The sequence below is a fragment of the Nonomuraea sp. NPDC049400 genome (genome assembly GCF_044466425.1).
In the GTDB taxonomy this organism is placed as follows: domain Bacteria; phylum Actinomycetota; class Actinomycetes; order Streptosporangiales; family Streptosporangiaceae; genus Nonomuraea.
Genome location: NZ_JBITMP010000039.1, coordinates 55,935 through 109,007, shown reverse-complemented (window position 1 = coordinate 109,007; position 53,073 = coordinate 55,935). Strand labels below are relative to the sequence as shown.

At 70.4% G+C, this 53,073-nt stretch carries 51 protein-coding genes, 1 tRNA gene and 1 riboswitch (1 of these 53 cut by a window edge); of the genes, 29 read left to right on the top strand and 23 right to left on the bottom strand.

The window, feature by feature from the left end:
- Window positions 1-147 precede the first annotated feature (147 nt).
- Genes ACIBVN_RS42760 through ACIBVN_RS42735 form a run of 6 tightly spaced genes read left to right on the top strand, consistent with a single transcriptional unit; the run spans window position 148 to window position 7,315 of the window.
- On the top strand, window positions 148-333 hold the full coding sequence (locus ACIBVN_RS42760) for a hypothetical protein (RefSeq protein WP_397146022.1): 186 nt from the start codon (window positions 148-150) through the stop codon (window positions 331-333).
- A gap of 16 nt (window positions 334-349) precedes the next feature.
- On the top strand, window positions 350-1,975 hold the full coding sequence (gene mpaP / locus ACIBVN_RS42755) for a daptide biosynthesis intramembrane metalloprotease (RefSeq protein WP_397146021.1): 1,626 nt from the start codon (window positions 350-352) through the stop codon (window positions 1,973-1,975).
- 57 nt (window positions 1,976-2,032) lie between these two features.
- On the top strand, window positions 2,033-4,528 hold the full coding sequence (gene lanKC, locus ACIBVN_RS42750) for a class III lanthionine synthetase LanKC (RefSeq protein ID WP_397146020.1): 2,496 nt from the start codon (window positions 2,033-2,035) through the stop codon (window positions 4,526-4,528).
- A gap of 13 nt (window positions 4,529-4,541) precedes the next feature.
- A complete protein-coding gene (locus tag ACIBVN_RS42745) occupies window positions 4,542-5,459 on the top strand; it encodes an ABC transporter ATP-binding protein (protein ID WP_397146019.1) in 918 nt (305 codons plus the stop codon).
- Window positions 5,460-5,462: 3 nt separating this feature from the next.
- Entirely contained in the window at window positions 5,463-6,197 is a 735-nt protein-coding gene (locus tag ACIBVN_RS42740; protein ID WP_397146018.1) for a hypothetical protein, read from the top strand.
- A gap of 23 nt (window positions 6,198-6,220) precedes the next feature.
- Window positions 6,221-7,315 carry a DegT/DnrJ/EryC1/StrS family aminotransferase gene (locus tag ACIBVN_RS42735; RefSeq protein ID WP_397146017.1) on the top strand — a complete coding sequence of 365 codons (1,095 nt, stop codon included), beginning with the start codon at window positions 6,221-6,223 and terminating at the stop codon, window positions 7,313-7,315.
- Here the strand turns inward: ACIBVN_RS42735 and ACIBVN_RS42730 are convergent.
- Window positions 7,310-7,909 (bottom strand): dTDP-4-dehydrorhamnose 3,5-epimerase family protein, encoded by a 600-nt coding sequence (locus ACIBVN_RS42730; protein ID WP_397146016.1) that lies wholly within the window; start codon window positions 7,907-7,909, stop codon window positions 7,310-7,312. The genes ACIBVN_RS42735 and ACIBVN_RS42730 overlap by 6 nt on opposite strands.
- The gene (locus tag ACIBVN_RS42725; RefSeq protein WP_397146015.1) at window positions 7,902-9,119 is read right to left on the bottom strand and encodes a methyltransferase domain-containing protein; all 1,218 of its coding nucleotides are present in this window, start codon (window positions 9,117-9,119) and stop codon (window positions 7,902-7,904) included. Before ACIBVN_RS42725 ends, ACIBVN_RS42730 begins: the two co-directional genes overlap by 8 nt.
- A 48-nt stretch (window positions 9,120-9,167) precedes the next feature.
- Here ACIBVN_RS42725 and ACIBVN_RS42720 point away from each other — a divergent pair, with 48 nt between their 5' ends.
- Complete coding sequence (locus tag ACIBVN_RS42720; protein ID WP_397146014.1) at window positions 9,168-10,442, top strand: NDP-hexose 2,3-dehydratase family protein; 1,275 nt, start codon at window positions 9,168-9,170, stop codon at window positions 10,440-10,442.
- Here the strand turns inward: ACIBVN_RS42720 and ACIBVN_RS42715 are convergent.
- From ACIBVN_RS42715 to ACIBVN_RS42680, 8 genes are all read right to left on the bottom strand, one after another.
- Entirely contained in the window at window positions 10,393-11,379 is a 987-nt protein-coding gene (locus tag ACIBVN_RS42715) for an NAD-dependent epimerase/dehydratase family protein (protein WP_397146013.1), read from the bottom strand. The genes ACIBVN_RS42720 and ACIBVN_RS42715 overlap by 50 nt on opposite strands.
- Entirely contained in the window at window positions 11,376-12,206 is an 831-nt protein-coding gene (locus tag ACIBVN_RS42710; protein ID WP_397146012.1) for a DivIVA domain-containing protein, read from the bottom strand. The genes ACIBVN_RS42715 and ACIBVN_RS42710 overlap by 4 nt, the downstream gene beginning before the upstream one ends.
- Window positions 12,203-13,321 (bottom strand): globin domain-containing protein, encoded by a 1,119-nt coding sequence (locus tag ACIBVN_RS42705; RefSeq protein WP_397146011.1) that lies wholly within the window; start codon window positions 13,319-13,321, stop codon window positions 12,203-12,205. Before ACIBVN_RS42705 ends, ACIBVN_RS42710 begins: the two co-directional genes overlap by 4 nt.
- A 311-nt stretch (window positions 13,322-13,632) precedes the next feature.
- Window positions 13,633-14,574 carry an RNA polymerase sigma factor RpoD/SigA gene (locus ACIBVN_RS42700; protein WP_397146010.1) on the bottom strand — a complete coding sequence of 314 codons (942 nt, stop codon included), beginning with the start codon at window positions 14,572-14,574 and terminating at the stop codon, window positions 13,633-13,635.
- 103 nt (window positions 14,575-14,677) lie between these two features.
- A complete protein-coding gene (gene hutI, locus ACIBVN_RS42695; protein WP_397146009.1) occupies window positions 14,678-15,826 on the bottom strand; it encodes an imidazolonepropionase in 1,149 nt (382 codons plus the stop codon).
- Complete coding sequence (locus ACIBVN_RS42690) at window positions 15,823-17,145, bottom strand: formimidoylglutamate deiminase (protein ID WP_397146008.1); 1,323 nt, start codon at window positions 17,143-17,145, stop codon at window positions 15,823-15,825. Before ACIBVN_RS42690 ends, hutI begins: the two co-directional genes overlap by 4 nt.
- Window positions 17,136-18,410, bottom strand: a complete 1,275-nt coding sequence (locus ACIBVN_RS42685; protein WP_397146007.1) for an allantoate amidohydrolase — start codon at window positions 18,408-18,410, stop codon at window positions 17,136-17,138. Before ACIBVN_RS42685 ends, ACIBVN_RS42690 begins: the two co-directional genes overlap by 10 nt.
- Window positions 18,411-18,440: 30 nt before the next feature.
- The gene (locus ACIBVN_RS42680; RefSeq protein ID WP_397146006.1) at window positions 18,441-19,127 is read right to left on the bottom strand and encodes an SDR family oxidoreductase; all 687 of its coding nucleotides are present in this window, start codon (window positions 19,125-19,127) and stop codon (window positions 18,441-18,443) included.
- A 194-nt stretch (window positions 19,128-19,321) separates the two neighbouring features.
- On the opposite strand from ACIBVN_RS42680, the gene ACIBVN_RS42675 reads away from it, so the two are divergent.
- On the top strand, window positions 19,322-20,275 hold the full coding sequence (locus ACIBVN_RS42675) for an ATP-binding cassette domain-containing protein (protein ID WP_397146005.1): 954 nt from the start codon (window positions 19,322-19,324) through the stop codon (window positions 20,273-20,275).
- Window positions 20,272-21,021, top strand: coding sequence for an ABC transporter permease (locus ACIBVN_RS42670; protein WP_397146004.1), 750 nt, complete (start codon window positions 20,272-20,274; stop codon window positions 21,019-21,021). The genes ACIBVN_RS42675 and ACIBVN_RS42670 overlap by 4 nt, the downstream gene beginning before the upstream one ends.
- Here ACIBVN_RS42670 and ACIBVN_RS42665 read toward each other — a convergent pair.
- The 3 genes from ACIBVN_RS42665 to ACIBVN_RS42655 form a co-directional block, all read right to left on the bottom strand.
- Entirely contained in the window at window positions 21,001-21,837 is an 837-nt protein-coding gene (locus ACIBVN_RS42665; RefSeq protein WP_397146003.1) for a MurR/RpiR family transcriptional regulator, read from the bottom strand. The two genes, ACIBVN_RS42670 and ACIBVN_RS42665, sit on opposite strands and share 21 nt — an antisense overlap.
- 273 nt (window positions 21,838-22,110) lie before the next feature.
- On the bottom strand, window positions 22,111-23,760 hold the full coding sequence (hutU, locus tag ACIBVN_RS42660) for a urocanate hydratase (RefSeq protein WP_397146002.1): 1,650 nt from the start codon (window positions 23,758-23,760) through the stop codon (window positions 22,111-22,113).
- A gap of 152 nt (window positions 23,761-23,912) precedes the next feature.
- Complete coding sequence (locus tag ACIBVN_RS42655; RefSeq protein WP_397146001.1) at window positions 23,913-25,634, bottom strand: ABC transporter ATP-binding protein; 1,722 nt, start codon at window positions 25,632-25,634, stop codon at window positions 23,913-23,915.
- A 214-nt stretch (window positions 25,635-25,848) separates the two neighbouring features.
- Here ACIBVN_RS42655 and ACIBVN_RS42650 point away from each other — a divergent pair, with 214 nt between their 5' ends.
- The 5 genes from ACIBVN_RS42650 to ACIBVN_RS42630 all read left to right on the top strand — a co-directional run bounded on the left by ACIBVN_RS42650 (window position 25,849) and on the right by ACIBVN_RS42630 (window position 31,465).
- Window positions 25,849-27,225 (top strand): DUF4331 domain-containing protein, encoded by a 1,377-nt coding sequence (locus ACIBVN_RS42650; RefSeq protein ID WP_397146000.1) that lies wholly within the window; start codon window positions 25,849-25,851, stop codon window positions 27,223-27,225.
- Between the two features lie 162 nt (window positions 27,226-27,387).
- Complete coding sequence (locus ACIBVN_RS42645) at window positions 27,388-28,590, top strand: tetratricopeptide repeat protein (RefSeq protein ID WP_397145999.1); 1,203 nt, start codon at window positions 27,388-27,390, stop codon at window positions 28,588-28,590.
- Window positions 28,587-30,029 carry a nickel/cobalt transporter gene (locus ACIBVN_RS42640; protein ID WP_397145998.1) on the top strand — a complete coding sequence of 481 codons (1,443 nt, stop codon included), beginning with the start codon at window positions 28,587-28,589 and terminating at the stop codon, window positions 30,027-30,029. Before ACIBVN_RS42645 ends, ACIBVN_RS42640 begins: the two co-directional genes overlap by 4 nt.
- A gap of 60 nt (window positions 30,030-30,089) precedes the next feature.
- Complete coding sequence (locus ACIBVN_RS42635; RefSeq protein WP_397145997.1) at window positions 30,090-30,665, top strand: PadR family transcriptional regulator; 576 nt, start codon at window positions 30,090-30,092, stop codon at window positions 30,663-30,665.
- Entirely contained in the window at window positions 30,662-31,465 is an 804-nt protein-coding gene (locus ACIBVN_RS42630; protein WP_397145996.1) for an SGNH/GDSL hydrolase family protein, read from the top strand. Before ACIBVN_RS42635 ends, ACIBVN_RS42630 begins: the two co-directional genes overlap by 4 nt.
- Here the strand turns inward: ACIBVN_RS42630 and ACIBVN_RS42625 are convergent.
- From ACIBVN_RS42625 to ACIBVN_RS42610, 4 genes are read right to left on the bottom strand one after another with little or no spacing between them, the layout of a single operon-like run.
- Window positions 31,432-32,124 (bottom strand): nucleotidyl transferase AbiEii/AbiGii toxin family protein, encoded by a 693-nt coding sequence (locus tag ACIBVN_RS42625; RefSeq protein WP_397145995.1) that lies wholly within the window; start codon window positions 32,122-32,124, stop codon window positions 31,432-31,434. The two genes, ACIBVN_RS42630 and ACIBVN_RS42625, sit on opposite strands and share 34 nt — an antisense overlap.
- Window positions 32,124-32,447 carry a hypothetical protein gene (locus tag ACIBVN_RS42620; RefSeq protein WP_397145994.1) on the bottom strand — a complete coding sequence of 108 codons (324 nt, stop codon included), beginning with the start codon at window positions 32,445-32,447 and terminating at the stop codon, window positions 32,124-32,126. The genes ACIBVN_RS42625 and ACIBVN_RS42620 overlap by 1 nt, the downstream gene beginning before the upstream one ends.
- Before the next feature lie 3 nt (window positions 32,448-32,450).
- Window positions 32,451-33,206, bottom strand: a complete 756-nt coding sequence (locus ACIBVN_RS42615; RefSeq protein ID WP_397145993.1) for a hypothetical protein — start codon at window positions 33,204-33,206, stop codon at window positions 32,451-32,453.
- A 43-nt stretch (window positions 33,207-33,249) separates the two neighbouring features.
- Window positions 33,250-33,954 carry a FadR/GntR family transcriptional regulator gene (locus ACIBVN_RS42610; RefSeq protein WP_397146026.1) on the bottom strand — a complete coding sequence of 235 codons (705 nt, stop codon included), beginning with the start codon at window positions 33,952-33,954 and terminating at the stop codon, window positions 33,250-33,252.
- Window positions 33,955-34,077: 123 nt separating this feature from the next.
- Between ACIBVN_RS42610 and ACIBVN_RS42605 the strand changes: the two genes are divergently transcribed.
- The 8 genes from ACIBVN_RS42605 to ACIBVN_RS42570 all read left to right on the top strand — a co-directional run bounded on the left by ACIBVN_RS42605 (window position 34,078) and on the right by ACIBVN_RS42570 (window position 42,704).
- Window positions 34,078-35,448, top strand: a complete 1,371-nt coding sequence (locus ACIBVN_RS42605) for a glutamine synthetase family protein (protein WP_397145992.1) — start codon at window positions 34,078-34,080, stop codon at window positions 35,446-35,448.
- Between the two features lie 9 nt (window positions 35,449-35,457).
- Window positions 35,458-36,801 (top strand): aldehyde dehydrogenase family protein, encoded by a 1,344-nt coding sequence (locus ACIBVN_RS42600; RefSeq protein WP_397145991.1) that lies wholly within the window; start codon window positions 35,458-35,460, stop codon window positions 36,799-36,801.
- 96 nt (window positions 36,802-36,897) lie between these two features.
- Window positions 36,898-37,662 carry a 3-oxoacyl-ACP reductase gene (locus tag ACIBVN_RS42595; RefSeq protein WP_397145990.1) on the top strand — a complete coding sequence of 255 codons (765 nt, stop codon included), beginning with the start codon at window positions 36,898-36,900 and terminating at the stop codon, window positions 37,660-37,662.
- A 15-nt stretch (window positions 37,663-37,677) separates the two neighbouring features.
- Window positions 37,678-38,370 (top strand): gamma-glutamyl-gamma-aminobutyrate hydrolase family protein, encoded by a 693-nt coding sequence (locus ACIBVN_RS42590; protein ID WP_397145989.1) that lies wholly within the window; start codon window positions 37,678-37,680, stop codon window positions 38,368-38,370.
- A 111-nt stretch (window positions 38,371-38,481) separates the two neighbouring features.
- Window positions 38,482-38,579: riboswitch (glycine riboswitch) on the top strand.
- 131 nt (window positions 38,580-38,710) lie between these two features.
- Window positions 38,711-39,796 carry a glycine cleavage system aminomethyltransferase GcvT gene (gene gcvT, locus ACIBVN_RS42585; RefSeq protein ID WP_397145988.1) on the top strand — a complete coding sequence of 362 codons (1,086 nt, stop codon included), beginning with the start codon at window positions 38,711-38,713 and terminating at the stop codon, window positions 39,794-39,796.
- Window positions 39,793-40,182, top strand: a complete 390-nt coding sequence (gene gcvH, locus ACIBVN_RS42580; RefSeq protein WP_397145987.1) for a glycine cleavage system protein GcvH — start codon at window positions 39,793-39,795, stop codon at window positions 40,180-40,182. Before gcvT ends, gcvH begins: the two co-directional genes overlap by 4 nt.
- A 56-nt stretch (window positions 40,183-40,238) precedes the next feature.
- Window positions 40,239-41,615, top strand: coding sequence for an L-serine ammonia-lyase (locus tag ACIBVN_RS42575; RefSeq protein ID WP_397145986.1), 1,377 nt, complete (start codon window positions 40,239-40,241; stop codon window positions 41,613-41,615).
- A 90-nt stretch (window positions 41,616-41,705) separates the two neighbouring features.
- Complete coding sequence (locus tag ACIBVN_RS42570) at window positions 41,706-42,704, top strand: HNH endonuclease (protein ID WP_397145985.1); 999 nt, start codon at window positions 41,706-41,708, stop codon at window positions 42,702-42,704.
- Between the two features lies 1 nt (window position 42,705).
- Here the strand turns inward: ACIBVN_RS42570 and ACIBVN_RS42565 are convergent.
- Together ACIBVN_RS42565 and bcp are read right to left on the bottom strand one after the other, a co-directional pair.
- Window positions 42,706-42,788 (bottom strand) — tRNA-Leu (locus ACIBVN_RS42565).
- Between the two features lie 118 nt (window positions 42,789-42,906).
- Entirely contained in the window at window positions 42,907-43,380 is a 474-nt protein-coding gene (bcp, locus tag ACIBVN_RS42560; protein ID WP_397145984.1) for a thioredoxin-dependent thiol peroxidase, read from the bottom strand.
- Between the two features lie 153 nt (window positions 43,381-43,533).
- Here bcp and ACIBVN_RS42555 point away from each other — a divergent pair, with 153 nt between their 5' ends.
- Complete coding sequence (locus ACIBVN_RS42555; RefSeq protein WP_397145983.1) at window positions 43,534-43,863, top strand: DUF3618 domain-containing protein; 330 nt, start codon at window positions 43,534-43,536, stop codon at window positions 43,861-43,863.
- Between the two features lie 18 nt (window positions 43,864-43,881).
- Here ACIBVN_RS42555 and ACIBVN_RS42550 read toward each other — a convergent pair whose 3' ends face one another.
- Window positions 43,882-45,075, bottom strand: a complete 1,194-nt coding sequence (locus ACIBVN_RS42550; RefSeq protein WP_397145982.1) for an amino acid deaminase/aldolase — start codon at window positions 45,073-45,075, stop codon at window positions 43,882-43,884.
- A gap of 137 nt (window positions 45,076-45,212) precedes the next feature.
- On the opposite strand from ACIBVN_RS42550, the gene ACIBVN_RS42545 reads away from it, so the two are divergent.
- Window positions 45,213-45,812 (top strand): DUF6286 domain-containing protein, encoded by a 600-nt coding sequence (locus ACIBVN_RS42545; protein ID WP_397146025.1) that lies wholly within the window; start codon window positions 45,213-45,215, stop codon window positions 45,810-45,812.
- Entirely contained in the window at window positions 45,813-46,304 is a 492-nt protein-coding gene (locus ACIBVN_RS42540; protein WP_397145981.1) for a hypothetical protein, read from the top strand. It begins immediately after the preceding gene.
- Window positions 46,305-46,344: 40 nt separating this feature from the next.
- Here the strand turns inward: ACIBVN_RS42540 and ACIBVN_RS42535 are convergent, their stop codons facing one another.
- Window positions 46,345-46,839: a hypothetical protein gene (locus tag ACIBVN_RS42535; RefSeq protein ID WP_397145980.1), complete on the bottom strand. Its 495-nt coding sequence runs from the start codon at window positions 46,837-46,839 to the stop codon at window positions 46,345-46,347.
- A 176-nt stretch (window positions 46,840-47,015) separates the two neighbouring features.
- Between ACIBVN_RS42535 and ACIBVN_RS42530 the strand changes: the two genes are divergently transcribed.
- The 4 genes from ACIBVN_RS42530 to ACIBVN_RS42515 all read left to right on the top strand — a co-directional run bounded on the left by ACIBVN_RS42530 (window position 47,016) and on the right by ACIBVN_RS42515 (window position 52,156).
- Window positions 47,016-48,185 (top strand): sensor histidine kinase, encoded by a 1,170-nt coding sequence (locus ACIBVN_RS42530; RefSeq protein ID WP_397145979.1) that lies wholly within the window; start codon window positions 47,016-47,018, stop codon window positions 48,183-48,185.
- Between the two features lie 14 nt (window positions 48,186-48,199).
- Complete coding sequence (locus ACIBVN_RS42525) at window positions 48,200-48,850, top strand: response regulator transcription factor (RefSeq protein ID WP_397145978.1); 651 nt, start codon at window positions 48,200-48,202, stop codon at window positions 48,848-48,850.
- 80 nt (window positions 48,851-48,930) lie between these two features.
- Window positions 48,931-49,677 carry an ABC transporter ATP-binding protein gene (locus ACIBVN_RS42520; protein ID WP_397145977.1) on the top strand — a complete coding sequence of 249 codons (747 nt, stop codon included), beginning with the start codon at window positions 48,931-48,933 and terminating at the stop codon, window positions 49,675-49,677.
- A gap of 1 nt (window position 49,678) precedes the next feature.
- Window positions 49,679-52,156 carry an ABC transporter permease gene (locus ACIBVN_RS42515; RefSeq protein WP_397145976.1) on the top strand — a complete coding sequence of 826 codons (2,478 nt, stop codon included), beginning with the start codon at window positions 49,679-49,681 and terminating at the stop codon, window positions 52,154-52,156.
- Window positions 52,157-52,265: 109 nt separating this feature from the next.
- Here ACIBVN_RS42515 and ACIBVN_RS42510 read toward each other — a convergent pair whose 3' ends face one another.
- Complete coding sequence (locus ACIBVN_RS42510; protein ID WP_397145975.1) at window positions 52,266-52,535, bottom strand: hypothetical protein; 270 nt, start codon at window positions 52,533-52,535, stop codon at window positions 52,266-52,268.
- Window positions 52,532-53,073: the 3' portion of a toxin glutamine deamidase domain-containing protein gene (locus ACIBVN_RS42505; RefSeq protein WP_397145974.1), read on the bottom strand. The gene runs 304 nt beyond the window's last position; 542 of the gene's 846 nt are visible here — the last part of the coding sequence; the start codon falls outside the window, past its right edge — the gene reads right to left on this strand; the stop codon is at window positions 52,532-52,534. The genes ACIBVN_RS42510 and ACIBVN_RS42505 overlap by 4 nt, the downstream gene beginning before the upstream one ends.

The window sequence follows — 53,073 nt, the reverse complement described above, 5'->3', positions numbered from 1 at the left end:
GTTTTTTTCCTTTTTTGCCCTTTATCTCCACGTGCGGCCACCGTTTTTTTTTTTTTTTTCTGTCGCTCTTTTTTTGTTTACAAACGTTTGGGGGGGGGGGGGGCCCCCCCCCCCACCGCACCTCACCCCCAATCGTGAAGGTGAGGCATGATGAACTCGACTGTGGTGTGGTGCATCGCCGCGAGCGTGGTGTGCGCCCTGGCGCTCCTGGTGATCCTCAACGTCGGCATGCCGGAACCGCTGCGGATCACTCTGATGATCATCGATGTGGTCGCGCTCCTGGCTTTCCTCGGCCTCCTGGTCGCCGCAGCCCTCGGCCAGCGCAATGGTTGACCAGGGCACGAGCACCGTGCTGAGACAAGAGCCGGACCCCGCGGTCCCCGCCAGACCGAGGCTCGCCGAGGGTGTCCAGGTGCACCCGCCGTCGGCGGAGGGCGCGCTGTGGATCATCGAGCGGCCCGGTTCCTACATGAGGGTGGGAGCGGACCTCGCCAAGCTCGCGGGCGCACTCGACGGCGCCCGCGACCACGCGCAGCTCCAGTCCTACCTGGGCGCACAGTGGACCGGCGAGTCGCTGGCCTACGCGCTCGGTCAGCTCAAGCGGGCCGGGCTCCTCGACGACGGGCTGCGCAAGCCGCGCCGCGTCCGGTGGGTGAAATACGTTCCACCGCTGACCCTGCAGGTCACGCTCCTTCGCCCCGATCGCCTGCTCACCGCCTGCGCGCCGCTGTTCGCCGCGCTGGCCAAGCGCGGCTGGGGCCTCGTCGCGGCGGTGCTGGCGCTCGGCGGTCTGGCCGGGCTGGCGCTCATGAGCGGGACGCTGATCGACACGCTGAGCGGCCCGCTCCCGATGCCGGTGTACGCGGGTGTGGCGGTCGCGACCTACGCCGTCATCGTGCTGCACGAGTTCGCCCACGCCGCGGTGCTCACCTATTACGGCGGGCGAGCGAACCGTATGGGGTTCATGCTGCTCTACCTGCTGCCCGCGTTCTTCTGCGACGTCTCGGACGGCTGGCGGCTGGCCGAGCGGCGGCAGCGCGTCAGGGTGGCGCTGGCAGGCGCAGCCACCCAGTTCGTGGCCGCCGGGTCGGCGTCGCTGGCCGCGCTGTTCACGCCGGGTTCCGACCTGCGGACCGGCCTGCTGGTCTTCTCCGCACTCAACTACGGCAGCGGGCTGCTCAACCTGCTGCCCTTCATCAAGCTCGACGGCTACCTGGCGCTGATGAGCCATCTGGACATCCCCGACCTGCGCAAGCGAGCGATGATCGACGCCCGGCGGTACACCGCCAAGCTGCTGTTCGGCGGGCGATACGAGCGGGAGCTGCCGCAGGTGCGGTGGGCGGTGCCGTACGGGCTGGCCTGCCAGCTCTTCCCGATCTACCTCGTCGGCGGGCTGGCGCTCTCGCTCTGGGGCGACCTGCTGCAGAGCTTCGGCGTCGCCGGGACGGTCGCGCTGCTCGTCGTCGTCGGCCTGCTCATCGGCCGCCTCTGCCACGGCTTCGTGGTGCGCATGCGTGAGGCGAGGCAGGCGGGCGCGCCGGCGTGGCGGGCCGCCCTCGTCACGCTGGCCGTCGCCGGCGGGGTGGCCGCGCTGCTCGCACTGGTCCAGGTTCCCTACTCGGTGAGCGGCGGCTACCGCTACCACGCGGGCAGGGCCGATCTGGTGCTCACCACCGACCCGGGTCCCGACGTGCTCAAGACGGGTGCGACCGTCCGGCTGCTGCGTAACGGGGTGGTGTTCAAGGAGCGCGTCGGCACGGCCAGGATCGCCGGGACCCAGGCACGTGAGATCTCCGTGCCGGTGTCGGTCCTGCTGCCGGTCCGCACCGACCGCGAGCTGCCCGGCACCGTCTCCGGCTACCCGCTGGAGGTGACGACGGCGCCGCCGGACAGCCAGGGCGTGGCCCGGATCGAGGCGGGCCACCGGCCACTCGGCGTCTGGCTCTACCGCACCTATGTCTCTGCCGCCTGGTGACGAACGGGAGTAACAGTCATGGAGTTCATGCGATACATGGAGCACTCCCCTCCGGGCGTGCCTTTCTACGATGTCGTCGAGCGGGGCGCCGACCTCGAGTTCGCGCTCACCCGGCAGCCCGCGCCGCCGGACTGGCACCGCACGGAGAACTCGGAATGGGCCATTTATCGGGCGCCCGCCGAGAACCTGTTGAAACAGGGCTGGAAAATACACGCGTCGGCCACGCCGGAAAACGCGGAGAAGATCCTCGAGACGGTATGGAACTATTGCGTGCCGCGGCAGTTCAGTTTCAAGTTCCTGAAGTCCCCGAGAATTCTCGCCGCCAGGAACGGCAAATACGGTGAGCGGGGCAGCGCGGGCAAGTTCATCACCGTCTATCCCGCCGACGACCGGCAGCTCGAACAGATTCTGCGCGAGCTCGGCCAACTGCTGGAGGGCGAGCGCGGGCCGTACATCCTGAGCGACCTTCGCTGGCGCTCCGGACCGCTCTACGTGCGCTACGGCGCGTTCATCGAGCGCACCGTCAAGGGCGAGAACGGCGAGACCGTCTACTGCATCGAGGACCCGGACGGGCGGCTCGTGCCCGACGTCAGGGGGCCGTCGTTCCGCCCGCCGGAGTGGGCGGTCCTGCCCGACTGCCTCCAAGAGGCGGTGGCGAACCGGAACAAGGGGACGCTGCGCGACTTCCCCTTCCGCGCGACCAAGGCCTTCCACTTCTCCAACGGCGGCGGCGTCTACTACGCCACCGACACCACGACGGGCGAGGCCGTCGTGCTGAAGGAGGCCAGGCCGCTGGCGGGGCTCGACCAGCAGGGCCGCGACGCGGTCGCCCGGTTGGAGCAGGAGCACTGGGCGATGCGGAAGCTGGAGGGGCTCCCGTGGATCCCCAAGGTCATCGACTACCGCATCGGTCACGAGCACTACTTCCTGGTCCGCGAATACGTGGAGGGCCAGCCGCTCGCCAAGGAGATCGACCGCCGCAATCCGCTGATGCGCGAGCGGCGCGGCGCCGGGGACTTCGCCGCCTACGCCGCGTGGGCGATGAAGATCATCGCAACGGTCGAGGAGGCCATCGAGGCCATGCACGAGCGTGGCGTGGTCTTCGGTGACCTGCATCCGGCGAACATCCTCCTCCGTGCCGACGACACGATCGCCTTCATCGACCTGGAAGCCGCGACGGAGGCGAGCGAGAACGCCACGCAGCCGATGGCCGCGCCCGGTTTCGTCGCCCCGCCCACTTACCGGGGCACCGCCATCGACCGCTACTGCCTCGCCTGCCTGAAGATCGCGTTCTTTCTGCCGATGACCCCGTTGCTGCCCTGGGGCGCCGACAAGGGCGAACGCCTGCTCAAGGCCATCACCGAGCACTTCCCGCTGCCCGACGGCTTCGCCGGGCAGGTACGCGCCGATCTGGGCCCGGACGGCCACTGGGCGCCCCTGGTGGGCCTGACCGCCGCGCCGCCGGCAGTGAGCTGGCCGGAGGCCGGCCCCGGCGCCTGGCCCGAGCTCAGCGCGGGCATCGCGGGCGGCATCCTCGCCACGGCCACCCCCGAACGCGCCGACCGCCTCTACCCCGGCGACATCGGCCAGTTCCTCGGACCCCACGGCGGGGTGAACTTCGCCCACGGGACGGCGGGCGTCCTGTGGGCGCTGCGGCAGTCCGGCGTGGACTTCCCGGAGGAGCACCTGCGGTGGTTCGCCGACCGCGCGCGCTCTCTCAAGGAGGCGCCGCCCGGCTTCTACGACGGCTGGTCCGGCATCGCCTACGCCATGGACGACCTGGGGCTGGCCGAGGAGGCCCGCGGATGCCTCGACCGGGTCCGCGAGCTGGGGCCGGAGCAGATGCCCGTCGGCGGGCTGTACTCCGGGGTGCCGGGAGTGGGCCTGACACTGCTGCACTTCGCCGCGAAGACCGGCGCCGAGGAGCTCCGCGAGGAGGCGGGGACGCTGGCCGAGTGGCTGATCGAGCACCCGCTCCCGCTGCGTGGCCCGGTCCTGCCCGGCCTGATGCACGGTGGCGCGGGCATCGCGCTGTTCCTGCTCCGCCTGTACGAGACCAGTCCCGATCCCCGGCTGCTCCGGCACGCCGAGGCTGCGTTGCGCCGCGACCTGAAGGTGGCGGGCGTGGGCGGGCCGACGCCGCCGATGGACGCGCCGTGGCGTGCGCCGGTGCTCGCCGCCGGTGGCGCGGGCCTGGCCCTGGTGGCGGACCTGCTGGTCGCACACCACCCGGATCCTGAGCTGATCGAGCTACGCGACGAGCTGCGCCGCAGGGTCGACAACCACGTCGTGACGGGCGCCGGGCTGTTCAACGGCCGGGCGGGCGTCGTGCTGGCCATGGCGAACCTGACCGGGACCGTACGCGCGCGCCACCTGAACGACCTGGCCTGGCACGCCGTGGCACGTGACGGGCACATCTCGTTCATCGGCGAGCAGGCACTGCGGCTGTCCGCCGACCTGGCCACCGGCGCCGCCGGCGTGCTCTTCGCGCTCCGCTGCGCGCTCAACGACGACCGCGCAAGCCTTCCCTTCTTGCATCCCAGAAACCTGTAAGAGAGGACGAATAATGAAACCGATGTTAAAGGCGGAGGGCCTTACCAAGCGGTACGGCCCGGTGGTCGCGCTGAGCAACGCCACGTTCGCCGCCCGATCGGGGGCCATCACCGGCTTCCTCGGCCCCAACGGCGCGGGCAAGTCGACCACGATGCGCCTGTTCCTCGGGCTCGACAGGCCCACCAGCGGGGCGGCGCTCATCGACGGCAAGCGCATCGACGAGTGGCCCATTCCGGCCAGGAAGATCGGCGCGGTGCTCGACACGCAGTGCGCGCACCCCAGCCGCAGCGCCATCGACAGCGTGCGGTGGGCGGCCAAACTGGCGGGGGCGGGCCAGGGACAGGCCGAGAGCCTCCTCGACCGGGTGGGGCTGACCGACGTGGCGGGGCAGCGGGTCGGCCGGTTCTCGCTCGGCATGCGCCAGCGCCTGGCCCTGGCCATCGCCCTGGTGGGCAACCCCGAGATCGTCGTGCTGGACGAGCCGATGAACGGGCTCGACCCCGACGGCATCGCCTGGCTGAAGGCACTCCTGCGGCAGTTCAGGGATCAGGGCAGGACGATCTTCCTCTCCAGCCACCTGCTGGCGGAGATGGAGGACCTGATCGACGACCTGGTGGTGATCGCCCAGAGCAAGATTGTCGGCGCGGGCTCCGCCGAGTCGTTCATCCAGCGGTTCCAGGCCAACACGGTCAGCGTCGAGTGCGACAACCCGGAGGCGCTGAGCGCCGCCATCTCGAAGGCCGGCGGCCGGGTGCTCGGCGTCGTCGGCACGCAACGACTGCAGGTCACCGGGGTCACCGCCGTCATGGTCGGGCAGATCGCCAGGGACAGCCGCATCGCGATCTTCGAGCTGAGAGAAGAGCGCAATCTGCAGAGGGCCTTCGCGCAGGCGACCGCCGACAAGACCGGCATCAGAGGAGAGGTGGGCTAAGCCATGTCATTCGCCAATCTCTGGTCGGCGGAGATCATCAAATTCCGCACGCTCAGGAGCTACCTGATCACCGTGATCGCGTCGATCGCCGTCGCCGGCATCGCCGCCGCCTTCGTCGGCACCGGAGTCGACGCGAAGGGCAACATCCCCGGGATGGGCACGTCGATCCAGGCCGTCGCCTTCCCCATGGAAGTGGTCATCTACGCGATGATGGTGCTCGGCGTGCTCATCGCCACCGGCGATCTGCGCAGCGGCACCTTCCGCATCACCTCGATCATGTCGCCCTGGCGCCGGCAGGTGCTGACGGCCAAGTTCACCGCGGCCGCGGTGATCGCGCTCGGGGTCGGCGTGGTGTCGACGGTCCTGGCGTACGTGGGCGGGCTGCTGACCGGCGGCAGCGGATACTCGCCGCTGAGCGGCGACGGCGGGCTGCTCGTGCTGGCGACCCTGATCGCGGTGCCGCTGGCCACCATCCTCGGCACGGCGGTCGGGCTGCTGCTCAGGAGCACCGCGGGCGCGGTCGCGCTGCTGCTGGTGTGGGCGCTCGGGATCGAGGCGATCTTCGCCTACACCGTCCCGCCGATGGTCGTGGCGTTCCTGCCGTTCAAGACGGTCGGGGCGGCCGTCGCGAACCTGCCGCTCGGCCCGCTGCCCGGACTGGGAATGTTCACCCTGTACGTCGCGATCGCCACCGGTCTGGCGATCTTCGTGTACGAGCGACGCGATCTCGGTACGTGACGACACCTCAGGAGGGCAAGCTCATGCACGTCTGGGATTACCTGGCCGAGTACCACGCCGAGCGAGAGGACATCCTCGACGCGGTCGAGCAGGTCCTCGAATCCGGCAGGCTCATCCTCGGCCAGAGCGTGCTGGGCTTCGAGTCCGAGTTCGCCGCGTACCACGGCCTGCGCCACTGCGCGGGGGTCGACAACGGCACCAACGCGATCAAACTCGCCCTGCAGGCGCTCGGCGTGGGCAAGGGTGACGAGGTCATCACGGTGTCCAACACCGCGGCGCCGACCGTCGTGGCCATCGACGCGGTCGGCGCCGTCCCGGTCTTCGTCGACGTGCACCCCGGCACGTACCTCATGGACGTGGATCAGGTGGCCGCCGCCATCACGCCCAGGACCCGCTGCCTGCTGCCCGTGCACCTGTACGGGCAGTGCGTGGACCTGGCGCCGCTGCGGCGCCTGGCCGACCGGCACGGCCTGGTGATCCTGGAGGACTGCGCGCAGGCGCACGGGGCACGCCGGGACGGCGTGATCGCCGGATCCATGGGCGACGCCGCCGCCTTCTCCTTCTATCCGACCAAGGTCCTGGGCGCCTACGGCGACGGTGGCGCGGTCGTCACCGACGACAACGCGGTGGACCGCGCCCTGCGCCGGCTGCGTTACTACGGGATGGAGGAGCGCTACTACGTCGTGGAGACGCCCGGCCACAACGCCCGGCTGGACGAGCTCCAGGCGGAGATACTCCGCCGCAAGCTACGCAGGCTCGACGGCTACATCGCCGGGCGCCGGGCGGTGGCCGCGCGCTACGCCGACGCGCTCGGCGACACCGACCTGGTGCTGCCCGCCACCGCGCCGGGCAACGACCACGTGTACTACGTCTACGTCGTACGGCACCCGCGCCGCGACCAGCTCATCCAGGCCCTCGAGGACGAGGGCATCCACCTCAACATCAGCTACCCATGGCCGGTGCACACGATGACGGGCTTCGCCCATCTGGGCTACCGGCCGGGCAGCCTGCCGGTGACCGAGCGCCTGGCCGGGGAGATCTTCTCGCTGCCGATGTATCCCTCGCTGTCGCGGGAGAATCAGGAACGGGTGATCTCGGTGTTGCGGAAGGTGCTATGACCAGGCATCCCGCACCGCCTCGCACGCGGCGTGATCGGGCAGCAGACCACGCTCCGCGGCCTGCGCGAACGTGGGCGCGGCACGGTCGCGCTCGGACAGCACGAGCTCCAGGTCCCGCGGCAGCGGCAGGCCGAGCTCCGGGTCCAGCACCGAGAGTGCCAGCTCGTTGCGCGGCTCGTACTCCTCTGACAGCAGGTAGGAGATGACCGTGTCGTCCTCCAGTGCCACGAAGGCGTGCCCGACGCCGGGCGGCAGGTAGAGGGCGCAGTGGCCGCTCCCGCTCAGCTCCACCTGGTCCACCCGGCGAAAGGTCGGCGACCCGAGCCGCAGGTCGACCACCAGGTCGAGCGCCCTGCCGCGGACGCACCGCACGTATTTGGCGGTGCCCGGCGGCGCCAGCGTGTAGTGCAGGCCGCGCACCACGCCGCGTCTGGAGGTGCTCTGGCTGGCCTGCGCGACGGGGAAGAGCGGATGCCCGAGCGCGGCCACGAAGTCGGCGCGCTGGTAGGCGGTGACGAACTCGCCGCGCTCGTCGGCGTAGGCCACCGGCTGGAAGGCGAAGGCGCCGCGCACCTCGAGCTCCCGGCTAAGCAACGTGGACCTCCGGCACGTAGCGGATCCACTGCCCGCCCGCCTCGCGGAACTCCTGCTCCTTGGCCATGATCTCCTCGGCATGGTTCCAGGCGAAGAGCACCGCGTAGTCGGGGTAGGGATCGCGGAAGGCCTCGGGCCCCCTGATCGGGATGTGCGAGCCAGGAGTGAGCCTGCCCTGCTTGGCCGGGGTGGTGTCGACGATGAACGGGATCAGGTCAGGCCCGATCCCGCAGTAGTTGAGCACGGTGGCGCTCTTGGCGGTGGCGCCGTACCCGGCGACGCTCGCGCCGCGCTCGCGCAGCTCGGTGAGCAGCGCGACCAGGCGGTCACGGGTGTCCGCGGCACGGCCCGCGAAGGCACGCAACGCGTCCGCGTCCGCGATGCCCTGCGCGTCCTCGTCGGCGAGCAGGTCACGCACGGCGGCGCTCTGCTCCCTGGCCCCCTTTCTGGCCAGCGTGTATCTCACCTCTCCCCCGTGGACGGCCAGCCGCTCGACATCGACGAGCTCCAGCCCGTACGGCGCGGCCATCCGCTGCACCGAACCAGCGGAAAAGAGAAAGAAATGCTCATCGTAGATCTGATCGAAGGAGGTCAGGCGGACGACGTCGCCCAGATAGGGGTCCTCGAACACGAAGACGCCCTGGGGACCGAGCAGCGTGGCCACGCCCTGCAGGATCGAGCCGACGTAGGGGATGTGGCACAGCGTGTTGGCCGCGTAGATCACATCGGCGGGCCCGTCGGCGGCGCGGATCCGCTCGGCGACGCCCGACTCGAAGAACTCCTTGCAGACCCGCACCCCCTGGGCGGCGGCGCGGTCGGCGACGCCTCCCGACGGCTCCACGCCCAGGTGCCTGACGCCGGCGCGGGCGAGGTTGCCGAGCATGACGCCGTCGTTGCAGCCCAGCTCGACCACGAACGGATCACTCCATCCGCTCATGACGCGCTCGGCGAAGGCGGCGAAGTGCTCGCGCATCACCGACGAGCCCGAGGACAGATAGGGATAGCCGTCGTGGAACATACGTGCACGCGGCACCTCCTCCATGAGTTGCACCATGGAGCACGAACCGCATACGCCGACGGCGAGCCGGAAAAAGAACTCCTCCCGTTGTTCCGCCGGCACCCTAAACGCGTCGGACAAAGGCTGCCGCCCGAAGTCGGCGACCTGTTCAAGTCGCCCCGAACAGATCCGGCAACGCACATCAATTTCCATGACGCCACTATATGTGGCGCTTGTTTACGCGTATAGGGTGGGCCGAATATGAATGTCCTTCGCTGGCTTTCCGCACACGGCTCGATGAAAGCCGAAAGAATTCCACTGGACGAACTCACCGGCTGGCGCCGTGACCGCGGCACCGGCAACCTGGTGCATACGAGCGGGAAATTCTTCAGCGTCGAAGGGGTGGACGTCCACCACCCCGAGGGACCCGTGTCGCGGTGGGCGCAGCCCATCATCAACCAGCCCGAGGTGGGCGTGCTCGGCATCCTCATGAGACGGCTCGACGGCGTCCCCCACCTGCTGCTTCAGGCCAAGCACGAGCCCGGCAACGTCAACGGGGCCCAGCTGTCCCCGACCGTGCAGGCCACCAGGAGCAACTACACGCGCGTGCACGGCGGGCGTCCCGTGCCGTACCTGGACAGGTTCCGCTCGCCGGACGGGCGGGTGCTGAGCGACGTGCGGCAGTCGGAGCAGGGCAGCTGGTTCTACCGCAAACGCAACAGGAACATGGTCATCGAGATCGCCGACGACCTCGCGCCGTCGCCCGGCTTCCGCTGGCTGGCCCTGGACGACGTGCTCGACCTGCTGTCGGTGCCCGACGTGGTGAACATGGACACCAGGACCGTGCTGTCCTGCCTGCCGCCGTCCGTGTGGGGGGACGATCACGCCATGCCCGGCCGTTCCCGGCACGACATGGGCGAGATCCTGAGCTGGATCACCCAGCGGCGCTCGACGATCGAGATCCACGTCGAGCGGATACCGCTCGACCGGGTCGGCGGCTGGCGGAGGGAACACGGCACGATCTCCCACGAGACGGGCAGGTACTTCGCCGTCATGGGGGTGAGCGTGACCGCCAGCGACCGTGAGGTGGGCGCCTGGACGCAGCCGATGATCGAGCCGACCGCGCCCGGGGTCGTGGCGTTCCTGCTCAACTGGTTCGACGGCGTGCCGCACGTGCTGGTCAGGGCCCGGGTCGAGCCTGGCTATGCCGATGTCGCCGAGCTGGGGCCGACCGTGCAGTGCGCCCCCGCCAACCACGACACGCCTCCGCCGTTCCTGGAGGAGGTGCTCGGCACGCCGCCTGGCCGGGTGCTCTTCGACACCATGTTGTCGGAGGAGGGCGGGCGCTTCTATCACGCGCGCAACCGCTACCTCATCGTCGAGACCGACGCCGACCACGCGCACCCGGACTTCCGTTGGGTCTCCCTGCCGCAGCTCACCGAGCTGCTGCGGCACAGTCACTACCTCAACGTGCAGGCCAGGACGCTCATCGCGTGCTTGTACAGCGTGGTGCGAGAGATGGCCGCAGCGCGTTAGCCACGGTTTCCGCGAGTCCTTCGTCCAGCTCGACGCGCGGGCTCCAGCCGGTCACGGCGGTGAAGCGCGACGCGTCGATCTCGACGTCCAGGAGGTCGCCTGAGGTGGCGTGCGCGGGCGGCGGCACGGATCGCAGCGGCACGGGACTGCGGCCCGTGTGCTCGCCGACCGTCCTCGCGACCAGCCCGAACAGGGTGGCGACCGGCACCGGACGTCCCGTGCCCACCACCCAGTGCCGTCCCGCCAGCGTGCCGGCGTGGTCGAGCGCGGCCACCAGGGCGCCTGCCGCGTCGCGCGCGTGCAGCAGGTCGCGTTTCATCCGCCCGTCTCCCCACATCTGCAGCGGCTCGCCGGTCAGGGCACGGCGCACCATGGCGGACACCACGCCGCGTTCTGCGCCGTCGGGGCGGCAGCCGTACACGGTGGGCAGCCGTACGGAGACGCCACGCACGAGTCCGTCCGACGTCGCGCGCATGAGCGCGGTCTCGGCGGCCAGTTTCTGCCGGTCGTAGAGGCTTGCCGGGCGGTCCGGTTCGGTGCCGTCGATGCGGCCCACCGTGCCTGACTGCGACGTCGAGCCGGCGAACACCACGACCGGTCTCGCGCGCCGGATCGCGGCGAGCACGTCGACCAGGATGCCGACGTTGACCCGCTCGCCCGCGTCGTCGCCCTCGGCCACGCGCCAGGCCCGCGCGCCGTCGTGGCGGGCCACGAGGTGGAAGACGGCGTCGGCGCCCGCCACCGCCGAGGCGACCTGGTCCGGCGCGGTGAGGTCCGCCGCGGCGGTCTCCGTCTCCGCCCTGCCGGTGAGCCGCGGCGGCTCACGCGAGGCGACCAGGCGCAGTCTGATGTCCCTGTCCGCGAGCAGGGCGGCGACCTGCGAGCCGATCAGCCCCGTGGCCCCGAGGACCACGACGAGGCGTCGGTACGCGGTCACGCCGGGCCGCCGCCGATCCCTTCCGCCGTCTCCCACTCGTCGAGGTTCATCAGCATCAGCTCGAAGTGGTCGCGCAGCTTGCCGCGATACGTCTGGTTGGCCGCGCGCAACCGGGCGATCTCGCGTCCCAGCGCCTCGTCACTGTCGATGCCCTGCTCGTCGGCCGCCTTGGCCAGCATCGTGCCGCGCCTGAGCAGGGCGTCCTCGATCAGCTCCCGGCTGTAGCGCTGGGCGTCCTGGATGTACTGGTCGGCGGTCTGCTGGGCCTGCGAGAGCAGGCTCGCGGCGTATACATGCGCCTCCTGGACACGGTTGGCCACCGCACGCGACGCGGCCTGCTCGTTCGGGTCGACGCGCGCCAGCCCGGTCTCCCTGGGCTTGGCCTGCGGCTGCTCCTTGGGAGGTGCGGCGGGCTCCGGCCGGCTCTCCGCCTGCCGCGTCGCGGCGTCACGCAGCAGCTTGACCTCGGCCTCCAGTGCCTTCTTCTCCTGCGTCAGCCGTACCAGCTCGGCCTCGACCCGATCGAGGAGGTTGTTGACCTGGTGCTCGTCCAGGCCGCGCTTGCCCAGTGGGGCACGGCGGAACACCACCGAACGCAGCACCGACGGGCTCAGCCGCTCAGCGGGGAGGTCGTCGCCCCGCGCCTGGGGCTCGTCCCACTGCGGCTCCTCCCAGGCGTCCTCCTGCCATCCGTGGTTGTCGCCGCCGGCATTGCTGTTGTCGCCGGCCGTTTCCTCGCCCCACGGCATCAGGTCCTGGGCCGCGCCGTGCCCGTTGCCGTTCAGCGACTGGCCCGGCGGGGGAAACGGTTCCATCGAGTCATTCATGTGGCAAACCTCCGGGAAGGCGTGACGGCGGTAGCGAATCTCTCCAGTCGGATGCGGTTGTCGCTGAAGCCGTTCGCCCGCAGCATGGCCACCGTGTTGTCGACCATGCCCGGCGGGCCGCACACGTAGGCGTCGTAGCCCTCCCAACGGCCATAGCGGCTGACGGCCTCGCCCACAGTGCCCGTGGTGGCCACGTTCTGGTCCTCCAGCTCCGACAGCGCCGCGCGCACAGTGAGCCAGGGGAACTTCTCCTCCCAGCTACGCAGCACGTCGAGGTCGTACAGCCCTTCGGGCTCGCGCGCACCGGCGAACACCGACACCCACGGCGGCACCGGCAGCTTGGTGACGTGCTCGAGAACGGCTTTGATCGGGGCGAACCCGGTGCCGCCCGCGATGAGCAGGATGTTGCGCCCCGTGTTCGGGTTGAGCGTGAGGGTGCCGACGGGTGCGCCCAGCTTCACGACCTCGCCCTCACGTACGTCGCAGACAAGCGCGCGGCTCACCGCGCCGCCCGCCTTGACGTGCAGCTCGATCGTGTTGTCGCGGCGCGGCACGTTGGCCATCGAGTAGTAGCGCCACATGTTGGGCCACTGCTTGACCGCCACGGGCGCAGACTGTCCTGGGACGTACTTGAAGGGCCGGTCCACCAGCAGCCGCAGCACCGCCACGTCCACGCTTCTCCGCTCGTGGCTGATCACCTCGGCCGTCCAGTACGGGGGTCGGAGGCTGGCGTCCTGCCGCGCCCCTTCCGCCAGCGTCCGGGTCAGCAGGGACAGGAAGTCCCGCCACTCCTCCTCGATCGCCTCATTCCACACATTTCCCGAAAAGCGCTGCATGGTGTGCACCAGGCTGGCGCTCCACTGCTCGTAGTGCTCGCCCTGGATGCCGAACTTCCGGTGGCTACGCGCGAGCTGGTGCAGGTAAGGCGTGATCTCCGACAGGTTCTGCGCATGCTCCACGGCGTACGACAGCGCCGTCATCAGCCGCTCGCGCTGGCGGCGCATGTGGACGGGGAACAGCTCGCGCAGCGCGGGCGCGCGGAGGAACAGGTCAGAGAACAGGTAGAGCGGCACGTTGTCGCCATATTTGGCGACAAGCTCAAAATTAGCTTTCACTTGGGTGAACGCGGGGGCGCTTGCGCCATGGGGCGACAGCTCTACGCTCGTGCCCGGCATTAGGCCTCCAGCCTCTGTCAACGCTCGACTTGCCACAAGTCTCGCGCCGGCCGGGGCAGGCTTGTAGTCGCCTGAGTCATGGGCCCCATATGACATCTGTCAGGTCACGCTCACCATGGAGAACCGCCCGCGCAACGAACCACCGGCGCGGCGCAACGACCACGGCGATGTCACCACGGAAGCACGGCGCACCCGCGCTGAACGCGCCCCGTGTCGTGGGCGCGTTCAGCGCGGGTGCGGTGTGGTGTGGGTCAGGCGGCGGCGGTGGCCATCTTGCGCAGGCGGGCCAGCGCGTCGCGCTCGATGCGGCGGGCGCGGTCGCGGCCGATGCCGTAGCGCTCCCCCACCTCGGTCAGCGTGTGCTCGCGCCCGTCCACCAGCCCGTAGCGCCACCGCAGCATCTCGCTGGTCGGCCCCTCGAGGCCGGTCAGCCACTGGTCCAGCCGCTCCCGCTCGAGGATGTCGATGGCCTGCTGCTCGGGATCGGCCCACGTCTCGTCGGCGATCATGTCGCCGAGCTCCGTCTCGTCCTCGTCCCCCACCCCGAGCTGGAGCGAGACCGGGTCGGACGCCCAGCGCCGCAGCTCGCGCACGCGCTCGATCGGCAGGTCGAGGATCTCGGCGAGGTCGTCATCGGTCGGCTCGGCGTCGAACTCGGCCAGTATGTCGCGCCGGACCCGCATCAGCCGGGTCATCTGCTCCCCCGCGTGCGTGGGCAGGCGGACCGGGCGGGCCTGCTCGTGGATGGCGCGGCCCACCGACTGCCGGATCCACCAGGTCGCGTACGTCGAGAACTTGTACCCCCGCCGGTAGTCGAACTTCTCGACCGCCCGCACCAGCCCCAGATTGCCCTCCTGCACCAGATCGATCAGGGGCATCCCGCGCCCCGAGTATTTCCTGGCCACCGCCACCACCAGGCGCAGGTTGGCCTGGATGAACTCGTCCTTGGCCCGCTGGCCCGAAATGGCCAGGCGCTCCAGCTCCTCGTCGGCCGCGTCCCCGATCCGCGGCTCCGAGCCCCCGCTGTCGAGCAGCTGCTCAGCGAAGAGACCCGCCTCGATCCGCTTGGCGAGCTCCACCTCTTCCTCCGCCGTGAGCAGCGGGACCCGGCCGATCTCAGCCAGGTATGTCCCCAGCAGATCGCGCTCGGCGACGTGCTGCTCCTGCGTGCGACTCCCCGTAGGCCTTGCCATCCCCAGGCACCTCGTTCCGCAGCTGCGTTCTATACCCGGCCAACGTCCGGCCAGAAGCAAAGATTCCCTAAAGCACTACGTCCGAGGGATGGTTCTGGATGTCCTACTCAAGGAGGAGACCGTCGTGAAACACCTGGTGAACGAGGGGGACGCCGGGCCGGTAGGCCAGGTGTACATAGGAGGGGGCGTCGAGCACGACCACGTCCGCGCGGGCCCCAGGCCGCAGCCAGCCTACGTCCGTGCGCCGTAGCGCGCGTGCCCCGCCGTACGTCGCCGCCCTGACCGCCTCCAGCGGCGTCATCCGCATCTCGCGCACCGCCAGCGCCACGCAGAAGGCCATCGACGACGTGAACGACGACCCCGGGTTGCAGTCGGTCGCCAGCGCCACGGTCGCCCCCGCGTCGATCAGCCGCCGCGCGTCCGGGTACGGCGAGCGCGTCGAGAACTCGGCCCCGGGCAGCAGCGTCGCCACGGTGTCGGAGGACGCCAGGGCGTCCACGTCGGCCGACGTCAGGTGGGTGCAGTGATCAGCGGAGGCCGCGCCCAGCTCGCAGGCGATCCGCACGCCCGGCCCCTCTCCGAGCTGGTTGGCGTGCACCCTGACCCCCAGCCCCGCCTTGAGCCCGGCGCCCAGGATCTCGCGCGTCTGGTCGCCGTCGAACGCCCCGCGCTCGCAGAAGACGTCCACCCATTTCGCGTACGGTGCGCACGCGTCGAGCATCTCCCCCGCGACGAGCCGTACGTAGGAGTCGGCGTCCATGTCCGCGGGCACGACGTGCGCCCCCAGGAACGTCGTCTCGTCGGTCAGCCTGGCGGCGATCCTCAGCGAGCGCCGCTCGTCCGCGACGGTCAGGCCGTACCCGCTCTTGATCTCCACAGTGGTCGTGCCCTGGGCGAGCATCTCGTTGACCAGGCCCAGCGTGCGGGCGGCCAGCTCGGCGTCGCCGGCCCGCCGGGTGGCGGCGACCGTGGTCCTGATGCCGCCCCCCGTGTACGGCTCGCCGGACATGCGGGCCTGGAACTCGGCCGTCCGGTCACCGGCGAAGACCAGATGGGCGTGACTGTCCACGAAGCCGGGGATGACGGCCCGGCCCTCGACGTCCACCCGCTCGTCGGCGTCGGGAGCCCGATCAGCGGGCCCGACCCAGGCGACCAGATCGTCGTCCAGGACTAGCGCCGCCTCCTCGATCTCCTCGCGTTCGGGGTCGCCCGTGTAGAGCAGCCCGATCCCGTCGATCAGCGTCGTGGTCATCGCACGCTCCCAATCGCCTCAGCCAGCAGGGATCCGACGTCGCCTAGCTCGTGCCGCCCGTCCGTGACGATCCGGCGGCCGCCGGAGACCACCGAGTGCACGTCCGCCGCCGTGGCCGCGTACACCACGGCCTCCAGTCCGCGGGCGCCCGCCGTACGCACGGAGTCGAGCCGTACCGACACCAGGTCGGCCCAGGCGCCGGGCACGAGCAGGCCCGCGTCGGGGAAGCCGAGTGAGGCGTGACCCCTGCCCGTGGCGGCGGCGAGCAGCTCGGCGGCGCTCCAGTTGCCGCGCTTGCCGCTGCCCAGCCGCTCGTCCAGCTCCACGGCCCTGGCCTCCTCGAACAGGTCGATCATGGCGTGGCTGTCGGAGCCGAGCGTGATCTGCGCGCCCCGGTGGGCCGCCGCCCTGGCCGGGCCGATGCCGTCGGCGAGGTCGCGTTCGGTGGTGGGGCACATGCAGATGTACGTGCCGGACTGCGAGATCAGCTCGATGTCCACGTCGGTCAGGTGGGTGGCGTGCACCGCGGTCGAGCGCGGGCCGAGCGCGCCCCGCTCGTGCAGCACCTGGACCGGCGTGGCCGCGTACATCTCGACGCACGCGGTGTTCTCCGCCGGCTGCTCGGACACATGCATGTGCAGCGGCGCCGCGTACCGATGGGAGAACTCGACCACGACCGGCATCTGCTCGGGCGGCACCGCGCGTACCGAGTGGATGGCCGCGCCGATCTCCACGTCGAGCTGCCCCTCGTACGCCGCCGCCAGCTCCTCGGCCCTGGAGGCCCAGCCCTCGGCGGACCCGTCGCTGAAGCGCAGCTGCGCGCCGGAGAGCGGGGCGCCGATGCCGCCGGACAGGTAGCAGGTGTCGAGCAGCGCGATGCGCAGGCCCGCGTCGCGGGCCGCGCGGATGAGGGCGTGGCCCATCGCGTTGGAGTCGTCGTACGGGCGGCCGTCCGGCGCGTGGTGCAGATAGTGGAACTCGCCCACACAGGTCACCCCGGCCAGCGCCATCTCGGCGTAGACGGCCGTGGCCAGCCGGAGGTAGGAGTCGGGGTCGAGTGCCGCCGCCACCTCGTACATCTGCTCGCGCCAGGTCCAGAAGTCCCCCTTGCCCTCCTGGACGATGCCGCGAAGGGCCCGGTGGAAGGCGTGGGAGTGGGCGTTGGCCAGTCCAGGGATGGTCAGCCCGGACAGCCGCTCGGCCGGGCCCGGCGGGCCCTGGCCGACGCTCGCGATCCTGGCGCCCTCGACCTCGATGAGCACGCCTTCCGCGACGCCGTCGGGCAGCAGGGCCTGCTCACACCAGTAGGTCAGCGACACAGATCCTCCAGCACGTCCGCGAGTGCGATGACCCCCGCCTCGCAGTCTGCCTGCTCGGCGTGCTCGTGGGGAGAGTGGGACACGCCGGTGGGGTTCCTGACGAACAACATCGCGCTCGCAACGCCCGCCGTGGCCAGGATTCCCGCGTCGTGGCCCGCTCCCGTGGGCAGGATGGGCGCGGGCGTGTCGCCCCCCGCCACCCGGGCCAACCGTTCCCTGAGCGCCACGCCGAAGTCCACCACCGGCGTCCACGACTCCTCCCGGACCTCGACCCGCCCGCCCCCGCCGTCGGGGCCCGCCGGGGGCGGGACTTCGAGGCCGGACGCTTCGGAGGCCGCCGGAGGCGGGACTTCGGGGCCGGGCGCTTCGGAGGCCGCCGCGCGCGCCAGCTCGGCGACGAGGTCGCGTACGGCGTTCTCGTCCGCGCCGCGGGCGTCGAGCCAGGCGGAGACGAGGCCGGGGATCGCGTTGGCGTTGCCGGGCGAGACGCGTACCTTGCCCACCGTCGCCACCACCCCGCGCTCCGCCGCGGCCGCGCGGGCGGCCAGCACCATGCGGGCGAACGGCAGCATCGGGTCGTCCCGGTCGGCCAGCCGCGTGGTGCCCGCGTGATCGGCCCTGCCGTGGAAGTCGAATCGCCACCGCCCGTGCGGCCAGATCGCCTGCGCCACCCCGACCGGCCGCCCCTCGTCGACGAGGCCGCGGCCCTGCTCGACGTGGAGCTCCACGAACGTGCCGACCATGGCGAGCGTCTCGTCGTCCCGCCCGATCTCGTACGGTGCCCGCCCCGCCTTCGTCAGGACGTCGGCCAGCGTGTCGCCGGAGTCGTCCGTGAGCGCGAGCGCCCTGCCGGGCTCCAGCACGCCCGTGAGCAGCCGCGACCCCATGCACGGCACCCCGAACCTGGCGCCCTCCTCGTCGGTGAAGCACACGACCCCGACCGGCACGGCCGGCTCCGCTCCCCGTTGCCGGAGGAGGTCCAGCGCCGCGAAGGCGGACACGACCCCGAGCGGACCGTCGTACGCGCCGCCCTGCCGCACGGAGTCGAGATGGCTCCCGGTGACGACCCCTGGACGCTCGCGCGAGGGAGCGCCCCACCAGGCCCAGAGGTTGCCGTTGCGATCTTCGCGCAGGTCGAGCCCCCTGCGCCGGGCCTCGCCCGCGAACCACTCGCGCAGCTCCATGTCAGCGTCCGACCAGGCGTCCCTGACGTAGCCCCCGGTCGCCGGATCCCGTCCTATGTGCGCGAGTGGTTCAAGCAGCATGGCATCACTGTAGTGAATGGATCCATTCAGCTAGTTGACCGGGCCGCCTCTGGGTCGCAGGGTCAGCTCGGTGAGGTGGGCGTCGGGACCCGCGATTACAGCGGCGAGCACGGCCCGCGCCACGGACTCCGGCTTGAGGTACTTCTCGGGCTCGAACTCGCCGCCCTCGTACCGGCGCAGCTCGCGCTGCATGTCGGTGGCGGTCCGGCCGGGGTAGACGGTGGTGACCCTGAGCTCGGGCTCCTCCAGCCGGAGCGCGTCGGCGAACGCCTTCAGCGCGAACTTGCTGGCGGCGTACGCGCCCCATTCGGGGTTGGCCCGCTGCCCCGAGCCGGAGTTGACGCAGACGACGTGCCCGCCGGCGCGCCTGAGCGCGGGCAGGAGCAGCCTGGTCAGCTCGGCGACCGCGACGACGTTCACCTCCAGCGTCTCGCGCCAGGCGTCGGCGGCCAGGTCGGCGATCCTGCCCATGCGGTTGACCCCGGCGGAGTGCACCAGCACGTCGAGCCGGTCGATCCCGGCGACGTCCGGCTCCGCGACCCTCGTCAACTCCACCGGCCAGGGCCGCGCGTCGGGCAGCTCGGCCGCCACGGCGGCCAGCGACTCCTCGTCCCGGCCGTTGAGTATCACGTGATGCGTGGGGCCCAGGGCCTTGGCGACGGCCGCGCCGATCCCCCGTGAAGCGCCTGTGACCAGCGCCGTCGGTCGTTCATTCATGGAAATCAGCCTATTGAGGTTGACCGGCGGCGGCGGCCGGAGGTGATGGGCGCCAGGCAGCGCTATGGCGCCCCCGGCACGTGGATGAGAACCTCCGTCTGAACAGAGCCATGCTCCAAGCCCAGCTCGACTGGGTGGAGAAGGCCATCAAGCAGGTGGAGGGCGACGAACTGCCCTGAGGAGCTGAACCCCCAATGATCATTGAGGCACACGGCTTAAGGAAGACGTTCACCACCAGGAGCAGGAAGGGCACGCAGACCGTCGAGGCGGTCCGCGGTGTGGATCTCGAGGTGGCGAAGGGTGAGATCTTCGGCGTGCTTGGCCCCAACGGCGCGGGCAAGACCACCACGATCAGGATGCTCGCCACGCTGATCGCCCCCGACGCGGGCACGGCCACCGTCGCGGGTCACGACCTGCTCAAGGAGCCCGCAGCGGTGCGGACCAAGCTCGGGTACGTCAGCCAGGCAGGAGGCGTCGAGGACACCACGAGCGCCAGGGCCCAGATCATGATGGCCGCCAAGATCCACGCCATGGCCGATCCCAAGCGGGCGACCGTGGAGGTGCTGGAGCGCTTCGACCTGACCGAGCTGGCCGACCGCCCCGGCCGTACCCTGTCGGGCGGGCAGAAGCGGCGCGTGGCCATCGCGCTCGGGCTGGTGCACAACCCGCCGCTGCTCTTCCTCGACGAGCCCACCACCGGCCTCGACCCGCAGAACCGCGCCAACCTCTGGGACCGCATCAGGCAACTGCGCGAGTCCGGCACCAGCGTGCTGCTCAGCACGCACTACCTCGACGAGGCCGACGTGTTGTGCGACCGGCTGGTGATCGTCGACCACGGCCTGATCGTGGCCGAGGGCACCCCCGGCGAGCTCAAGCGGGAGGTCTCCGGCGACGTGATCACGCTCAGGGTGGACGAGCCGGAGCGCGCCGCCGAGACGCTCAAGCCGTACGCGCGCGAGACCCGCGTCGACGAGGACCTCCTGCGCGTCTACGTCGACGACGGCGAGCACACGCTGCCCAGGCTGCTGCGGGCCCTCGAGGAGCAGGGCCTGGGCCTGAGCTCGATCGCGCTCGACCGGTCCACGCTCGACGACGTCTTCCTGGCCAAGACCGGCCGCACCCTCCGCGACGCTGGAGCCGCCGCATGATCCGCCACACCGCCCTGTTCACCGGCTACGAGCTGAAGAAGTCGTTCAGCAACCCGATCTGGCCGCTGTTCGGCATCATGCAGCCGGTGCTGTACCTGCTGATGTTCGCGCCGCTGCTGAAGTCGCTGACGCCGGGCGGCACTACGGCGGACGCCCTGCGGATGTTCACCCCGGCGTCGATGATGATGATCGCGGTCTTCGGCTCGCTCTTCTCCGGGTTCGGGCTGATCGCCGAGCTGCGTAACGGCTCACTCGAACGGTACGCCGTCAGCCCCGCTTGGCGGCCGGCCATCGTGCTCGGGCGGGTGGCCAAGGACATGATCGTGCTGGTGTGCCAGGCGATCCTCGTGCTGGTCGTGGCGATCGCGATGGGCGTGCGCATCGGGGCTGTCGAGCTGCTGCTGGTGCTGGCGCTCATGGCCGCGACCGGGCTGTTCGCCTCGGGGCTGTCGCAGGGGCTGGCGCTGACCGTACGCGACGAGAACGGCATGTCGCAGACGCTCAACCTGTTCATGCTGCCGATCATGCTGCTGGCCGGGCTGTTCATCCCGATCTCGTTCGCGCCCGACTGGATGAAGGCCGTCGCTCCGATCAACCCGCTCTACCACGCGGTCGAGGCGGGGCGGGCGTTGTTCGCCGGGCAGCTGAGCGACTCGTCGATCCCGATCGCGTTCGCGGTGTTCATCGTGCTGGCGGTGCTCACCACGATCTGGTCGATGCGCTCGCTACGCAGGATCGCCGGGTAGGAACGTACCAGTCTCGTCGGTCATCCGCTCGTACTCCTCGAGCCGAGCCTGGGTGCGCAGCGGCGCCGCGTCGGCCATGGCCTCGACCAGGGCCATGGCCAGGGCCAGCGGCGCCGCGTGCGAATCGAACACGAGCCGGTCGCCGACGGGCGCGTCCAACACGACCTCGGCCGGGAAATCGGATTTATCCGTTATGGCGGCAACGCGCAGCCCCAATTTCTCGGCGTATTCCAACGCCTGCACCGCTTCGGCGGGATACCTCGGCAGCACCACGGCGACCACCCATTCCGCGCCCGCCCTGCGCGCGGCGTGCAGCCCGTCCACCAGCTCCGACCCGCCGTGCGTGAGCAGCCGCACGTCGGGGTGGATGCGGCGGGCGTAGTAGGCGAAGGTGGTGGCCAGCCCGCACGAGACCCGCAAGCCCACCACGGGCAGCGGTTCGGTGGCTGCCAGCTGCGCGCCCAGCTCCTTCAGCGGGAACGCGGACAGGCGCTCACGGACGAGCGCGAGATTGCGGATCTCGCAGTCGATGGCCCCGCGCAGCAGGCTCTCCTGCGGGACCTCCACTCCGCCCCCGCCCAGCACCAGCGGGCGCAGGGCCTGGCGCAGCTCGGGATATCCGGCGAACCCCAGAACCATGGCGAACCGGGTCACGGACGGCTGGCTCACCCCTGCCCGCTCGGCCAGCTCCACGCTGGACAGGAAGATCGCCTCGTCGAGATGCTCGCTGAGGTAGTGCGCGATCCGCCGCTGCACGGGCGACAGCCTCCGGCCATCCAGCAGCACACCCAGCCCACCGTGATATCCGTCCGCCACGCCCATCTCCAACGCTTCCCACCCCGCATCTCATCCCGTCGGACGCCACAACCACCCCACCAGCCACAGCTCCGGCCAGCGGCCGTGCGCTGCCTGCCCGCGGCACCCCGCAGCACCCCACCGCCAACGCCAGGCCCCGGGCGGCCCCCGGCGCACGCTCTCAACGGCGCTGCGAACGGGCCCCGCCCTGCCCACCGGCCCGCTCTTCGGGCGCCGCGTCGGCGAGGCGGTGTGCGGCGGGGGCGGCCGGCGCGACGTGGACGGTGGCCAGGGTCAGGACTCGCGCATCGGGATGCGGACGCCGCGCGTGGCGGCCACCTCGGCGGCCTCCTCGTATCCGGCGTCCACGTGCCGCATGACCCCGGTCCCAGGGTCGTTGGTCAGCACCCGGTTGAGCTTCTCCCCCGCCAGGGCGGTCCCGTCGGCCACCGTCACCTGGCCGGCGTGGATGGACCGTCCGATGCCGACCCCACCGCCATGGTGGATGGACACCCAGGCAGCCCCCGAGGCCGTGTTCAGCATGGCGTTGAGCAGCGGCCAGTCGGCGATCGCGTCCGAGCCGTCGGCCATCGCCTCGGTCTCGCGGTACGGCGAGGCCACGGACCCGCTGTCGAGGTGGTCGCGCCCGATCACGATGGGCGCCCGCAGCTCGCCCGACGCCACCATGTCGTTGAAGCGCTCACCGGCGAGGTTGCGCTCCCCGTACCCGAGCCAGCAGATCCGCGCGGGCAGCCCCTGGAAGTGCACCTTCTCCCCGGCCTTCCTGATCCACCGCGAGAGGGCCTCGTTCTCGGGGAAGAGCTCAAGGATGGCCCGGTCGGTGGCGGCGATGTCGGCGGGATCCCCGCTCAGCGCCGCCCACCGGAACGGCCCCTTGCCCTCGCAGAACAGCGGCCTGATGTACGCGGGCACGAACCCGGGGAAGTCGAAGGCCCGCCCGTATCCGGCCAGCCGCGCCTCGCCGCGGATGGAGTTGCCGTAGTCGAAGACCTCCGCCCCCGCGTCCTTGAACCCCACCATGGCTTCCACGTGCCGCGCCATCGAGTCCCGCGCACGCTCCGTGAACCCGGCGGGATCCTTGTCCCGTTCCGCGGCCATGTCCTCGAAGGCGATCCCCAGCGGCAGGTACATCAGGGGATCGTGCGCCGAGGTCTGGTCGGTGACGATGTCGATCTCGGCCCCGCGCGCGAGCAGGGCGGGCACGGCCTCCGCCGCGTTCGCCACGACGCCGATGGACAGGGCCTCGCGGGCGTCGCGCGCCGCGTACGCCAGCCGCAGCGCCTCATCCAGCGACGCCGCCTCCACGTCGAGGTAGCGGTGCTCGATCCGCCGGGCGACCGAGCGCGGGTCGCAGTCGATGCAGATGACCACCCCGCCGTTCATGGTGACGGCCAGGGGCTGGGCTCCGCCCATCCCGCCGAGCCCGGCGGTCAGCGTGATCGTGCCCGCCAGCGACCCCCCGAAGCGCTTCGCCGCCACCGCCGCGAACGTCTCGTACGTCCCCTGCAGGATGCCCTGCGTGCCGATGTAGATCCACGAACCGGCCGTCATCTGGCCGTACATGGTGAGCCCGGCCGCCTCCAGCCGCCGGAACTCCTCCCAGTTGGCCCAGTCGGGCACCAGGTTGGAGTTGGCGATGAGCACCCGGGGCGCCCACTCGTGGGTGCGGAACACGCCCACCGGGCGCCCCGACTGCACCAGGAGGGTCTCGTCGCCCTCGAGCGTCGTCAGCGTCCTGACCAGCGCGTCGAACGACGCCCAGTCACGCGCCGCCTTGCCCGAGCCGCCGTAGACGACCAGCTGCTCGGGGTGCTCGGCGACCTCCGGATCCAGGTTGTTCTGGAGCATGCGGAGCGCCGCCTCCTGCGGCCACCCCTTCGCGGTGATCGTCGTGCCTCGTGGCGCGCGCACGCTGCGGCTCATCGTGACCCTCCTGAATGAAGGCATTCATCTTTGTCACCCGCAGAGTACAACGGGCCGCGTCCAGCGGTCCGTTGCAGGTAGCGGAATCTGCACCTACAACGGGCCGCGTCCAGCGGCCCGTTGCAGGTAGCGGACTACGCACCTACAACGGACTAGCCGACCAGGAATTGGGTGGCGGCCAGCTCCCGGTAGAGGTCGTCCTCGCCGACCAGCGAGTCGTGCGTCCCGACCGCCCGTACGCCGCCGCCCTCCATGACCACGATCCGGTCGGCGTTCGTCACGGTGGACAGCCGGTGGGCGATCACCAGCACGGTGGTCTCCGCGGCCACCTCGGCGATGACCTCGCGCAGCCGCAGCTCGTTGACCGCGTCGAGCTGCGAGGTGGCCTCGTCGAGCAGCAGCAGCCTGGGCTTGCGCAGCAGCGCCCTGGCGATGGCCACGCGCTGCCGCTCGCCGCCCGACAGCAGCACGCCGCGGTGCCCGACCGGCGTCTCCAGCCCCTCGGGCAGCCTGGCCACCAGGTCGTCGAGCCTCGTACGCGTGACGGCCCGGCGCAGCTCCTCCTCGGTGGCGTCCTGGGCGGCGAAGAGCAGGTTCTCGCGGAGTGTTCCGGCCAGCACGGGAGCGTCCTGCTCGACGTACCCCAGCGCGGCCCGCAGCTCGCCCAGCGGCCAGTCGCGAATGTCGCGCCCGCCGATCCTGATGGTCCCGCTCTGGTGGTCGTAGAAGCGTTCGAGCAGCGCGAACACCGTCGACTTGCCCGCCCCCGACGGCCCCACCAGCGCGGTCAGCCCGCCGGGCGGCACCTCGAAGCTCACCCCGTCGTGCACGGTCGGCCGGTCCTCGCCGTACCTGAAGACCACGTTGTCGAACGTCACCCCGACCGGCTCAGCCGTGCCCGCGACGGCGGCGCTGACCGGCTCGGCGGGCAGGTTCTCGATCTCCTTGATCCGCTTCATCGCGGCCAGCCCCTGCTGGAGCTGCACGCCGCCCTGGACGAGCTGCCCGATCGGCGGCACGAGGTAGAAGAGGTACAGCAGGAACGCGATCAGCGACGACACCTCGAGCGCGCCGGAGGCGACCCTGGCACCGCCGACGGCGAGCACCGCCAGGAACGCGATCTGCACCGCCATCCACGTCGCCACTCCCGCGAGCGACGTCCACCCGGCGACCTGCAGCCCTCTGTCGCGGGCGCGCTCCGCCGCGTCGCCCACCACCGCGATCTCCCGTTCCTCCGCCCCGCTGGCCTTGACGGTCCGGTACGCCTGCAGCGCCCGGTCCAGCACGGCGCCCATCTCGCCCACGGCCTCCTGGGCATGGGTCTGCGCCCGCTCGATCTTCGGCATGATCAGCGCGACCAGCCCGCCGATCACCACCACCACGAGCAGCGTGACCAGCAGCAGCACGCCGTCCATGGTCGCCATCATGACGATGGCCCCGACCAGCATGAACGCGGCGCTGACGGACTCGACGATCCCGTTGGTCAGCACGGCCCGCAGCAGCGTCGTGTCACCGGTCACCCGCGACAGCAGGTCGCCCGGCTTGAGCCGGTCCACGTCCGCGACCTTGAGCCGCAGCATCCGGTCGACTAGCCGGCGCCTGGCGCCGAGCACGATGCCCTCGCCGGTGCGCTCCATCAGGTAGCTTCCCCCGGCCGACACGACCGCGCCGATCAGCACCGCCGCGGTCAGCCCTAACAGCGGCCCGGCCATCGATCCCGCCTCGCCGAACGCGTCCACGACGTACTTGGCCAGCAACGGCATCGCGAGCCCCGCGGCCGAGCCGATCAGGCCCAGCAGCCCGCCCAGGAACAGGACCTTCCGGTGCGGGCGGATGTAGGCGAGCAACTCCTTGACCACCGCATCTCCTCTCACGACATATCCCGACTTTCTCCAACGAACGGGGCGGCACGATCCGCACCCCGCCGACAGGGTCAACCTAAATTGACGACCTAAGTATGTCAACTTTGGTTGACCCCTCATTCCTGAGAAGGAGACGACATCCGAAGGCAGCCCCCCGGACGAATAGGGCGTCGAGGAACCCGGCCGGAACCTCGTACGACCGATCAGCCCTTCGAAAGGACCGAAAATGGAGCTCCGGATCAACCGGCGCGCTCTAGTCGGACTTGGCCTCGCCGCAGCGGTCGCCGCGTCGTCGTTGGCCGTGCTCCGTACCGACTCCGGCACCGCTTCCTCACACCGCGAGGCCCCGATGACCGCGGGCGACCCGCAGCACGACAACACGGACGTGTACGCGTTCGTGAGCCCCGACAAGGCCGACACGGTGACCTTGCTGGCGAACTGGATCCCGTTCCAGGAGCCCAACGGCGGCCCGAACTTCTACCCGTTCGCCGCGAAGTCCCGTTACAACATAAAGATCGACAACGACGGCGACGCCAGGCCCGACATCACCTACCAATGGACGTTCCGCAACGAGGACAAGCGCGGCACCACCACGTTCCTGTACAACAACGGCCCCGTCACCTCGCTCGACGACCCGAACCTGCTCTTCCGCCAGCGCTACACGCTCAAGAAGATCACTTCCGCCGGCACCAGGACCCTGGTCAGCGACGCCATCGCCGCGCCGAGCAACGTCGGCCCGGCCTCCATGCCCGACTACGGCACCCTGCGCACCCAGTCCGTCAGGAGCCTGCCCGGCGGCGGCAAGGTGTTCGCCGGCCAGTCGGACGAGGCGTTCTTCCTGGACCTGCGCGTGTTCGACCTGCTCTACGGCGGCAACCTGGCCGAGGTCGGCCAGGACACCGTCAAGGGCTACAACGTCAACACCGTGGCCATCCAGGTGCCCGCCAAGGAGCTGGCGCTCAAGGGCGACGTCAAGCGCAACCCCGTGATCGGCATCTGCTCGACGACGGACAAGTTCAACGGCAGCAGGTACGTCCAGGTCTCGCGCCTGTGCAACCCGCTGGTGAACGAGGTCGTCTCGCCCGCCGGGCTCAAGGACGCCTTCAACGCCCTGTCCCCGGAGCAGGACGCCGACGTGGCGCCGCTGGTCAAGCGGGTCACCGATCCAGAGGTGGCCAGGCTGCTCGAGGCCATCTACGGCATCAAGGCGCCCGCGACCCCGCGTGCCGACCTGGTCGAGATCTTCCTGACCGGCATCGCCAAGCAGAACGGCCCGATCAAGGCCGACCTGAACTCGCAGGTGCTCAACAAGGACGCGGGTAAGCTGCGCCCCTCCGAGATGCTGCGGCTGAACATGGCGATCCCGCCGGCGAAGGACCCGAACCGCCTCGGCGTGCTGGCCGGTGACCTGCAGGGGTTCCCGAACGGCCGCCGACTCACCGACGACGTCGTGGACATCGAGCTGCAGGCCGTGGCCGGCGCCGCGCTGACCGGCAAGCTCGTGCCCGGGCTGACAGACAAGGTGGACAAGAACGACAAGCCCTTCCTCCAGTCGTTCCCGTACATCCCGCTGCCCAGCAACGTCGCGGTGAACCAGCGCTAACTCCCTGACCCGCCTGCTCACTCTCCAAGCAGGCCGGTCCGCCCTCCGGCGGCAGACCTCTCTCCCACCGTCCGCCGCCGATATGAGGCCGGCCGGCCGTGGTCCCCGTCACGGCCGGCCGGCTGTCACCCCTCGAGGTCCCTCAGCACTGGAGCCTTGGACATGCGTTCCCTCGCCGTATTCGCCGGACTGGCCCTCCTCGGGGCCATGGCCTTCACGATCTTCTCGTTCTCGGCGGCGCCATCGGAGCAGCCGGTGGCGCAGGCCGAGCCGTTCACCGAGACGCTGCAGGAGCGGCTCAAGCGCCTGCCGGACGACTACCGCGGCTGGGCCGAGCTCGCCTCCCAGTACGTCGACCAGGCCAGGATCACCGGCGACCCGTCGTACTACACCAAGGCCGAAGGCGCGATCGCCACGGCCGCCGAGCTGAGGGCCGGCGACGACGCCGTGCTCACCGGCCAGGCGGCGCTCGCCGCGGGCCGCCACGAGTTCGCCGACGCGGTGCGGCTGGCCGAGCGCGCCATACGCGCCAACCCGTACGGCGCCGCGGCCTACGGCGTGCTGGCCGACGCGAAGACGCAGCTCGGGGACCTGCGCGGGGCGCAACGAGCGGTCGACGAGATGATGGGCCTGCGTCCCGGAGTGGCGGCGTTCGCCCGCGCCTCGTACGCGGCCGAGCTCCGCGGCGACCTGGCGGCGGCCCGCAAATACCTGGAGCTGGCGGAGAGCGACGCCTGGTCGCCCGCCGACGTCGCCTACGCCCGCTACTACCAGGGCGAGCTGGCGCTCCACTCCGGCGATCTCACCACGGCGGCCGACCGGTACGCCAAGGCCCTGCAGGTCCACCCCGCCTACACGCCGGCCCTCGCGGGCCAGGCCAGGACCGCCGCGCTGGCCGGCCGCCTGACGGAGTCGCTGGCCCTGTACGACACGGTCGTCGAACGCCTGCCTCTCCCCCAGTACCTGATCGAGCAGGGCGAGACCCGGCTCAAGGCGGGCCAGACCCCTGACTGGACGCTGCTCAAGGCGCAGCGCAAGTTGTTCCAGGCGGCGGGCGTGCGCGACGACCTGACCTGGGCCGAGTTCGAGGCCGACCACGGGGATCCGGCGCTGGCCGTCAAGCACGCCAGGGCCGAGTACGCGCGCAACCCGAACCTCGTCGCCGCCGACACCCTTGCCTGGGCCCTGTTCAAGGCGGGCAAACCGGCCGAGGCGCTGCCGTACGCGAAGAAGGCCACCGCCACCGGCTGGCGGAACCCGCTGCTGAAATACCACCGCGCCAAGATCGAGCAGGCGCTCGGCCGGTCCGTCACGGTGGACGCCGGCTTCGACCCGACGCTTCCCGCATTGGCGAGGTTCTCATGAGACTGCTCCGGCTCGGCCTGCTGTCCCTCTGCGCGAGCCTCCTGCTCGGCGCCCTGTTCAACACCGGGGCCGCCCACGCCGCCGCTCCCGTGACGCTCCACCCGCTGGGCAACTTCACGGTCAACCACTACAACGGCCTGCGCATCTCGCCCTCCGAGGTGCGCAACCTCGCCGTCGTGGACCTGGCCGAGCTGCCGACGCTGCAGGCCGGACCCCAGGTGGACGGCTCGTATGCGGCTCGCCGCTGTGCCGCTCTGGCCTCTGCCCAGCGGCTCGAGGTGGCGGGCAGGGCGGTGCCGTGGCGGGTGGCCGGCTCCTCCTTCGCCTACGCCCCCGGCCAAGGGGGCCTCCAGACCAGCCGCCTGTCCTGCCGGCTCGTGGCCGAAGTCCGCGCCGCGGGGGCCGTGGAGTTCACGGACGGGTTCGAGCAGGACAGGATCGGCTGGCGCGAGATCACCGCCGTGGGCGACGGGGTGCGACTGGTCCGCTCCTCGGTGCCTTCCGTGAGCGTCAGCAGGGAGCTGTACGCGTACCCCGACGACCTGCTGGCGAACCCGCTCGACCAGCACACCGCCACGCTGACCGTCGCCACCGGCCCGAGCCTGCCCGCCTCCTCCGCTCCCGGCGGCGGCACGGTGCCGGGCGGGATCGGGGGCCCGATAGGTGACGCCCTGGCCGCCTTGGACCGGATGTTCACGGGCCTGATCGGCTCCGACTCGCTGACGGTCCCGCTCGGGCTGCTGGCGGTCGGGCTGGCCGTGGTCCTGGGGGCCGGGCACGCGCTGATCCCCGGGCACGGCAAGACCATCATGGCCGCGTACCTGGCCGGGCGGCGCGGTCGCCCGCGCGACGCGCTCGTGGTGGGCGCGACGGTGACGGCCACGCACACGGTCGGGGTGCTGGTGGTGGGGCTGCTGCTGAGCGTGTTCACGGCGCTGGCGGGCGAATCGGTGCTGGCCTGGCTGGGCGTGGCCAGCGGCACCCTGATCGCCGCCATCGGCCTCCGCCTCCTCCTGAACACCCGCCGCCCCAGCCCCAGCCACGGCCACGGCCACGGCCACGGACACGGACATGGGCACGGGCACGGACACGGTAGCGAGGAGGGAGGTCGCGCGACAAAGCGGGCACCCCTGGTGGGCCTCGGCATCGCGGGCGGCCTCGTCCCCAGCCCTTCGGCCCTCGTCGTCCTCCTAGGGGCCATCGCGCTCGGCCGCACCTGGTTCGGCGTGGCGCTGGTGACCGCCTACGGCGTCGGCATGGCCGCCACCCTCACCGTCACCGGCCTGCTCCTGGTCAAGCTCGTGGACCGCCTGGAGCGACGCGCCTCGGCGGGCCGCCGCCTGGCCACCAGGCTCTCAGGCCTCGCCCCGGTGGGCACGGCCGCGATGGTGGTGCTGCTCGGCGCGGGCCTGGCCCTCCGCTCGGTGGCCACCCTCTAGACCCGGTACGCCAGCTCCGCTTATAGTCATGTCCATGACTACTCATGGATATGACTATCCATGGCTCTGAGGCATGCCGTGCTGGCGGCCCTGCTCGGCGGCGAGTACAGCGGCTACCAGCTCACCAAGATCTTCGACGTCGGCGTCTCCAACTTCTGGTACGCCGCACCTCAGCAGCTCTACGCGGAGCTGACCAAGCTGGAGGCCCACGGGTTGATCGCGGGCCGGGAGGTCGTCCAGAAGGGCCGTCCCAACAAGCGGGTGTTCACGGTCACCGAGGCCGGGGCCGCCGAGCTGGCGTCCTTCGCCGCGACCCCGCCCAAGCCCCTGCTCATCCGCGACGACCTCGCCGTCAAAGTGCATGCCGTGGACCATGTCGACCCGGGGCCCGTGATCGAGCAACTCCGGGAGCGGGCCGAGGAGGCCGCCGTCAAGCTCGCCTTCTTCGAGCAGACCCTGCTCCGCATGCGCGGCGACCAGGACGAGGAGACGTTCCTGCGCCAGGGCGAGCACGTGGGCCCGTACCTCTCCTGCCTGGCGGGCTGCCGCCTGGAGCGCGAGATGCGCGACTGGTGCCTGGAGACCGCCCGAACCCTGACCGAGCGAGCAGCCCACACACAGAGGACGAACTCATGACATATGCCCGTTACGTCGCAATCGGCGACAGCCAGACCGAGGGCCTCGGGGACGGCGACGACATCATCGGCCACCGCGGCTGGGCCGACCGGCTCGCCGAGCACCTGGCCCACGCCAACCCCGACCTCCGCTACGCCAACCTCGCGGTCCGCGGCCGCCAGGCGGCCCAGATCCGGGCCGAGCAACTGCCCGCCGCCCTGGCCCTGCGTCCCGACCTGGTCACGGTCATGGCAGGCATGAACGACATCATCCGGCCCGGCTTCGACGCCGCCAAGGTCGCCGGCATCGTGGACGACATGATCACCCAGCTGACCGCCGCGGGCGCGCACGTGGTCACCGTGACCTTCCCCGACATCGCCCGGATCGCTCCGCTGGCCCGCCCGCTCCTGCCCAGGCTGCTCGACTTCAACGCCCGCATCCGCGAGGCCGCCGCCCGTCCCGGGGTCACGCTGGTGGACACGTTCCCGCTCGACTTCATCGTGGACGCCCGCATGTGGAGCGTCGACCGGCTGCACGCGAGCCCGACCGGCCACGCCCGCTTCGCCGCCGGCGTCGCGCACGCTCTCGGCCTGCCCGGCAGCGACGACACGTGGACGACACCCCTGCCACCCCTGCCCACCCCGGGCGCCTTGCGTGCCGCGTCGGGGGAGGTGCGCTGGCTCGCCACCTTCGCCGGACCCTGGATCGGCCGCCGCCTCCGCGGGCGTTCCTCCGGCGACGGCCGCACCGCCAAACGCCCGCTGCTCACGCCGCTGATCGACGGCGATCAGTCTATGTCGGGCACATCCGGGTCGTCGTAGTCCACGTCGCCGTCATCAGCGCGCCGCAGCTTGACGTCCTCCAGCCAGGCCAGGGCGAAGCATCGGATCTCCTTGATCCGCACCTCGCCGACGCCGTAGCGCTCGAACTCCTCGTCGTCGATGAAGTCGACGGCCTCCAGCCGCGAGGCCAGCTCATAGAGCGAGAACTCGTCGTGGTGCACCTTGGCCAGGCTTTCGAGCGCGCGAAAGGTGTACAGGTGGCCCACCGAGGCGATGTCGATGATGTCGCGCGCGTAGCTCCGCTCGTGCAGCGCTCGCATCTTGAGCCCGATCGCGTCTTCCAGGCCCAGCACCTTCAACATGCCGCAGGTGATCGGCTGCTCCTGTAACGCCTCGCGCAGGAGGTCGAACTCACACGTCTCGCCGGTGACCGTGTCCTCGATCATCAAGCGGCCCATCCGGGGCGTCACTTCGATGATCCGCGCACTGAGCCCGGCGTCGTGGAACGCTCCAAGAATACCGGCTGCCACCTCGGGCAGCGGCATCTCCTCTGCTGTGGCGAAGTCGAGATCCTTGCTCGGCCGGTCCGTGAAGCCGTGCGCCTTGATCGCATATCCGCCCGCGAGCACCAGGCCGTAGCGATCGCAGACGGGCATGACGGCATGGAGCAGCCGCTCCTGAAAGGGCGGAAAATACATCAGGCGGGCATCTCCCGCGGCAACGCGAGCTTCTGCTCCAGAGCCCGCCGATAACCGCGGCCAAGCCCCTTCCGCAGCAACGGCCAGTCCGCGACGAGATGATCGGCGTTCAGGTACGTCTCGTAATCGGCCCGCTGACCGGCGGTGATCACGATCTTGTACATCGAGAGGCGGAGCTTGAAATTGGACAGGTCGAACTCCGTCAGCCCCGACCACGCCAGGTGCGGCGGCAGAGCGACCACGCCGCCGGCCGGCCCGTGAAGGTCAGCCAGGGAGTCGGGGACCTTCTCCTCGAGCCCCTCATAGATCGAAGGAAGCGCCATGACTCAAGTATGCCGACGGCCGCGCCGAGTGGAAGGCAGATCGTGACGCCCGGAGAGGAACTCCTGGAAGGCGATCTTGACCTTGATCACGGGTCGCCGCCAGCGCTCCTCGCGGCGTATGGCCTTGGCCATCTTGCGCGGTGACCGCTTGGCGAAGAACCAGTGGGCCCACGGGGAGCCGGGGCGCGCCAGCCGTACCGCGCCCACCAGCAGCATGGGCGGGACGAACAGGCCCGCCATCCCCGTCCAGATCTTGCCCTTGAGCAGGGTGATGACGGCCAGCACGAGGTTGGCCACGATCAGCGCGGCAGGGTTGACCGGCGTGCCGTAGTCCCAGGTCAAAGGGCGCAGGCCGATGAGGAGCAGGCCGGTGACGGCGACGGCGATGAAGACCGCGTCCACCGAGGTGCGCCCCTCCTCCTCCCAGTACACGTCGTGCAGATGCAGGATCAGCGCGAACTCGTCCAGCACGAGCGCGGACCCGATGCCGAAGATGCAGGCCGCGGCGGCGTAGCCGGCCTGCGAGGCGGAGGAGACGATGAGCCCGGAGACGCCGCCCACCAGCATCAGTACGACGCCGAACACGACGTGGTGGATGTGCATCTCGCCCACGTTCACGTTGCGGAACCAGCCGACCTTCGCCCTGATCAGGCGGACGTTGATGCGGGTGGCGATGAACGCCACGATGAGCGTGACGAAGTAACAGAACAGCGGCAGCCGTCCTGTGGTGACAATGCTCTGCTCAAACCAGTTGCCCATGACTCTAAAAGAGATGGTACGAGCCGTCCGCCCCTTCCATGCCTCAGGACAGGAATGCCCGCAAAAGGGCTGCCGTGCCCTCCAGGTGCTCGCTCACCGCCCGGCGGGCCGCGTCGGGGTCGCCGGAGAGGATGGCGTCCACGATGGCCTGGTGCTGCACGGCGGCGTGGTCCAGGTTGACCTGGAGCATCGGGATGGCGTTCAGCAGGTCGCTGACCCGGGAGCGGGCGTCGGCGCACGCCGTGGCGAGCAGGGTCGAGCCGGTCAGCTCGGCGATGGACAGGTGGAAGGCCGTGTCGAGGCGGCGGTAGTCCTCGATCGGGGCCTCGTTCAGATCCGACAGCCGGCGGCGGAGCACGTCCCCCTTCTCCTGCGTGAGGTCGGACGCGGCCAGCACCTGCGCCGCCCCGCACTCCACCGCCAGGCGGAACGTGAGCGCGTCCGACACGTCGTCCGTGCCCATCTCGGCCACGACCTGCTGCAGATCGCCCGGGTCCGGCTTGGGCGGCACGTACGTGACGAACGCCCCGCCGTAGCGCCCCCGGCGCACGTCGAGATAGCCGGCGTCCGACAGCGCGCGGATGGCCTCGCGCAAGGTGACCCTGCTGATGCCGAGCTGAACGGCCAGCTCACGCTCAGGCGGCAGCTTGTCGCCGGGCGGGACCACGCCCAGCTTGATCGCCTGGAGCAGCCGTTCCACGGTCTCCTCGAAGGCGTTGCCGGCCCGCACCGGCCGTAACACCGTCATCAAACGCGCCGACTCGTCCAACGTGTCCTCAGGTCTTGACAAGAGATCCCGCATACACATCAATGGTCTAACACTAGCCCAATCAGCGGAAGAGCGCCTCAGCCCAGATCGGAGCGGGACAGCGTGAACGAGGGGTCGAGCACCGGGTTCCTTTCCGTCAGCGAGCTGCGCGACGAGGTGGCCGCCGGGCGCATCGACACCGTCCTCCTCGCGATCGCCGACATGCAGGGCAGGCTGCAGGGCAAGAGACTGTCCGCCCGCTATTTTCTCGAAGAGGTGCTGCACCACGGCTCTGAGGGGTGCAACTACCTGCTGGCCGTGGACGTGGACATGAACACCGTCTCCGGATACTCGATGTCGTCCTGGGAGCGGGGCTACGGCGACTTCGTGATGAAGCCGGACCTCGCGACGTTGCGCAGGGTGCCGTGGCACGAGGGTACCGCGATGCTGATGGCGGATCTGGCCTGGGAGAGCGGCGGCGACGTGACCGCCTCGCCCCGGCAGATCCTGCGCAGGCAGCTCGCCCGCCTCGCCGAGCGCGGGCTGGCCGCGTACGTGGGCACCGAGCTGGAGTTCTGCGTTTACGAGGACAGCTACGAGGACGCGTGGAGACGCGGCTACCGGGACATGTCGCCGGCCAATCTCTACAACGTGGACTACTCGCTGCTCGGCACCGCCCGCATCGAGCCGCTGCTCAGGCGGATCAGGCGGAGCATGGAAGGCGCCGGCCTGTACGTCGAGTCCGCCAAGGGCGAGTGCAACCTGGGCCAGCACGAGATCGCCTTCCGCTACGACGAGGCGCTCAGGACCTGCGACCACCACGTCATCTACAAGAACGGCGCCAAGGAGATCGCCGCCCAGGAGGGCAAGTCGATCACCTTCATGGCCAAGCCCAACCAGCGCGAGGGCAATTCCTGCCACGTCCACATCTCGCTGCGCAGCAGCGAAGGCGATCCGGTGATGGCGGGCGAGGGGCCGCACGGGCTCTCCCCGCTCGGCGCCCGCTTCATCGCCGGGCAGCTCGCCTGCCTGCGCGAGCTCACCCTCCTGTACGCCCCCAACATCAACTCCTACAAGCGCTACGTCCCCGGCAGCTTCGCGCCCACGGCCGTCAAATGGGGCGTGGACAACCGCACCTGCTCGCTGCGGCTCGTCGGCCACGGACTGTCGCTGCGCGTGGAGAACCGGGTGCCGGGCGGCGACGTCAACCCGTACCTCGCGGTGTCCGCGCTGATCGCGGCGGGGCTGCATGGCATCGACAACGAGCTGCCGCTGGAGAGCGCGTACGAGGGCAACGCCTACGACTCCGGCGCCGAGACCGTCCCCCACACGCTGCGTGACGCGCTGGCGCTGTTCGAGGGGTCGAAGCTGGCGCGCGAGACGTTCGGCGAGGACGTGGTCGAGCACTACGCGAACAACGCGCGGGTGGAGCTGGCCGCGTTCGACGCGGCGGTGACGGATTGGGAGCTGTTCCGTGGTTTCGAGCGGATGTGAATGGGTCGCATGAAGATCGTTAATCCGGCGACGGAGGACGTCGTCGCCGACGTCGAGCTGGCCGACGCCGCCGAGGTCGACCGTGCTGTGGAGCGTGCCAGGAAGGCGTACGGGAGCTGGCGCGAGGTGTCGCCCGGCGACCGGGCGCGGCTGCTGCGCAGGTTCGCGGACCTGGTGGACGAGCACGGCGAGGAGCTGGCGCGGCTGGAGCTGGCCAACGCCGGGCACCCCATCGGCAACGCCCGCTGGGCCGCCGGCAACGTGCGCGACGTGCTGCACTTCTACGCCGGCGCCCCGGAGCGCGACCACGGCAGGCAGATCCCCGTGCCCGGCGGCGTGGACATCACGTTCCAGGAGCCGCTGGGCGTCGTCGGTGTCATTGTGCCGTGGAACTTCCCTATGATGATCATGGCGTGGGGCATGGCCCCGGCGCTCGCGGCCGGCAACACGGTGATCGTCAAGCCGGCCGAGTGGACCCCGCTGACCGCGCTGAGGCTGGCTGAGCTGGCCCTCGCCGCGGGCCTCCCCGAGGGGGTGCTCCAGGTTCTGCCTGGGGCAGGGGAGGTCGCGGGGGCCCGACTGGTGGAACATCCCGGCGTGGCGAAGATCGTGTTCACCGGCTCCACCGAGGTGGGCAAGGAGATAGCCGCCAAGGCGGCGCGGCACGTCAAGCGGGTCACGCTGGAGCTGGGCGGCAAATCCGCAAATATCGTCTTCGCAGACGCTGATCTCGAGAAGGCGGCGAAAACCGCCCCCTATGCCGTTTTCGACAACTCCGGCCAGGACTGCTGTGCCCGGTCCCGGCTGCTCGTCCAGGCCGAGGTGTACGACGAGTTCATGGAGCGCCTCGCGACGGCCGTACAGGGCGTCAAGGTCGGCGACCCGCTCGACGAGAGCACCGAGATGGGCCCGCTGATCAGCGCCGAGCACCTCGACCGCGTGCGCGGCTTCGTCCAGGGCACCCCCTACCTGCAGGGATCCTGCCCCGACGGCAAGGGCTACTGGTTCCCGCCGACCGTGCTGACGCCCGACGTGACGGACCGGGCGTTCACCGAGGAGATCTTCGGGCCGGTCGTGTCCGTGGTGCGCTTCCAGGACGAGGCCGAGGCCGTACGGATCGCGAACGACACCCCCTACGGCCTGAGCGGCTCCATCTGGACCCGCGACGTCGGGCGGGCGCTGCGCGTGGCCAGGGCGGTGGAGGCGGGCAACCTGTCGGTCAACTCGCACTCGTCGGTCCGCTACTGGACCCCGTTCGGCGGCTTCAAGCAGTCCGGACTCGGCAGGGAACTCGGCCCTGACGCCCTGGCGGCGTTCACCGAGACCAAGAACGTCTTCATCTCCTGGGAGTGAATCCGACGCAGTGAGCGGAGTGAAGGGCTGAGGAACGAAGCACTTCGCGAAGCGAATGAGGAGGGTGAACGACCAAATGAGCAGGGAGTGAATCAAGTGCAGCGTTTGCAGGATCGGGTCGCCGTCATCACGGGCGCGGGCAGCGGCATCGGGCTGGCCACCGCGCGCAGGTTCGCCGAGGAGGGCGCCAAGGTCGTCTGCGTGGACGTCGACGAGGAGGCGGGCGTCAAGGCGGCGAACGAGGTCGGCGGCCTGTTCGTCAAGGCCGACGTGACCAGCGAGGACGACGTCGTCAGGATGTTCAGGACGGCCCACGACACCTACGGCAGCGTGGACATCGCCTTCAACAACGCGGGCATCTCGCCCCCTGATGACGACTCCATCCTGGAGACCGGCATCGACGCCTGGCGCCGGGTCCAGGAGGTCAACCTGACCAGCGTCTACCTCTGCTGCAAGCACGTCATCCCGTACATGCGGCGCCAGGGCAAGGGGTCGATCATCAACACCGCGTCCTTCGTGGCCGTCATGGGCTCGGCGACCTCGCAGATCTCGTACACGGCGTCCAAGGGCGGGGTGCTCGCGATGACGCGCGAGCTGGGCGTGCAGTTCGCCAGGGAGGGCATCAGGGTGAACGCGCTGTGCCCGGGACCGGTGAACACGCCGCTGCTGCAGGAGTTGTTCGCCAAGGACCCTGAGCGGGCGCAGCGGCGGCTGGTGCACGTTCCCCTGGGGCGCTTCGCCGAGGCGTCGGAGATCGCGGCGGCGGTGGCGTTCCTGGCCAGTGACGACGCGTCGTTCATCACGGGTAGTGAGTTCCTGGTGGACGGCGGCATCTCCGGCGCCTACGTCACGCCGCTCTAGCCCTGGGGGATCATCGTGCAGCGTCCCGTCATCGGCATCACGTCGTACGTCGAGCCGGCGAACTTCACGGTCTGGGCGGACATGACCGTGGCGCTCCTGCCGTACATGTACGTGGAGCAGGTCGTACGCGCCGGCGGGCAGCCGGTCGTGCTGCCGCCCGCCGGCGAGCCCGCGCCGGTCCTGGAGCGCCTGGACGGGCTCATCCTGGCCGGTGGCGGGGACATCGACCCGGCGAGGTACGGCGAGTCGCCCGGGGAGCACACCGGCTATATCCGGAAATTTCGTGATGAGTCGGAGTTCGCCGTGATTGCGGCGGCCCTCGACGCGGGCCTGCCGTACCTGGGCATCTGCCGCGGACTCCAGGTGCTCAACGTCGCCCTTGGGGGCAGCCTCCATCAGCACCTCCCCGACGTGGTCGGGCACGCGGGCCACTCCCCCGCCCCCGGTCGCTTCGGTCCCATGCCCGTCACCGCCGTGCCCGGCACCCGCGTGGCCAAGGCGCTGGGCGCCGACCCCGTGACGGTCCCCCACTACCACCACCAGGCCATCGACCGCCTCGCGCCCGGCCTCACGGTCAGCGCCACCGCCGGCGACGGCACGATCGAGGCGGTCGAACTGGACTCGGCGCCCTTCGCCGTGGCCGTGCAGTGGCACCCGGAGGCCGCCGAGGACTGCGCGCTCTTCGAGGCCCTCATCGCCGCCTGCTGACCGCAGGCCCCATGGCGACTGTGCGGAAAGCCGCCATTCGCTTGAGCAGTCCATCAGGGCCTGAACGCGACAACACCCCCATCCCAGCACTAGGCTGACGGACATCACCGGCAAAACCGCGCGGGAGAGCACCCTGACAGCCGGTCAGGGTCCCTGAAGGAGCAAGCCCTCCCCGCAAACCTCTCAAGGCAAAGGACCGCGCGGGCGAGGTGACCTCTGGAAAGCAGGCCTTCAGGGCCTCGCCGAAGGTGAAAGTCCGGCAAAACTCGGGCGAAGCTCTCAGGCATCGATGACAGAGGGGGAGGATGCTGGCATCCGATCCTGTCCAGAGGTGCGACAAATGTCCCGACCAACACCGCTACGTGACGTTCACCAGAGCCTCGGCGCCACGCTCACCGACTTCGCGGGGTGGCTCATGCCGCTCCGGTACGGGAGCGAGTCCGCGGAGCACAACGCCGTTCGGCAGGCGGCCGGGCTGTTCGACCTGTCGCACATGGGCGAGATCTTCCTGACCGGGCCGCAGGCGGGCGAGGCCCTCGACTACGCCCTGGTCGGCCACCTGTCGGCGCTGACGCCCGGGCGGGCCAGGTACACCATGATCGTCAATGAGCGCGGCGGAGTGCTCGACGACCTCATCGTCTACCGGCTGGGGGACGAAGAGTTCATGGTCGTAGCAAACGCCTCGAACTATGAAAAAGTCGGAAATGAGCTGGTAGAGCGCACGAAGGCGTACGACGTGGTGGTCGAGGATCGCTCGGACCAGTACGCGCTGATCGCCGTACAGGGGCCTCGATCCCAGGAGATCCTCGCCACGCTCACCGACGCCGACCTCGACGGTCTCAGGTACTACGCGGGTCTGCCCGGGCTGGTGGACGGGCGGCAGGCGCTCATCGCCCGCACCGGCTACACCGGCGAGGACGGGTTCGAGCTGTTCGTCGCCAACCAGGACGCGGTGCCGCTCTGGCACGCACTCATGGCGGCGGGCGAGCCGTACGGACTCAAGCCCGCCGGCCTGTCCAGCCGCGACACGCTCCGGCTCGAGGCCGGCATGCCGTTGTACGGCAACGAACTCAGCGCCGAACTGACCCCGTTCGACGCGGGGCTGGGCAGAGTGGTGAAATTCGACAAGCCGGGCGACTTCGTCGGCAGGTCGGCGCTCGAGGCGGTCAAGGACGACACGCCGCGACGCCGTCTCGTCGGCCTGGTCGCGCGGGGACGCCGGGTGCCGCGCCACGGCTACCCGGTCACCAAGGACGGCGCCGTCGTCGGCGAGGTCACCAGCGGTGCGCCCTCCCAGACCCTGGGCAGGCCCATCGCGATGGCCTACGTCGACACCGGCGTCGAATCAGGCCTGGCCGTGGACATCCGGGGCAGCCAAGAACCTATGGACCTGGTAGAGCTGCCCTTTTACAGGAGGAACAAGTGAGCAACATCCCTGACGACCTGAGCTACACCAAGGAGCACGAGTGGGTGGCGGGCCTCGACGACGGCCTCACCGTGACCGTCGGCGTCACGGCCTTCGCCGCCGAATCCCTTGGTGACGTCGTCTTCGTGCAGCTCCCCGAGGTCGGCTCGACCGTCGAGGCGGGCGACTCCGTGGGCGAGGTGGAGTCCACCAAGTCGGTGAACGAGATCTACACCCCCGTCGGCGGTGAGATCGTCGAGGTGAACCAGGTCGTCGTGGACGACCCGAGCCTGGTCAACAGCGACCCGTACGGCGACGGCTGGATGTTCCGGGTGCGCGTCGAAGGCGAGCCCGAAGAAGTGCTCTCCGCCGAGGAGTACAAAGCGCTCACCTCGGGCGAATCCTGACCCGTTTTCCCGGGGCCCCTTGCCGGGGCCCCGGCCCTGCATGAAAGGCGCCATCAATGGCGATCAGCGTCTTCGACCTCTTCAAGATCGGCATCGGCCCGTCGAGCTCCCACACGGGAGGCCCGATGGCGGCCGCGCACAAGTTCGCCCGCGGTCTGCACGACGACGGCCTGCTCCCGCAGGTCGCGCGGGTGGAAGCCATCCTGTACGGCTCGCTCGGCCTGACCGGCAAGGGCCACGGCAGCGACAAGGCGGTCCTGCTCGGCCTCTCCGGCGAGAAGCCCGAGCTGGTGGACGTCGACTCCATCGACGGCCGGCTGGCCCAGATGCGCGAGTCGGGCACGGTCAAGCTGTACGGAACGCACGAGATCCCCTTCGTCGTGGGCGAGCACCTCGTCTTCGAACGCAAGATCTCGCTGCCTGAGCACCCGAACGGCATGCGCTTCACCGCGTACACGGCCGACGGCGAGCAACTGAGGGAGAAGGTCTACTTCTCGGTCGGCGGCGGGTTCGTCGTGGACGAGAAGGCCACCGGCGCCGACCGCATCAAGCCGGACGACACCGTCCTGCCCTACCCCTTCACCACCGGGGAGGAGCTGCTCAAGCACTGCTCCAACACCGGCCTGTCCATCTCGGCCCTCATGCTCGAGAACGAGAAGGCGTTCGGCCGCACCGAGGAGGAGATCCGCGCGGGCCTGCTGCGGCTCTGGCAGGTCATGTCGGAGTGCGTGCGCCGCGGCATCGCCAAGGAGGGCGTCCTGCCCGGCGGCCTCAAGGTCAAGCGCCGCGCCAACCAGCTCCACCGCCGCCTGCAGTCCGAGCCGGCCGAGAAGGACCCGCTGCAGGCCATGGACTGGGTGACGCTCTTCGCGCTGGCGGTCAACGAGGAGAACGCCGCAGGAGGCCGCATCGTCACCGCCCCCACCAACGGCGCCGCCGGCATCATCCCGGCCGTCCTGACCTACTACACCCGCTTCGTGCCGCACGCGGACGATGAGGGCGTGGTGCGCTTCCTGCTGACGGCGGGCGCCATCGGCGTGCTGTTCAAGGAGAACGCCTCGATCTCGGGCGCCGAGGTGGGCTGCCAGGGAGAGGTCGGCTCGGCCTGCTCGATGGCCTCAGCCGCCCTCACGGAGGTCCTGGGGGGCACGCCCGAGCAGGTGGAGAACGCGGCCGAGATCGGCATCGAGCACAACCTGGGCCTGACCTGCGACCCGATCGGCGGCCTGGTCCAGATCCCGTGCATCGAACGGAACGCGGTGGCCTCCAACAAGGCCATCACCGCGGCCAGGATCGCCCTGCGCGGCGACGGCCGCCACTTCGTGGCCCTGGACAAGGCCATCAAGACGATGCGGGACACGGGGCGGGACATGCTGGACAAGTACAAGGAGACGTCACGCGGCGGCCTCGCCGTCAACGTGATCGAGTGCTGAAGTATCGGCCGTTTCAGGAAATAGTCGATTGATGGGACCGGGGAAAATCGACTTCCTGAAAGTGTCGGTCGCCGAATCTAGGATACGCATGTGCCGAAGACCGATCCCACCCCCGAGGAGCTGGCTCGATTCGTGCGTCAGGCTCGATCGATGACCGAGGTCCTCGCGTTGTTGGGCCTGAGCAAATCCGGTGGCCAGCGGGCGAGCCTGGGCCGAAAGATAGCCGCACTCGGCATCGACACCAGCCATTTCCGTCGCACATCGCGTAGTAAATACACCCTCGAGCTCTTGTCCACGGCGGTGGCGGCGTCGGCGAGTGCCTACGAAGTCCTCGACCACCTCGAAATCCCACGTAGCGGTGGCGCGCACTCACATATCAGCCGCCGGATCAAAGCTCTTGGCATTGACATATCGCACTTCTCCCACGCGCCCGGGCGTCGGTCGAGCGCACCACCCGAGGAGTTCGAGCGCGGCGTTCTTGAAGAGGCGGCCAAGGGCGCGAGGAGCATGCGGGAAATTCTGCGACGCCTTGGCGCGACCGAGAGCGGGAGATCCCGGGAGCAGGTCCGTCGTCAACTCCAGTCTTTCGGCATCGCTGAGCCCACCAGCTTCCAGCGTCTCCGCCTAGACGAGAACGAGGTCAGGTCCGCGGCGAAAGAGTCACAATCGGTCGCGGCGATGATGCGCCGTCTCGGCCTACCCGTCAGTGAAACGAACCGGCGGCGTCTCCTTCGGTGCATCGCACGCTATGGCATCGACACAACCCACTTCGACCGCAAGATCACCAGCTCGGTAATGAGCAAACCACGCAGAGATCCCACCGCTGCTCTCGTGCTACGCCCTCCCCGGGGGAGCCGTACTCCAGGCGCAGTGCTGCGACGCGCTCTGGACGAAATCGGCGTGCCCACGCATTGCGTCAAGTGCGGGGTCGGAGAAACCTGGCAAGGGAAGCCATTGACACTGGAGGTGGACCACATCAACGGCAATCCGCTCGACAATCGGCGAGAGAATCTGAGGCTGCTGCGCCCGAACTGCCACTCTCAAACAGCGACGTTCGCCGGACGGAACAGAGGCCGGTCCAGTGCATAAGTGCGGGCGGGGGGACTCGAACCCCCACGGTGTCTCCACCAACAAGACCTAAACCTGCCGCGTATGCCATTTCGCCACGCCCGCACGGATCACTGAAGCGATCCTGACACAGTTTAGCGCTCCGCATGAGGAAGAGGAGCGTCTGTGCTGCGGCAGTCGCCTTTACTGCCCGGGCCCTCGGCAGAGGGCCCGCGGGTGGCCGTCAGCTCAGGCCGAGCTTCTTCTTCAACGCCGCCACGTGACCCGTGGCCTTCACGTTGTAGAGCGCCTGCTCGATCTTCCCGTCCGAGTCGATGACGAACGTCGAGCGGATGACCCCCACGACCTCCTTGCCGTAGAGCTTCTTCGTCCCGTACGCCCCGTACGCCTGGTGGACGGCCAGCTCTGGATCGGACAGCAACGGGAAGGTCAGGGCGTCGCGCTCGACGAACTTGACCAGCTTGGCCGGCTTGTCCTTCGACACGCCGAGGACGACGAAACCCTCGGCGGCCAGCTGGTCGAGGCTGTCGCGGAAGTCGCAGGCCTGCTTGGTGCAGCCGGGCGTCATCGCGGCGGGGTAGAAATAGAGGATCACCCGCTTGCCGCGGTAGGCGTCAAGGGAGACGGTGGTGCCGTCGGCGGCGGGTAGCGTGAACTCGGGCGCGGCGTCGCCGGGCGCGAGCTTGGTGTCGGTCAATGTGCCCTCCTGAGTTCCTTCCCGGCCAACTTACCGGCCCGGCCGCCGTGCCGTACGGCGTGGCGACCTGACAGACTGATCACGACCAGAACGGACGGAGCTCGCACGGCACGCGGAGCGGGCGCGGCCCCGCGTACGGTCGAGAGGAGAGACATGGCTGACACCGATCCCGACGAGCTGGAGCGGCGGATCGCGCGGACGCGCGCGGAGTTGGCGCAGACGGTCGACGCCATTGCCGACCGGGTGAGCCCCAAGCGGGTGGCCGAGCGCACGGTGTCCGACGTCAAGAGCCGGGCCACGAGCTTCGTGGTGTCCGTGGGCGACGCCCTGGGCGTGACGTCGCGGCCGGCCGTGTACGGCGACGACACCGACCAGGTGTGGGAGGACGAGCGGCCCGACCTGGCGCCGGTGCTGATTGGTGTCGGGGCCGTGCTGGTCGTGGGGGCGGCCATCGTCCTCTGGCGCCGCCGCAATCGCCGCTGAACCCGGGGGCCGGGACGTTCAGAGGAAGGTCCGGCCCTCGCCCCGGTACGTGGGCACCGACTCCACCAGGGTGTCGCCGTCGATGAGGTGGAGCGTGTCGAAGCGCTCGCACAGCTCGCCCGCCTTGGCGTGCCTGAACCACACCCGGTCCCCGATCCGCAGGTCCTCGGCGGCCTGGCCGAGCAGCGGGGTCTGCACCTCGCCCGCCCCCTCGTCGGGCGCGTAGCGGAGCCCGGCGGGCAGGTACGGCTGGGGCAGGCGGCTCGGCCCCGGGGCGCCCGAGGCCAGGTAGCCGCCGCCCAGCACGGTCACCGTGTTCGGGGCCGGGCGGCGGACCACCGGCAGGGCGAACAGCGCGGCCGGGTGGCCGGTGAAGCGGCGGTAGAAGTCGAACAGCCTCGGATGGAAGAAGCCCGATCCGGCCGCCACCTCGGTGATGGCCTTCTCACGCACGGTGCGCTCGACCGATCCGGTGCCGCCGCCGTTGACGAACTCGAGGTCGGCGATCTGGCGGACGGCGTTCACGATGCGGCCGCGCCTGAAAATGAGGTCCCGGGCGGAGCGGGCCTGCATGATGCGGATGGCGCGGGTGTAGGCGGCGTTCGCGGGCGGGTCGTCGCCGACTCCGGCGATCTGTGCCTCGTACGCCATGAGCCCGGCCAGCCGGAACCCGGGGCGCTTGGCGATGGCGGCGGCCAGGTCGGCGGCCTCCTCCGGCTCGCGGATGGGCGAGCGGAGAGCCCCAGCCCGAAACTTCCCGCCCAAGGCGACATATCCGGCGTCGATGTCTATACATATCCGGATCTCGGCCCGAGGGTGGACCTCCGCCACGGCCGCCTCGGTGAAGTCCAGGTGGGCGGCCGAGTCGATGGTGACGGTGATGTGCCTGGCCGCGTCGGCGTTCGCGGCGAGCTCGGCGAGCGCGTGCCGGTCGGCCGTCGGGTACGCCACCAGGATGTCGGTGAAGCCGTGGGAGGCGAGCCACAGGGCCTCGGGGAGGGTGAAGGCCATGATGCCCTGGAAGCCGTCCATGGCCAAAATGCGCTCGAGCACGGGGCGGCTGCGTACCGACTTGCTCGCCACCCGGATCGGCTTGCCCGCCGCCCGCCGTACCAGATCCGCCGCGTTGGCGCGCATGGCCGCCAGGTCGAGGATCGCGAGCGGCGGTTCGAGGACCGCTGTGGCGCGGTCGTAGCGCTGGCGATCGTCCATATGAGCAGGGTAACCGCATATCCGACAAATGAATATGAGTGCCGTTCACATTAGGACCTGTCCCCGTAATGATCGGGCAAACGGGCGGCGAGGGCGCGGTTCCGGCCACGCGGCACCCATGTACGTCTGTCGTTGTGATGACCACGCTTCAGCAGACAGCGCCCGGCGCCGCCGTCACGACCCGGCAGACCGGGCTGCGCAGGGCGAGAAGGGCGCTCAGGCCGGCGCGTACCCTCCCTGGAGCCTTCGTCGCGCTCGCGCTGGCCGCCGGGTTGGGGGCGACGGCGGCCGAGGTGGTGTCGGAGCTGATCGGCCACCCGCTCGGCTGGGTCCCCGTGAACGAGCTCGTCGGCCTCGCGGGCAAGACCAGCTGGCCGCAGCTGTCCACCGCCGCCCTGGTCACGGTAGGGGTGGGCACGCTGATGCTGCTGCTGGCGATCGTGCCGGGCCGTTCCGGGCTGGTGCCGGTGGAGACGTCCGACCCGCTGATCGTCATCGGCATCACCCGCTCGGGCCTGCGCCGCACGCTGCGCGCGGCCGCCCAGCAGGTGGCGGGGGTGAACAAGGCCCAGGTACGGCTGCGCCGCCGCACCATCGAGGTGACGATCGTGACGCAGGCGGAGAGCTCGGGCTCCATGCTCAGGCAGATCGGCACGGCGGTGGGTGACCGGCTGGCGGGCGTGGGCACGCTCGGCACGGGCGAGGTCGTGGTCCGGCTACGCAGGAAGGGGCGGTAGATGCGGCAGTACGCGGGCAACCGCATTGGCCTGGCCGTCGTGGGCGGGACGCTGCTCGGCCTGGGCGCCTACGCCTGGCTCCGCGGCCACGACCGCTTCTTCGACCTGCCGGCCACAGCCAAGGTCCTGCCCGCCCAGGTCCGCAGGACGCTCGACGAGCCGTGGACCCTGTGGTCGCTGGCCCTGGGCCTGGTGCTGCTGTCCCTGCTCTCGCTCCGCTGGCTGCTGCTCAGCCTCGGCTGGGGTCGCCGCCGCGTGCCGAACGGCACGGGCACGGCCATGCTGTTCGTCGGGCTGAAGAACGTGGAGGGGCTGGGCAGGGCGCACGTACGGGTCGGCGAGGACGGCCTGCGCATCGGCCTGACCTGCCCGGCGGCCGCGGATGTGGGCGCGGTGGTGAGCAAGCTGGACCAGGAGATCGTCGGCAGGATCCGTCGGGAGATCCGCAACGACGACGCGGGCACCGTCGTCCGCCTGCACGTCCGCCGCTAGCTCGGCCTAGCCGGTGCCGCATGTCCGCCGCCAGCTCGGCCTAGCCGGTGCTGGTCGGCAGGGGGTCGGGCGCCAGGCTGAAGGACGGCAGGGGCTTGGGGACCACGTCACTGCACCAGACGCCGTCCGACCTCTGGGCGCAGTCCGCGCCGGGCGCGGGCACCAGGTGACGGTGGTGCATCCGGCCCAGGTTCCAGTGCATGCCCCCGCGCACCTCGTCCCGATGCGTGAAGTTGCTGATCGCGGCCACGGCACCGCCGCCGAGCAGGCCGCCGAGCACGAGGCCGATCAGTCCGGCGCCGAGGATCTGAGCCTGCTTCTGCCGGAAGAAGTCACGGTAGGACCCTGGAGACGAGACCGACACAGAGGGCATGGTGGGCGGGATTCCGGGACCCGGCGGGGGCTCGCCGTACCTCAGCCTGCTCCGTCCCTCCGCACGGGGCTGGTGCAGCTCTTCGGTCTCCTCCGCGGGGGCAGGGTCGCGCGGTGCTTCCTCTTCACCGCGCGACCCGGCTTCGCGATCATGATCCGCCATCACGATCTCCCTTTACTCGCCCGCTAGAGGGGCGCTCCCAGGAACCAGGATGCCCAAATCCCCGTAAGACCGGCGTAAGACCCAGGCTGGCCCCGCGTCATGTAAGACCTGGGTCGTAGGCGCACTTCCACCTCCAGGCGGAACAAGGGTCAGGTGGAGGTACATATCGTGATGGTGTGTTCGGCAGGGTACGGGCGTGGTCAAGACGCCATGAGAAGCTGGCGGCCGCCCTCCGGGTGGGACCGCTCGCCGCGCTGTGCGGCTTCCTGGCGATCCCGTACGCGACCATCGACCCCCCACTGACCAGCACGTACCTCGGCGTGGCCGGCTACCTGGGCCTGTCGGCGGCGCTGCTGCTGCCGCTGCTGTGGCGCGAGCGGCCGATCGCCTCGTTCGCCGTCGTCGCGCTGGTCAGCTTCGGGCAGTGGCTGGCGGACGTCGCTCCGCTGCCCGCCAACCTCGCGGTGCTGATCGCGCTCTGGGCGGTGGCCTACCAGTGCTCGTTCCGCTGGGCGCTGGCCGCGTGCCTGGTGGCGGAGCTGGGCGTGTTCCTGGCGCTGGTCAACTGGGAGACGCCAACGCTCGGCATGTTCTTCAGCGGCTCGATCTTCGTGGTGACGATCTGGCTGACCGGCCTGTACGCCAACACGCGCAGGCGATACCTCGAAGGGCTGGAGGAGCGCGCCGAGCGGGCCGAACGCGAGCGCGACCAGCAGGCCAGGATGGCGGCGGCGGCCGAGCGCGCGAGGATCGCCAGGGAGCTGCACGACGTCGTGGCACACAACGTCAGCGTGATGGTGGTGCAGGCCGACGGCGCGGGCTACGCCCTCGACAGCGATCCCGAGCAGGCCCGCCTGGCCGTCAGGGCCATCTCCAAGACCGGCCGCGCGGCCCTGGCCGAGATGCGCAGGCTGGTCGGCGTCCTGCGCGAGGACGAGGCGGCGATCATCGACTACACCCCGCAACCCGGCCTCGGCCAGCTCGAAGAGCTGGTGCGCGGCTCGGCCGTGCCCGCCCGGCTGGAGGTCGGCGGGGTCCCGCGCGAGCTGCCCGAGGGCCAGCAGCTCGCGGTCTACCGCATCGTCCAGGAGGCCCTGACGAACGCCCTCAAACACGGCGGCCCCGGCGTGCGGGCGGTCGTGGAGATCGACTACACCGGCCCGGAGCTGGTCGTACGCGTGACCGACGACGGCAGGGGCGCGGCGGCGCCCAGCAGCCCCGACGGCCACGGCCTGATCGGCATGCGCGAGCGGGTCGGCATGTACGGCGGCGCCGTCTCGGCGGGTCCCCGCCAGGGCGGCGGCTTCGAGGTGCTGGCCAGGCTGCCCATGGTCAACGCGGCGTAGAGGAGGCGGCCAGGGTGATACGCGTGATGCTCGTCGACGACCAGGAGTTGCTGCGGGCCGGGTTCAGGATGGTGCTCGCGGCCCAGCCGGACATCGAGGTGGTGGCGGAGGCCGGAGACGGGCTCTCGGCGCTGGAGAAGCTCAAGACCACCGAGGTGGACGTCGTGCTCATGGACGTGCGCATGCCGCACATGGACGGCGTCGAGGCCACCAAGCGCATCGACGGGCCGAAGGTGCTGATCCTGACCACGTTCGACCTCGACGAGTACGCGTTCGCGGCGGTCAAGGCGGGTGCGGCAGGCTTCCTGCTGAAGGACGTGCCCACGGCCGACCTGATCAACGCGATCAAGGTCGTGCACGCGGGCGACGCCGTCGTGTCGCCGAGCACCTTGCGGCGGATGCTGGACAGGTTCGCCGCGCAGCTCCCGACGGGCGAGCCGGTGCCGGGTGCCGACCTGACGCCGCGCGAGCGGGAGGTGCTGCTCATGGTGGCCCGCGGCCTGTCCAACGCCGAGATCGCGGGCCGCCTCGAGGTGGCGGAGGCGACGGTGAAGACGCACCTGGGGCGGGTGCTGGCCAAGCTGGGGCTGCGGGACCGGGCGCAGGTGGTGGTGTACGCGTACGAGGCCGGGCTGATCGTGCCGTCGCATCGGCCGAAAGTCTGACCGGCGTCATCCAGGGGCCTACACAAAGTCCATCCGCAGGACCCATAAAACCTGAAATTTCCACTCCTAGCGTGATGCGCATGAATGTGACGCTCACCCAAGCCCCGCCCGCGGTGGTGGCCAGAGATCTCACCAAGGTGTACGGCCAGGGCGACGCCCAGGTGCACGCACTCCGCGCGGTGAACGTGTCCTTCGCCACGGGCGCGTTCACCGCCATCATGGGCCCGTCGGGCTCGGGCAAGTCCACGCTGATGCACTGCCTGGCCGGGCTGGACCTCGCCACGTCAGGCACCGTGCACATCGGCGACGTGGAGCTCACCGGGTTGAGCGACCGGCAGCTCACGCTGCTGCGGCGCGAGCGGATCGGCTTCGTCTTCCAGGCGTTCAACCTGCTGCCCACGCTCACCGCCGAGCAGAACATCCGCCTGCCGCTGGACATCGCCGCCCGCCAGGCGGACCAGCCGCTGTTCGACCGGGTCATCGAGACCGTGGGGCTGAAGGACCGGCTCGCGCACAAGCCGGCCGAGCTGTCCGGCGGCCAGCAGCAGCGCGTGGCCGTGGCCAGGGCGCTGATCAGCAAGCCGCAGGTGATCTTCGCCGACGAGCCGACGGGCAACCTCGACTCCCGCAGCGGCGCGGAGGTCCTGTCCTTCCTGCGCACCTCCGTACGCGAGCTGGGCCAGACCATCGTCATGGTCACGCACGACCCGGTGGCCGCCTCGTACGCCGACCGCGTGGTGTTCCTGCGCGACGGCGAGCTGGTCACCGAGATCACCGCGCCCACGCCGCAGACCGTGCTGGACACCCTCGTGAAGCTGGAGGCGTGAGGTGCTGAAGACGGCACTGGCCGGGCTGCGCGCGCACAAGCTCCGGCTGCTGCTCACCTCACTGGCGATCACGCTCGGCGTGGGGTTCATCGCGGGCACGTTCATGCTGAACGACACCGTGCAGGCCGGGTTCGCGCAGCGCGTCACGGCCGACGCGGCCAAGGTGGACGTGGCCGTGCTGCCCAAGGGCCCGGACGCCGTGCTGCCCGAGCAGGTCCTGGAGCGCATACGCGCGCTGGACGGCGTGACCGAGGCGCAGGGCCTGATCCGCGCCGCCGCGCCCGTGCTCGGCAAGGACGGCAAGACCGCCGGGAACGCCCCCACCACCGCCCTGTCCATCGTCCGTGGCCCGCTGGACCGCACCGACATCGTCTCGGGCACCGGTCCGGGGACCGACGACCAGGCCGCCGTGCTCGACGAGAACACCGCCAAGGCCCAGGGCTTCCGGCTCGGCGACACGATCACCGTGCTCGACGACAAGGAGCGCCGGCACCAGTTCAAGCTCGTCGGCCTGCTCGACCCGGGCGTGGACCAGGAGCTCTCCTACACCGGCGCGGTCGGCTTCACCGCGGCCACCGCGCAGCGGATGACCGGCGCGAAGGGTTACCGCGAGATCGACGTCGCGGGCACGGCTCCCGGGCTGAAGCAGGCCGTCGCGGCGGCGGCCGGCGGCGCGTACGTGGTCAAGACCGGCGGCGAGCTGGCCGACGACCTGGCCAGGGCGGCCGGGGTGGAGACCCGCATGTTCACGCTGGGCCTGCTGATGTTCGGCGTCGTGGCGATGATGGTGGCCGCGCTGGTCATCTACAACACCTTCAACATCCTCGTCGCTCAGCGCACCAGGGAGATGGCGCTGCTGCGGTGCATCGGCGCCACGCGCGGGCAGGTGTTCGGCTCGATCCTGCTGGAGTCCGCCGTGGTGGGCGCGCTCGCCTCCGCGCTCGGCCTGTTGATCGGGTACGGCCTGGCCTCGCTCACGCTGACCGTCCTGGGCGCGCTCGACGCCCCGCTGCCCACGGACGCGGCCGTCACGCTGACCCCCGCCACGATCGCGGCCGGCCTGGCCGTCGGCATGGTGGTCACGGTGTGCGCGGCCCTGCTGCCCGCCAGGTCGGCCACCAGGGTGGCGCCGATCGCGGCACTGCGCAGCCAGGTCGAGGAGCAGACGTTCAGGGGCGGCCTGCTGCGCGGCCTCTTCGCCGCGCTCTTCCTGGTGGCGGGCCTGGCCACGACGTGCGTCGGCGTGTTCGTGCTCCAGCCCGGCGAGCAGATCTCGCTCTTCGTCGTGATGGCCGGGGGCGCGCTGACGTTCCTGGGGGTGCTGATCCTGGGCCCGGTGCTGGTCAAACCGCTGAGCGCGCTGATCGGCTGGATCCCGGCCAGGCTGTTCGGGGTTCCTGGGCGGCTGGCGGTGGACAACTCGGGGCGCAACCCGAGGCGGGCCGCGACCACCACCATCGCGCTGACCATCGGCGTGACGCTCATGACGCTGATCTCCGTGGTCACCGCCTCCACCAGGCTGACGATGACGGCCAAGCTCGACGACCAGTTCCCGGTCGACTACATGGTGGCCGGCCAGTCCCGCGACCCGGTCGTCCCCAGGTCCGTGGCGACGCAGTTGCGCGGCAGGCCCGAACTGGCGGCGGTGGCCCAGATCCGCCAGGCCGAGGCCACCGTCGCGGGCAGGCGGCTCGAGGTCGGCACGTTCAGCGGCCCGATCGACGCGTATGTCACCACCGGCTCCATGAAGGGCTTCGGCGCCGGGCAGGCGGCGGTGGCCGACGACCTCGGCATGCGGCTCGGCGAGTCGATATCGCTCAAGACGCCGAAGGCCGGGACGGTCTCGCTGAAGGTGGTCGCGGTGCTCGACGGGGCTCAGTCGTCGCTGCCGCCCGTCACGGTGGCGGAGGCCGCGTTCGACACGTACTTCGGGTCGTTGCCCGACTCCTACGTCATGGTCAACGTCAACGACGGCGTGCCGCCCGAGCAGGCCCGCAAGGTGGTGGACGCCGCCGTCGCGGCCTATCCGGCCGTGCGGGTGACGAGCTCGACGGAGGTACGCGGCCAGTTCGACGAGACGCTGGACATGCTGCTCATGATCATCACTGGGCTGCTGGGGCTGGCGATCCTGATCTCGCTGCTGGGCATCGCGAACACGCTCTCCCTGTCGGTCCACGAGCGGACCAGGGAGTCGGCGCTGCTGCGGGCCCTGGGCCTGACCAGGCCGCAACTGCGGCGGATGTTGTCGATCGAGGCGCTGGTGCTCGGGCTGATCGGGGCGCTGGTGGGCGTCGTGCTCGGGGGCGCCTTCGGGTGGGCCGCGATCAGGGCGATGCTGGACGGCGCCGTCTTCTCCGTGCCTGTCGGTCAGATCGGGCTCTTCGTGGTGCTGTCGGGGGTGGCCGGGGTGCTGGCCGCCGTGCTTCCGGCTCGCCGCGCGGCACGTGCTTCGATCGTCGGCTCTCTCGCCACCGGCTGATCCGGACGAATAGCCCCGTAACCGAATAAAACCGAAATGCGAGGAAAGGGGGAGCACGGTTGGTCGGGCGTCTCATGGGGGCGGCGCCCGGCCTTCTCCACGCGGGATGTCAGCGGGGCGTGCGCCCTGGCCAGAGGTCGGCGACCGTCTCCGGGTCGAGGAGCGGCCGGGCCACCACCTCGCCCGTGGCGCGGTCGATCACGATGCACCCGCCCCCGATCGTCTCCGGCAGCGTCGCCGGATCGTCGAGATCGAGATCGCGCACCCAGGCGACATAGCCGTCGTGGAACCCGTACACCCCAACCGGCACCGCCTCGGCGTGCGCCCGCACCCCGTTGAAATACTCCTCGGCTATCGCCCGGGCCTGGTCCAGGTTCATCGCGGCCGCCCCTGCCGGTCGAGTATCACGCAGAACACCCCGGTCACCGTCGTGTACGGCGGCTCGACGGACATGTGCCCCCGCTGAGCGTCGATCCAGATCACCTCGCCGTCGGCGTTGACCGCGTTCCAGGCGTGGGAGCCGCCGCCGGGCCAGCGCACCACGAGGACGGCGCTCGCCCCGTGACCCGCGTCGAGCAGCCGCCGCACGATCATCGGGTAGCCGTCCCGCCCCTGCCCCGCGTACTGGAAGCGCTGCCCCACCCACTGCTCGATCCTGGCCAGGCTGCCCTGCTCTCCGGTCAGCAGGGGCCGGCCGATCCCGTCGTACTCGGGAAATCTGGGGGCGGCCGTCGCGGGCTCGCCGTGCCAGGTGGACAGGACGGCCAGCGCGCAGTCGGCGGCGTTGGAGGCCCTGAACGGGTCGTCGGCCGGCCCGCCGCCGTTGACCAGCCGCACCCAGGTGCCGCGCGGGTCGGGAAAGCGCTCGCCTGGCCGCAGCGCCTCGGCGAGGTCCCGCTCGACCTGCGGGTCGGGCT

Coding starts and splice junctions, on each gene's coding strand:
- ACIBVN_RS42535 (WP_397145980.1), bottom strand. CDS start 46,839: ATGGCGGATCATGATCGCGAAGCCGGGTCGCGCGGTGAAGAGGAAGCA.
- ACIBVN_RS42645 (WP_397145999.1), top strand. CDS start 27,388: ATGCGTTCCCTCGCCGTATTCGCCGGACTGGCCCTCCTCGGGGCCATG.
- ACIBVN_RS42555 (WP_397145983.1), top strand. CDS start 43,534: ATGGCTGACACCGATCCCGACGAGCTGGAGCGGCGGATCGCGCGGACG.
- ACIBVN_RS42740 (WP_397146018.1), top strand. CDS start 5,463: ATGTCATTCGCCAATCTCTGGTCGGCGGAGATCATCAAATTCCGCACG.
- ACIBVN_RS42545 (WP_397146025.1), top strand. CDS start 45,213: ATGACCACGCTTCAGCAGACAGCGCCCGGCGCCGCCGTCACGACCCGG.
- ACIBVN_RS42520 (WP_397145977.1), top strand. CDS start 48,931: ATGAATGTGACGCTCACCCAAGCCCCGCCCGCGGTGGTGGCCAGAGAT.
- ACIBVN_RS42550 (WP_397145982.1), bottom strand. CDS start 45,075: ATGGACGATCGCCAGCGCTACGACCGCGCCACAGCGGTCCTCGAACCG.
- ACIBVN_RS42670 (WP_397146004.1), top strand. CDS start 20,272: ATGATCCGCCACACCGCCCTGTTCACCGGCTACGAGCTGAAGAAGTCG.
- ACIBVN_RS42735 (WP_397146017.1), top strand. CDS start 6,221: ATGCACGTCTGGGATTACCTGGCCGAGTACCACGCCGAGCGAGAGGAC.
- hutI (WP_397146009.1), bottom strand. CDS start 15,826: ATGACCACGACGCTGATCGACGGGATCGGGCTGCTCTACACGGGCGAC.
- ACIBVN_RS42710 (WP_397146012.1), bottom strand. CDS start 12,206: ATGAATGACTCGATGGAACCGTTTCCCCCGCCGGGCCAGTCGCTGAAC.
- ACIBVN_RS42635 (WP_397145997.1), top strand. CDS start 30,090: ATGGCTCTGAGGCATGCCGTGCTGGCGGCCCTGCTCGGCGGCGAGTAC.
- ACIBVN_RS42620 (WP_397145994.1), bottom strand. CDS start 32,447: ATGGCGCTTCCTTCGATCTATGAGGGGCTCGAGGAGAAGGTCCCCGAC.
- gcvT (WP_397145988.1), top strand. CDS start 38,711: ATGTCCCGACCAACACCGCTACGTGACGTTCACCAGAGCCTCGGCGCC.
- ACIBVN_RS42625 (WP_397145995.1), bottom strand. CDS start 32,124: ATGTATTTTCCGCCCTTTCAGGAGCGGCTGCTCCATGCCGTCATGCCC.
- ACIBVN_RS42575 (WP_397145986.1), top strand. CDS start 40,239: ATGGCGATCAGCGTCTTCGACCTCTTCAAGATCGGCATCGGCCCGTCG.
- ACIBVN_RS42720 (WP_397146014.1), top strand. CDS start 9,168: ATGAATGTCCTTCGCTGGCTTTCCGCACACGGCTCGATGAAAGCCGAA.
- ACIBVN_RS42640 (WP_397145998.1), top strand. CDS start 28,587: ATGAGACTGCTCCGGCTCGGCCTGCTGTCCCTCTGCGCGAGCCTCCTG.
- ACIBVN_RS42680 (WP_397146006.1), bottom strand. CDS start 19,127: ATGAATGAACGACCGACGGCGCTGGTCACAGGCGCTTCACGGGGGATC.
- ACIBVN_RS42650 (WP_397146000.1), top strand. CDS start 25,849: ATGGAGCTCCGGATCAACCGGCGCGCTCTAGTCGGACTTGGCCTCGCC.
- ACIBVN_RS42700 (WP_397146010.1), bottom strand. CDS start 14,574: ATGGCAAGGCCTACGGGGAGTCGCACGCAGGAGCAGCACGTCGCCGAG.
- hutU (WP_397146002.1), bottom strand. CDS start 23,760: ATGAGCCGCAGCGTGCGCGCGCCACGAGGCACGACGATCACCGCGAAG.
- ACIBVN_RS42685 (WP_397146007.1), bottom strand. CDS start 18,410: ATGCTGCTTGAACCACTCGCGCACATAGGACGGGATCCGGCGACCGGG.
- ACIBVN_RS42510 (WP_397145975.1), bottom strand. CDS start 52,535: ATGAACCTGGACCAGGCCCGGGCGATAGCCGAGGAGTATTTCAACGGG.
- ACIBVN_RS42675 (WP_397146005.1), top strand. CDS start 19,322: ATGATCATTGAGGCACACGGCTTAAGGAAGACGTTCACCACCAGGAGC.
- ACIBVN_RS42600 (WP_397145991.1), top strand. CDS start 35,458: ATGAAGATCGTTAATCCGGCGACGGAGGACGTCGTCGCCGACGTCGAG.
- ACIBVN_RS42725 (WP_397146015.1), bottom strand. CDS start 9,119: ATGGAAATTGATGTGCGTTGCCGGATCTGTTCGGGGCGACTTGAACAG.
- ACIBVN_RS42630 (WP_397145996.1), top strand. CDS start 30,662: ATGACATATGCCCGTTACGTCGCAATCGGCGACAGCCAGACCGAGGGC.
- ACIBVN_RS42540 (WP_397145981.1), top strand. CDS start 45,813: ATGCGGCAGTACGCGGGCAACCGCATTGGCCTGGCCGTCGTGGGCGGG.
- ACIBVN_RS42760 (WP_397146022.1), top strand. CDS start 148: ATGATGAACTCGACTGTGGTGTGGTGCATCGCCGCGAGCGTGGTGTGC.
- ACIBVN_RS42615 (WP_397145993.1), bottom strand. CDS start 33,206: ATGGGCAACTGGTTTGAGCAGAGCATTGTCACCACAGGACGGCTGCCG.
- ACIBVN_RS42745 (WP_397146019.1), top strand. CDS start 4,542: ATGAAACCGATGTTAAAGGCGGAGGGCCTTACCAAGCGGTACGGCCCG.
- ACIBVN_RS42610 (WP_397146026.1), bottom strand. CDS start 33,954: ATGACGGTGTTACGGCCGGTGCGGGCCGGCAACGCCTTCGAGGAGACC.